50 protein-coding genes, 1 other RNA gene and 3 pseudogenes (2 of these 54 cut by a window edge) are annotated in these 57,671 nt (G+C 39.2%); 9 read left to right on the top strand and 45 right to left on the bottom strand.

Annotation, left to right across the window (positions count from 1 at the left end; translation table 11 throughout):
- From NXS10_RS00580 to NXS10_RS00555, 6 genes are all read right to left on the bottom strand, one after another.
- A protein-coding gene (locus tag NXS10_RS00580) for a peptidylprolyl isomerase PrsA (RefSeq protein WP_259136545.1) crosses the window boundary here: on the bottom strand, positions 1-373 show its 5' end (the start). 638 nt of this gene lie to the left of the window's left edge; 373 of the gene's 1,011 nt are visible here — the first part of the coding sequence; its start codon is at positions 371-373; the stop codon falls past the left edge of the window.
- 85 nt (positions 374-458) lie between these two features.
- Entirely contained in the window at positions 459-1,169 is a 711-nt protein-coding gene (locus tag NXS10_RS00575) for an O-methyltransferase (protein WP_259136541.1), read from the bottom strand.
- A 49-nt stretch (positions 1,170-1,218) separates the two neighbouring features.
- Entirely contained in the window at positions 1,219-1,881 is a 663-nt protein-coding gene (locus NXS10_RS00570) for an HAD-IA family hydrolase (protein WP_259137308.1), read from the bottom strand.
- A 155-nt stretch (positions 1,882-2,036) separates the two neighbouring features.
- Positions 2,037-3,839: an oligoendopeptidase F gene (pepF, locus tag NXS10_RS00565; protein ID WP_259136539.1), complete on the bottom strand. Its 1,803-nt coding sequence runs from the start codon at positions 3,837-3,839 to the stop codon at positions 2,037-2,039.
- Positions 3,840-3,850: 11 nt separating this feature from the next.
- Positions 3,851-4,798 carry a competence protein CoiA gene (locus NXS10_RS00560; RefSeq protein ID WP_259136537.1) on the bottom strand — a complete coding sequence of 316 codons (948 nt, stop codon included), beginning with the start codon at positions 4,796-4,798 and terminating at the stop codon, positions 3,851-3,853.
- Positions 4,799-4,846: 48 nt separating this feature from the next.
- On the bottom strand, positions 4,847-7,642 hold the full coding sequence (locus tag NXS10_RS00555; protein WP_259136535.1) for a DNA methyltransferase: 2,796 nt from the start codon (positions 7,640-7,642) through the stop codon (positions 4,847-4,849).
- Positions 7,643-7,823: 181 nt separating this feature from the next.
- On the opposite strand from NXS10_RS00555, the gene ssrA reads away from it, so the two are divergent.
- Positions 7,824-8,174: a transfer-messenger RNA gene (gene ssrA / locus NXS10_RS00550) on the top strand.
- Between the two features lie 158 nt (positions 8,175-8,332).
- Positions 8,333-8,944 carry a DUF3862 domain-containing protein gene (locus tag NXS10_RS00545; protein WP_259136533.1) on the top strand — a complete coding sequence of 204 codons (612 nt, stop codon included), beginning with the start codon at positions 8,333-8,335 and terminating at the stop codon, positions 8,942-8,944.
- A 578-nt stretch (positions 8,945-9,522) separates the two neighbouring features.
- On the opposite strand, the gene lepA is transcribed toward NXS10_RS00545, so the two are convergent.
- The 9 genes from lepA to cdaA form a co-directional block, all read right to left on the bottom strand.
- Positions 9,523-11,346, bottom strand: coding sequence for a translation elongation factor 4 (gene lepA / locus NXS10_RS00540; RefSeq protein ID WP_259136531.1), 1,824 nt, complete (start codon positions 11,344-11,346; stop codon positions 9,523-9,525).
- 122 nt (positions 11,347-11,468) lie between these two features.
- Entirely contained in the window at positions 11,469-11,885 is a 417-nt protein-coding gene (ndk, locus tag NXS10_RS00535; protein WP_259136529.1) for a nucleoside-diphosphate kinase, read from the bottom strand.
- 107 nt (positions 11,886-11,992) lie between these two features.
- On the bottom strand, positions 11,993-12,649 hold the full coding sequence (locus NXS10_RS00530; RefSeq protein ID WP_259136527.1) for a TIGR01906 family membrane protein: 657 nt from the start codon (positions 12,647-12,649) through the stop codon (positions 11,993-11,995).
- Complete coding sequence (locus NXS10_RS00525) at positions 12,624-13,397, bottom strand: TIGR01457 family HAD-type hydrolase (protein ID WP_259136525.1); 774 nt, start codon at positions 13,395-13,397, stop codon at positions 12,624-12,626. Before NXS10_RS00525 ends, NXS10_RS00530 begins: the two co-directional genes overlap by 26 nt.
- A 9-nt stretch (positions 13,398-13,406) precedes the next feature.
- The gene (locus tag NXS10_RS00520) at positions 13,407-14,138 is read right to left on the bottom strand and encodes an acyl-ACP thioesterase domain-containing protein (RefSeq protein WP_259136523.1); all 732 of its coding nucleotides are present in this window, start codon (positions 14,136-14,138) and stop codon (positions 13,407-13,409) included.
- Between the two features lie 3 nt (positions 14,139-14,141).
- Positions 14,142-15,272 (bottom strand): radical SAM family heme chaperone HemW, encoded by a 1,131-nt coding sequence (gene hemW, locus NXS10_RS00515; RefSeq protein ID WP_259136521.1) that lies wholly within the window; start codon positions 15,270-15,272, stop codon positions 14,142-14,144.
- Between the two features lie 627 nt (positions 15,273-15,899).
- Positions 15,900-17,252, bottom strand: a complete 1,353-nt coding sequence (gene glmM, locus NXS10_RS00510; RefSeq protein ID WP_259136519.1) for a phosphoglucosamine mutase — start codon at positions 17,250-17,252, stop codon at positions 15,900-15,902.
- Positions 17,253-17,303: 51 nt separating this feature from the next.
- Positions 17,304-18,269, bottom strand: coding sequence for a CdaR family protein (locus tag NXS10_RS00505; protein ID WP_259136517.1), 966 nt, complete (start codon positions 18,267-18,269; stop codon positions 17,304-17,306).
- A complete protein-coding gene (gene cdaA, locus NXS10_RS00500) occupies positions 18,266-19,114 on the bottom strand; it encodes a diadenylate cyclase CdaA (protein ID WP_259136515.1) in 849 nt (282 codons plus the stop codon). Before cdaA ends, NXS10_RS00505 begins: the two co-directional genes overlap by 4 nt.
- Before the next feature lie 147 nt (positions 19,115-19,261).
- Between cdaA and murT the strand changes: the two genes are divergently transcribed.
- A complete protein-coding gene (gene murT, locus NXS10_RS00495; RefSeq protein WP_259136513.1) occupies positions 19,262-20,605 on the top strand; it encodes a lipid II isoglutaminyl synthase subunit MurT in 1,344 nt (447 codons plus the stop codon).
- Entirely contained in the window at positions 20,605-21,390 is a 786-nt protein-coding gene (gene gatD, locus NXS10_RS00490) for a lipid II isoglutaminyl synthase subunit GatD (RefSeq protein WP_259136511.1), read from the top strand. The genes murT and gatD overlap by 1 nt, the downstream gene beginning before the upstream one ends.
- Positions 21,391-21,491: 101 nt before the next feature.
- On the opposite strand, the gene lplA is transcribed toward gatD, so the two are convergent.
- The 7 genes and pseudogenes from lplA to NXS10_RS00460 form a co-directional block, all read right to left on the bottom strand.
- On the bottom strand, positions 21,492-22,484 hold the full coding sequence (gene lplA / locus NXS10_RS00485; protein ID WP_259136509.1) for a lipoate--protein ligase: 993 nt from the start codon (positions 22,482-22,484) through the stop codon (positions 21,492-21,494).
- A 102-nt stretch (positions 22,485-22,586) separates the two neighbouring features.
- On the bottom strand, positions 22,587-24,341 hold the full coding sequence (lpdA, locus tag NXS10_RS00480) for a dihydrolipoyl dehydrogenase (protein WP_259136506.1): 1,755 nt from the start codon (positions 24,339-24,341) through the stop codon (positions 22,587-22,589).
- A gap of 92 nt (positions 24,342-24,433) precedes the next feature.
- A pseudogene (locus tag NXS10_RS00475) lies at positions 24,434-25,450 on the bottom strand (dihydrolipoamide acetyltransferase); the annotation flags it as partial.
- A 195-nt stretch (positions 25,451-25,645) separates the two neighbouring features.
- Positions 25,646-25,768 (bottom strand): annotated as a pseudogene (locus NXS10_RS08605) (biotin/lipoyl-containing protein); the annotation flags it as partial.
- Positions 25,769-25,831: 63 nt separating this feature from the next.
- On the bottom strand, positions 25,832-26,836 hold the full coding sequence (locus NXS10_RS00470) for an alpha-ketoacid dehydrogenase subunit beta (protein WP_259136502.1): 1,005 nt from the start codon (positions 26,834-26,836) through the stop codon (positions 25,832-25,834).
- A 42-nt stretch (positions 26,837-26,878) separates the two neighbouring features.
- Positions 26,879-27,847 (bottom strand): thiamine pyrophosphate-dependent dehydrogenase E1 component subunit alpha, encoded by a 969-nt coding sequence (locus tag NXS10_RS00465; protein ID WP_259137306.1) that lies wholly within the window; start codon positions 27,845-27,847, stop codon positions 26,879-26,881.
- A 208-nt stretch (positions 27,848-28,055) separates the two neighbouring features.
- The gene (locus NXS10_RS00460) at positions 28,056-29,972 is read right to left on the bottom strand and encodes an ABC-F family ATP-binding cassette domain-containing protein (RefSeq protein ID WP_259136499.1); all 1,917 of its coding nucleotides are present in this window, start codon (positions 29,970-29,972) and stop codon (positions 28,056-28,058) included.
- A gap of 163 nt (positions 29,973-30,135) precedes the next feature.
- Here NXS10_RS00460 and NXS10_RS00455 point away from each other — a divergent pair, with 163 nt between their 5' ends.
- Positions 30,136-30,351, top strand: a complete 216-nt coding sequence (locus tag NXS10_RS00455; RefSeq protein ID WP_259136496.1) for a DUF6900 domain-containing protein — start codon at positions 30,136-30,138, stop codon at positions 30,349-30,351.
- Positions 30,352-30,750: 399 nt separating this feature from the next.
- Positions 30,751-32,127, top strand: coding sequence for a tRNA uridine-5-carboxymethylaminomethyl(34) synthesis GTPase MnmE (mnmE, locus tag NXS10_RS00450; protein ID WP_259136494.1), 1,377 nt, complete (start codon positions 30,751-30,753; stop codon positions 32,125-32,127).
- A 367-nt stretch (positions 32,128-32,494) separates the two neighbouring features.
- Here the strand turns inward: mnmE and pepV are convergent, their stop codons facing one another.
- The 3 genes from pepV to licT form a co-directional block, all read right to left on the bottom strand.
- Entirely contained in the window at positions 32,495-33,901 is a 1,407-nt protein-coding gene (gene pepV / locus NXS10_RS00445; protein ID WP_259136492.1) for a dipeptidase PepV, read from the bottom strand.
- Positions 33,902-33,934: 33 nt separating this feature from the next.
- Positions 33,935-34,537 (bottom strand): nitroreductase family protein, encoded by a 603-nt coding sequence (locus NXS10_RS00440; protein WP_259137303.1) that lies wholly within the window; start codon positions 34,535-34,537, stop codon positions 33,935-33,937.
- A gap of 97 nt (positions 34,538-34,634) precedes the next feature.
- On the bottom strand, positions 34,635-35,468 hold the full coding sequence (gene licT / locus NXS10_RS00435; RefSeq protein WP_259136490.1) for a BglG family transcription antiterminator LicT: 834 nt from the start codon (positions 35,466-35,468) through the stop codon (positions 34,635-34,637).
- A 192-nt stretch (positions 35,469-35,660) separates the two neighbouring features.
- On the opposite strand from licT, the gene NXS10_RS00430 reads away from it, so the two are divergent.
- Both NXS10_RS00430 and trhA read left to right on the top strand, forming a co-directional pair.
- Positions 35,661-36,125, top strand: coding sequence for a DUF1836 domain-containing protein (locus NXS10_RS00430; protein ID WP_259136488.1), 465 nt, complete (start codon positions 35,661-35,663; stop codon positions 36,123-36,125).
- Positions 36,094-36,750: a PAQR family membrane homeostasis protein TrhA gene (gene trhA / locus NXS10_RS00425; protein WP_259136486.1), complete on the top strand. Its 657-nt coding sequence runs from the start codon at positions 36,094-36,096 to the stop codon at positions 36,748-36,750. Before NXS10_RS00430 ends, trhA begins: the two co-directional genes overlap by 32 nt.
- Before the next feature lie 53 nt (positions 36,751-36,803).
- On the opposite strand, the gene NXS10_RS00420 is transcribed toward trhA, so the two are convergent.
- From NXS10_RS00420 to metK, 12 genes are all read right to left on the bottom strand, one after another.
- On the bottom strand, positions 36,804-37,022 hold the full coding sequence (locus NXS10_RS00420; protein WP_259136482.1) for a DUF4649 family protein: 219 nt from the start codon (positions 37,020-37,022) through the stop codon (positions 36,804-36,806).
- Positions 37,022-38,056, bottom strand: a complete 1,035-nt coding sequence (fni, locus tag NXS10_RS00415; RefSeq protein WP_259136480.1) for a type 2 isopentenyl-diphosphate Delta-isomerase — start codon at positions 38,054-38,056, stop codon at positions 37,022-37,024. Before fni ends, NXS10_RS00420 begins: the two co-directional genes overlap by 1 nt.
- The gene (locus tag NXS10_RS00410; RefSeq protein WP_259136478.1) at positions 38,053-39,054 is read right to left on the bottom strand and encodes a phosphomevalonate kinase; all 1,002 of its coding nucleotides are present in this window, start codon (positions 39,052-39,054) and stop codon (positions 38,053-38,055) included. The genes fni and NXS10_RS00410 overlap by 4 nt, the downstream gene beginning before the upstream one ends.
- Positions 39,051-39,989 carry a diphosphomevalonate decarboxylase gene (gene mvaD / locus NXS10_RS00405; protein WP_259136476.1) on the bottom strand — a complete coding sequence of 313 codons (939 nt, stop codon included), beginning with the start codon at positions 39,987-39,989 and terminating at the stop codon, positions 39,051-39,053. The genes NXS10_RS00410 and mvaD overlap by 4 nt, the downstream gene beginning before the upstream one ends.
- Positions 39,971-40,849, bottom strand: coding sequence for a mevalonate kinase (mvk, locus tag NXS10_RS00400; protein ID WP_259136474.1), 879 nt, complete (start codon positions 40,847-40,849; stop codon positions 39,971-39,973). Before mvk ends, mvaD begins: the two co-directional genes overlap by 19 nt.
- Before the next feature lie 188 nt (positions 40,850-41,037).
- Complete coding sequence (locus tag NXS10_RS00395; RefSeq protein ID WP_259136472.1) at positions 41,038-41,928, bottom strand: lactate/malate family dehydrogenase; 891 nt, start codon at positions 41,926-41,928, stop codon at positions 41,038-41,040.
- Between the two features lie 10 nt (positions 41,929-41,938).
- The gene (locus NXS10_RS00390; RefSeq protein WP_259136470.1) at positions 41,939-42,892 is read right to left on the bottom strand and encodes a zinc-binding dehydrogenase; all 954 of its coding nucleotides are present in this window, start codon (positions 42,890-42,892) and stop codon (positions 41,939-41,941) included.
- Positions 42,893-42,961: 69 nt separating this feature from the next.
- On the bottom strand, positions 42,962-44,191 hold the full coding sequence (locus tag NXS10_RS00385; RefSeq protein ID WP_259137302.1) for a sensor histidine kinase: 1,230 nt from the start codon (positions 44,189-44,191) through the stop codon (positions 42,962-42,964).
- Positions 44,192-44,216: 25 nt separating this feature from the next.
- Complete coding sequence (locus NXS10_RS00380) at positions 44,217-44,897, bottom strand: response regulator transcription factor (RefSeq protein ID WP_259136468.1); 681 nt, start codon at positions 44,895-44,897, stop codon at positions 44,217-44,219.
- Entirely contained in the window at positions 44,897-45,526 is a 630-nt protein-coding gene (locus NXS10_RS00375) for a GTP pyrophosphokinase (RefSeq protein WP_259136466.1), read from the bottom strand. Before NXS10_RS00375 ends, NXS10_RS00380 begins: the two co-directional genes overlap by 1 nt.
- A 111-nt stretch (positions 45,527-45,637) precedes the next feature.
- On the bottom strand, positions 45,638-46,900 hold the full coding sequence (gene murA, locus NXS10_RS00370) for a UDP-N-acetylglucosamine 1-carboxyvinyltransferase (RefSeq protein WP_259136464.1): 1,263 nt from the start codon (positions 46,898-46,900) through the stop codon (positions 45,638-45,640).
- A gap of 170 nt (positions 46,901-47,070) precedes the next feature.
- Positions 47,071-48,261 (bottom strand): methionine adenosyltransferase, encoded by a 1,191-nt coding sequence (gene metK / locus NXS10_RS00365; RefSeq protein ID WP_259136463.1) that lies wholly within the window; start codon positions 48,259-48,261, stop codon positions 47,071-47,073.
- Between the two features lie 668 nt (positions 48,262-48,929).
- On the opposite strand from metK, the gene NXS10_RS00360 reads away from it, so the two are divergent.
- Positions 48,930-49,718, top strand: coding sequence for a biotin--[acetyl-CoA-carboxylase] ligase (locus tag NXS10_RS00360; RefSeq protein WP_259136462.1), 789 nt, complete (start codon positions 48,930-48,932; stop codon positions 49,716-49,718).
- Between the two features lie 54 nt (positions 49,719-49,772).
- On the opposite strand, the gene dnaX is transcribed toward NXS10_RS00360, so the two are convergent.
- From dnaX to leuC, 8 genes and pseudogenes are all read right to left on the bottom strand, one after another.
- Positions 49,773-51,443 (bottom strand): DNA polymerase III subunit gamma/tau, encoded by a 1,671-nt coding sequence (dnaX, locus tag NXS10_RS00355; RefSeq protein ID WP_259136461.1) that lies wholly within the window; start codon positions 51,441-51,443, stop codon positions 49,773-49,775.
- Entirely contained in the window at positions 51,443-51,940 is a 498-nt protein-coding gene (gene msrC, locus NXS10_RS00350; protein WP_259136460.1) for a free L-methionine (R)-S-oxide reductase MsrC, read from the bottom strand. The genes dnaX and msrC overlap by 1 nt, the downstream gene beginning before the upstream one ends.
- Positions 51,941-52,030: 90 nt before the next feature.
- The gene (locus NXS10_RS00345; protein WP_259136459.1) at positions 52,031-53,077 is read right to left on the bottom strand and encodes a zinc-dependent alcohol dehydrogenase family protein; all 1,047 of its coding nucleotides are present in this window, start codon (positions 53,075-53,077) and stop codon (positions 52,031-52,033) included.
- 71 nt (positions 53,078-53,148) lie between these two features.
- Positions 53,149-53,964 (bottom strand): annotated as a pseudogene (locus NXS10_RS00340) (Eco47II family restriction endonuclease).
- Positions 53,965-54,966 (bottom strand): DNA cytosine methyltransferase, encoded by a 1,002-nt coding sequence (locus NXS10_RS00335; RefSeq protein ID WP_259136457.1) that lies wholly within the window; start codon positions 54,964-54,966, stop codon positions 53,965-53,967.
- Positions 54,967-55,162: 196 nt separating this feature from the next.
- Positions 55,163-55,948: an L-threonylcarbamoyladenylate synthase gene (locus tag NXS10_RS00330; protein ID WP_259136456.1), complete on the bottom strand. Its 786-nt coding sequence runs from the start codon at positions 55,946-55,948 to the stop codon at positions 55,163-55,165.
- A 132-nt stretch (positions 55,949-56,080) separates the two neighbouring features.
- Positions 56,081-56,683: a 3-isopropylmalate dehydratase small subunit gene (leuD, locus tag NXS10_RS00325; protein ID WP_259136455.1), complete on the bottom strand. Its 603-nt coding sequence runs from the start codon at positions 56,681-56,683 to the stop codon at positions 56,081-56,083.
- Between the two features lie 11 nt (positions 56,684-56,694).
- Positions 56,695-57,671 carry the 3' portion of a 3-isopropylmalate dehydratase large subunit gene (gene leuC / locus NXS10_RS00320; RefSeq protein WP_259136454.1) on the bottom strand. It continues 406 nt past the right edge of the window, so the window shows 977 of its 1,383 coding nt (coding positions 407-1,383); the start codon falls outside the window, past its right edge — the gene reads right to left on this strand; its stop codon occupies positions 56,695-56,697.

The following is a 57,671-nucleotide window of genomic DNA, read 5'->3' as shown; positions in this document are numbered from 1 at the left end:
CACTGACTGCAGCTTCAACAAGTAATTGCACACGCAACTGTTGCTTATAAGTTTCTGCTGTCAAACCTTGTTGAGCAAGGATTGCAGAGAAGTATGTTCCGTACTGTTCAGCGACTTTGTTATAAGCTTGACTCACTTTTTTATCACTGACCTTATCGCCATACTGTTGCTGAAGAACTCTCTGAAGGGTCAACGTCAACACAGCTTGTTGTGTTGCTGAATTACTTTTAACTTGATTATACACGTCTGAAACAGTAATAGTATCACCTTTCATCGTAATGACAGAAGAATCTTTTGATGATGAGCAAGCAGTCAGTGTTGCTATAGACAATAAGGTAACGAGTCCTGCTGCGATTTTACGGCTTTTTTTCATTGTTATATTTATCTCCTTCACTGATATGTACTAATGGTAGCATACACCAATCCTAATTAGTATATCATATTTTCTTAAAACATGCTTAATTTTCTGGTAGCATAACTTCCTCTTTATTTTTACGCAGAATGAGCAGCCCATCTCCTAGTGGTACAAGTGAAGCAGTTAAAGCTGGATTATCTAAAGTAGCGTCAAATAAACGTTGTAATCCTCGATAAATCGTCCGCTGTCCTCTCCTAACCTCTAAAATAGGTCTTGCGACATCACCACCTTGAAAAATATCATCAAGAACCACCACACCACCTACAGGCATGTGCTTGAGAATCTCTGGTAAAAAGACGATATACTTCGATTTTGCAGAGTCCATGAAAACAAAATCATAGTAGCTTTCTAAATGCATTAAAAGCTCCGCTGCTTCTCCCTCAAGCAAGGTGATTTGCCCTCTCTTGTCATATTTTGCAAAATTTTCTTTCGCTAAAGCAATCATCTCAGGATTACGATCAATTGTTGTGATATTGGCTTCTTTAGCATTATTAGCCATCAAAAGGGCTGAAAATCCTATAGCTGTGCCAATTTCTAAGATATTTTTAGGTTGTAGCATTTGCATTAACAAACGAAAGTAAGCTACCGTTTCATGTGGAATGATAGGGATATTCTCTTGTCTTGCAAAAACTTCTAGCTCAGCCAAAAATCCTGCAGGTTGCTGCTGGCGTTCTCGCATGAAACGAACAATCTCTTCTTTAACCACAGGTCGACGCATATTGTGATTAGCATTTTTTGAATATGAATGAACCATAAGTACCATTATATCAAAAAATAACAAACTTCGCTGAAAGTTTTTTGGATTAGATGGTGTTTTTAGCTGAACCGTCTATCTGGATTTCATTTTCTTTTGAAAACAAAGTCTTAATTTCTAACAAATCTTGAATGTTTTGATTGATGAGATTTGTGGGTTGAGTCAAATTGATAGAGAAAATACCAGCATTTCTAGCCACTTCAACATCTAGTTTTCGATCTCCTATATAATAGGTTTCGCTTGGTTTAAGATTGTATTTTTTCATAAGATAATGAATACCTTCTGGATGAGGTTTACGCTCAAAACCTGAATCACCTGTCAAAATTTCTGTGAAATAATGCTTAATGCCTAAATTCTCTAAAACAGCTTGCGTGCTTATGCCTTTGTGTGTATACATAAACTGTTGGATACCATGATAATCTGCCCAAGCAAGCGTCATTTTAGCTGATGGTACAAGTTTGATACTATCATCACGTTTAGTTTGTTCATCACTAAAGAAATCTCTTAACTGCGATAAGGCAATACCTGTTTCTTTAGATTTTTTCTCCAAAAGTTGCCCCACAGACTCTTGTAAAATATAAGCGTAGATAGTCTTTTTGTCCCAATCATGAAAATCATACGCCTTATAAGTCACCTCGAGCGCTTTCATAATGGCTTGGTACGAATCAATTAATGTCCCATCTAAATCCCAAATAAATGCTGTCATAATCAACCTTTCCAAATACACTTCGTTTCTTTTTAGCAGTTGTTAAAAGAATAAAACAGAACTTATTGTAACATTTTCAGAATTTCAAAACAACGCTTGGAATAACAAGTTCTCTAATCTATCCTAAAAAATTCCCTTAGTTAGCTCTAAGGGAATTTAGATTATAAGTGAACACCATCTGCCACTAATTGTTCAAGTTCAATAAGGCGTTCTTCAAAAACTTTGAAAGCTGCTGTGAGATAGTCCTTACTTTCCATATCCACACCGGCTTTTTTAATGACATTGAGCGGATAGTCAGAGTTTCCAGCTTTGAGGTAATTGAGATAAGCCTCCTTATCAGCTTCTTCACCGTGGACAATGCGTTCAGCTAAGTAGCTAGCTGCTGCGAAGCCTGTCGCATACTGAAAAACATAATAGTTGTAGTAAAAATGTGGAATTCTTGCCCATTCATACTGGATAAAATGATTATCCTCTTTTTTAAGCCCATAATATTTTTCATTGAGGTCAGCATAGAGAGTATTAAGATATTCACTTGTTAGAACCACACCATCTTGATCCGCTTGATGAATAGCTTGCTCGAACTCAGCAAACTGTGTTTGACGAAAGACTGTACCTTTGAAACCGTCTAAGTAATGATTTAAAATCGCAAAGCGTTTTTTAGGATCTGACTCTTCTTTCAACAACGTTTCAGTCAAAATATTTTCATTAGTAGTTGAAGCTATTTCAGCCAAGAAAATGCTGTAATCTCCATAAACGTAAGGCTGATTAGTTCGAGTAAAGGTTGAGTGAATACTGTGTCCTGTCTCATGAACAAGCGTAAAAAGATTGTCCAAAGTATCCTGCCAGTTGAGCAAAATAAACGCATTAGTATCATAAGAACCACCAGAATAAGCACCTGAGCGTTTACCTTTATTTATCTTGACATCAACCCAACGTTCGCTAAAAGCACGTTTCACTTGTGTGAGATAATCCTCACCAAAAACAGACAACACTTCCTGCGCTTTCTTGAGAGCTTGCTCATAGCTATAAGCCATATCCATCTCTGATAATGGTGTGTAGAGGTCATACATCCTCAAGTTTTCAAGACCTAACACTTGTTGGCGTAAAGCAACATAGCGATGTAATAAAGGCAAGTACTCATTGACCGTCTCAACTAACGTGTCATAGACACTTTCTGGAATGAAGTTGCCAGCTAGAGCAGCTTGTCTAGCTGAGTTATATTTACGCACACGCGCATCGAAATTGTGTACTTTAACATTTGTCTGTAGGGTCTTAGCATAAGTATGTTGATAGTGTTCGTAAACACTGTAAAGTCCTTCATAGGCATCTCGTCTAACTTGTCGATCTTTGGACTCCATCAGACTGATGAAATTTCCATGACTTAACTGAACAGCATTACCTGCTTCATCCTTGACAAATGGAAAGACAATATCGGCATTATCGAGGATTTCAAAAGTCTCACTACTTGCGTTGAAAATCTCACTCGCACCTGCTAGTAGCTCTTCTTCTGCTTGTGTGAGGACATGTTTTTGACGTTTGAACAGTTTTTCAAAGAAATGACTATAGCGCTTCAAATCTGGTGTTTCTTTTAAAAACTGCGCATAGGTATCCTCATCAAGTTTCATAAATTCTGGCTCATAAAAAGAGAAAACCTCACTGAACTTAGCATAAAGTGCCGTTGCTTTTGCTTGAAACTCCTGATACTTTGCGACTGTCGTATCTTGGTCATTTTTCATAGAGGCATAGACATAAACTTTTTCTAAACGACGGGATAAGGCTAGATTTGATTCAGTAATATCTAGCAAACGCTGCCCTGAATCTAGCAAATGCCCAGCATAAGATTTTGCCTCATCGATAGCTTCTGAAAGAGCTTCTATTTCCTGAATCCACACCTCATCACTCTCAAAAACAGTGCTCAAATCCCACTGATACTTCTTATCAATCATTGATCGGTTATCTGACATCATTTCTCTCCTTAACCTTTAGTTTCCTTTATTTTACCATAAAATGCTGGCGAATAAAGCATTTGTATAGAATTATAGCCTAGCTTTTGATAGTAGCTGTAAAAAGACTGATAAAACCAAGTCAAATCCTCAGTGACAAGACAAAGCTGACGGTTATCAAATGGTCGTACTTGCGGAAAAAATGCTGACAGAGGTTGTCCAAGTAGATTACTACCAGAAAGATAGGCTTGCTCTTGTTTTCTTAACCAATAGCGATTTCCATTATAAATCTGTCGCTGAATATAGGTCAGAAGCTTCTCATCCTGCTTGACACTATAGTGGCTCACTGCCTGAGCCTGATAAGGGAGACGTAAAAAAGCAAGCACATCCTCATCAAACGAACAAGTCTTCGTTAAATGGTAAACTTGTCCTTTTAGGTCTTGATAAATGAGATATTTGAGTCTGATAAGGCGTTTTCTGTCATCAAGTTCAAAATAATAAAATCCCATATTTCTTGAAAATTGTAAAAACTGTTGTTGCAAAGAAGAGATACGTTTACCTAACCACAATTTTTTGCCCAACAACCATACGACATGAATACCTGATTGATGATAAGCTTGGCTACGCTCTATGAGGCGTTTTTCAGATAAACGGCTACACTGCACCTCAAGCGCTAGACGATTGCCCACCCAGACATCTGCAATTTGACCGATTTCATCCAAAACGTGTTCTACTGCCACTTCTACCTTTTTAGATAATGATTTATAGAGTTCGGCTTTTAAGTTTAGATGTTCGGCAGATTCATTTTCACTATAAAAGTGACACGCTTTAAGGCTGATATGTGCAAAATGTGGACGCATAACCTTACCAACCTTGAGTCTGACAGGTTGCTTACAGGCAGGACAGGAAAAAGCCTGCTTTTTAGGGATTTTCTCCAATACTGTTACCAGTTGATTTTCGCTATCGTATGCTACTAACATCAACACACCTCCTACTAGACTATTCGGAGAATAGCAATGAAAGCGTTCTTATTTCGTCATTTCTTCGTACATTTCAAAAAGCCGTGCCACCGTCTCACCCTCAGATAGCCATGTTTTCTTGCCATCTACAACTTTGATTAGTCCGTAAGCAGTCATAACCGCTTTATCGTTGGCCTGATGAGCTTTTCTAAGTTCAACAGGCATTGTCAAATCGTTATACAAGTCGGCAAGACTAGCGTTTGGGTAGAGGGCGCGTGCATCAAGAATAGCCTGAGCAGTCTGTGTGATTTTTTTCTGAGTGCTCTTATCTGCATTTACCCATGGAAAATTATTGTAGACAACCTTATTAGAATAAATATAATCTGATTTCAGTCTACCTGCCACTGCTCGCATCCAAGCCATGTGAACATTAGAAGTCAGAATGCCAAAATGGCATAGACTAGTATTTGGAATTATCTGTACTGCATTACTTGGAACTGTCTTTGGTGTAAGATACCCTATTGGGATATAACGACGATTCTCTGAACTAATAGTAGGGACAATTAAATAATCACTTGTTGGCTGTCTGTTTTCTTGAAATAGATGTGGAGTATCTGCACATTTCTGTGTTGCTTTCTTAGAGCTAGCTAATCGTGTCTCCCTAACAGCTACTAACCTTTGTTTCACAAGAGGCATTTGATTTAATTCACTAGGACTAGCATCAATAAGCCATAAACAATACCTAGGAATATTATTGATAAATTCTTTCGATCCTAAATATGGTTTTATAAATTTCTTCGCTTGAGGCTCCTTCTTTATAAACGCATTGTATTCTTCTTCTGAAAATAAAAGATTTCCTCCATCTGTGGACTGGCTTCCTTTATGCATTTGTAACTGAGTGGAAATCGGCTTGCTCCTACTTTCAAGGAAAATGGTCGGACTCTCTATCAGATAAGGTGAGATTTCTTGTACTTCTTTTACACTATTTCCTAAAAAGAGATATTTCGGAAATGTTTCTTGATTACCAAAACCTATAATAACACAGTGAACTGCTGCTTTTTCGCTTGCTTCACTTTCCCACTTAAAAGTTTGATAGGCAAAGTTTATTTTTATGTTAAAAAGCTCAACAAGAGGACGCCAAACAAATTCCACTTGTTCCCCTTGAGTGATTGAATTTGTAGAAACAAAGGCTGTTTGTACGCTTGTTCCTTGCATTAGCTGACTAGCTTTATAAAACCAGCCTGCGACAAAATCTAATTTTCCTGCCCACTTATAAGGCTTTCCTTTTTCATCAAGATAAACTGATTTAATAGCTTCTTTTTGAACTTTAGTTTGCAAAGTATAGCCCACAAACGGCGGATTGCCGATAATGTAGTTGAGCTTTTCTTTTGGTACAATTGTCTCCCAGTCAAGAGTCAGAGCGTTGCCCTCGACAATATTGGTATAAGATTTGAGCGGTAAAAAATCTAGCTCCGCATAGACAATTTCTTTCGTTGCTTCTAGCATCTGACTTTCTGCTATCCAGAGCGCTGTTTTAGCGACTGATACCGCAAAGTCATTGATTTCTATGCCATAGAACTGATTGATTTTGACTTGAACCAAGTTCAGTTCCTGAACGTCCAAGTGTACGCTATCCCCCATATAAAGCTTGATAGCTTCGTTTTCTAACCGACGTAAACTGATGTAAATCTCTGTTAGAAAATTCCCCGACCCACAAGCAGGATCAAAGAAGATCAAACTAGACAATTTCGATTGGAATTGCTTTGCTCTTTGCTCAACAATCTTTGGTGTTTTGAATTGGCGAATAGTGTTGAGTTCATCTCTTAACTCATCTAAAAAGAGAGGATCTATCACTTTATGGATATTCTCAATAGAGGTATAGTGCATGCCACCACTTCGTCTGGTTTCAGGGTTTAAGGTGCTTTCAAACACCGCACCAAAAATGGTTGGGCTGATGTTTGACCAATCAAAGCTAGAGGAGGCACGTTTTAAAAGCAAATCACGCAAGTCATCTGTAAAGCTAGGAATTTCAATATTTTTCTCCGCAAACATTCCCCCATTGACATAAGGAAAAGCTGCTAAATCCTCCTCCAAATAAGGATTCCTATCTTTAATCGGTGTATCTAGCACCTCAAAAAGTTCTATGAGCGCTTTTCGCATCTGCTTACTTGAAAACTGCACCAAGTAATCATGAAACATAGACTTACGTCCAAAGATACCAGCATCTTCTGCATAGAGGCAGAAAACTAAGCGGACAATAAGCTGATTAATAGCGTGCAAACTCTCTGGGCTTTCAGGGTTGATATATTGTTTGAGTAGTGTTTTATAGATATCACCTACAATCTCACCAGCTTGCATGGAAATCTGCTTCTCACGCTCTAAGTGTTCATTGGTCTTGTCCACCAAAAACTCAAGGCGGTAAAATTCCTTGTCAAGGTCATCCAGCGTAATTACTATGGCTTCACTGTTGGGCTTCTCCATATCATAGACGTAAAATTCTCTAAAGTTACAGGTCACAATCCAACGTGGACGCTTAGAGTAAGCTAAGTTAGCAGAATAACGCTTTGCTTGTTGAAAAGGAGTCAAAAAAGAACCATCTGACTGTTTAATGCCTTTGTTTAAGTCTTTATTAGCCCCTTTTTGTTCAATCAAAACCTTAGTTTTATCGATGTAGCCATCAATAAAACTGGTGTGATCAAGCATAACCTTGTCTTCAAAAGTGATATAGGTCTCAGGGTTTTCGATTCCATAGACTGAACGTAAAAGGTCAAGCCAAAAAGACTGACTATCTTGACGTTCATTCCCACGATTTTCCCAACGTTTGATAAAAGCTTTTGCTTGCTGTTTTTGCTGACTATTTTTCACTTTACTTAATGCTTTCTTTTTTCTCTATTATATCATCAAAACCGCTAAATTATACTATCAAAATCATTTAAAAAATCCTGACCTAGAAAGTGTCAATTATTTTCAAAATATGTCTGCCTTTTACACGGTTTTGACTTGCTTTCTTTCATCTGCTTTGCTATACTATATGTTATGATGTTTTGGGGTCGTTTTGGATTCGACAGGCATTATGAGACATATTTGGCAACTCATCGGCGGATGTAAAATTGCCAGTTAAATATAACTGCAAAAAATAACACTTCTTACGCAGTAGCTGCCTAAACACCAGCCTGCGTGACTTTCTACAGATTGTTTGCGTTTGTTAGAGAGTCTTATTGATAAGCAAACTACGTTTAGCCATTGTCTAGTTGGCTAAAAAGAGATTAATAGGCTCGCTCCAGAGAGGCTTGAGCTATGTGTCGCTTTTGAGTTAAATGAAAAACATAGCCTATGGTTGTAGATGAATATGTTGGCAGATGTTTGGACGTGGGTTCGATCCCCACCGGCTCCATTCGTTTGATATAAAAAAGCGATCGCCCTCATCAAGGGGCTTTTTTGATGAAAGTCTCCTATTTATATTATTATCAGAATATAACAAGTCACCTTCTATGCTTGTTAAAAACTTATGATATAATACTAGTATCAAAGAAATCGTATAAAAAAGGAAATCGCATGAAAAAATTAGGTCGGTTAATACTAGTGTGTGTGTTTAGCGCTGGGCTTGTTGCCTGCACACCTCAAAAACAGTCACAAACAAACTCATCTACCGTAACCAAGGTCTCTAATGTCCCTGTCAAACACCAAGATGTACGGCTTGCTTTTAATAATATTACATTAGGAACTGTAGATTCTAACTTTACTGGTGGTACTAATTTAGAGCAGTTAAAAGCGATGTTTGGCGATCCTGCTCAAACTTTTCAAACACCTGCTGGTGACGTGACACTCGATGGTTATACTTGGCAATTTGATAGTGTAACTGTTACAGTTTATCTCCTACATGATAGTGCGATTTCACGCTCTATCTCAAACTTTAATTTTATCCGTTACAATACCATAACACCAGACAAAATTGCTAAGATCACAGACAATATGACCTTTCAACAAGCTATTGACCTACTAGGACAACCCGACACCTACTCTGAGTCTTCTTCGTCTGAACATGTCAAACTGCAAGCTATATGGATTAGCGGTATCAAAGGAACTGATAATAAAACTACTCCTCAAATTACCCTCGATTTTATCAATAATCAACTCACTCATAAATCAATCGTTGGAATTAAATAATAGCAACGTCAAGACAAAAGCCAGCAACTTTAGATAGTGCTGGCTTTTTTAATTTAGGATATACCCTAGTTTATATTCTTGAGGTCTTAGTACTAATCGTTCATAAAATCACTTGAAGCCTTCGTTACCTTCCCAAACATCTGATATGCTATTATAGCACCCCAAACCCTTGGAAAAGGCAAGCTCAAACTAGTACAACTGCTCAACAATGTTTTGCCCACGCGCCTTTTCATCAACACACAAGTCATCAATAAACAAAGTTTTATACGTTTTTTTCTTCAATCACTGTAAAGAGTGTCCTAATAGCTCACCATGATTCTCCTCATACACAAATATAGAACGCTTCTCACCGTTTATTAGTGTTAGCAGCTCTTCGATGGTAAATTTGCTACCTTTAGCTTCAAAAATATCCAATCGAAGCTTGTGATGGTGTTCTAAAATCTGTACTAATAAAGCTTCAATGCTGGAATATCTTCTCTTACTGCGTAACGAATTGGCATGGTCTATTTCCTTTCTAAGAATGTTACGTCCACTCTATAATCAGTACTTTAGACTGACCCTCTTTTAAGAAACCATCTTTACTCATCATCCATGCTCAAGACGCTAAGAAAGGCCTCTTGGGGAACTTCGACGCTTCCGATAGCTTTCATGCGTTTCTTACCAGCCTTTTGCTTTTCAAGGAGTTTGCGCTTCCTTGAGACGTCCCCTCCGTAACACTTAGCAAGGACATTTTTACGGAGAGCTTTGATGTCGGTTCGAGCCACAATCTTGTGCCCAATCGCCGCTTGAATCGGCACTTCAAATTGCTGGCGAGGGATAATTTTCTTAAGCTTATCAACAATCAATTTTCCACGCTCATAGGCAAATTCCTTATGCACGATAAAACTGAGAGCATCGACCTTATCGCCATTTAGGAGAATATCCATTTTGACCAGTTTTGACACCCGATACTCAGAAATTTCATAGTCAAAGCTGGCATAACCACGAGTGGAGGACTTAAGTTTGTCAAAGAAATCAAAGACAATCTCCGCCAGTGGGATTTGATAAATGACATTGACTCGATTATCGTCAATATAATCCATGGTTACAAAATCGCCACGCTTTCTTTGAGCCAATTCCATGACAGCCCCAACAAATTCCTGCGGTACCATGATTTGAGCTTTAACATACGGTTCTTCAATCGAGATAATCTTGGTCGAATCTGGAAATTCACTCGGATTGGATACATCTAGGCTTTCTCCATCGGTCATATTGACCTTATAAATAACGCTTGGCGCTGTCATAATCAAGTCAATATTAAACTCTCGCTCCAAGCGCTCTTGAATAACATCCATGTGGAGCAAGCCCAAAAATCCACAGCGAAATCCAAATCCTAGAGCCTGCGAAGTTTCTGGTTCAAATTGTAAACTAGCGTCATTAAGCTGAAGTTTTTCCAAAGCCTCCCGCAAGTCGTTGTATTTATTGGATTCGATAGGATAAAGGCCCGCAAAAACCATGGGATTCATCTGCTTGTAGCCAGAAAGTGACTCGTCTGCTGGATTGTTGGCCAAAGTGACTGTATCACCAACACGGGTATCTTGAACGGTCTTAATAGAGGCTGCGATATAGCCAACGTCACCTGTCGCCAAATAGTTCCGACCCACAGCTTTAGGGGTAAAAATACCGACTTCGGTTACATCAAAGGTCTTGCCATTGCTCATTAGCTGAATGGTATCTCCAGGCTTAACCATTCCGTCCATGACCCTCACTTGTAGGATAACTCCACGGTAGCTGTCATAGACGGAGTCAAAAATCAAGGCTTTGAGGGGAGCAGCGACGTCGCCTGTCGGAGCGGGAACCTTCTCCACAATTTGTTCAAGGATTTCTTCAATTCCGATACCAGACTTAGCAGAAGCCAAGACTGCATCGCTAGCATCCAGACCAATCACGTCCTCAATCTCCGTCCGAACCCGCTCAGGATCTGCTGCAGGCAGATCAATCTTATTGATGACCGATATGATTTCTAAATCGTTATCTAAAGCTAAGTAGACATTAGCAAGGGTCTGAGCCTCAATTCCTTGAGCCGCATCAACCACCAAAATCGCCCCCTCACAGGCTGCTAAGGAACGAGACACCTCATAAGTAAAGTCCACATGCCCCGGCGTATCAATCAAGTGGAAAATATAAGTTTCACCATCTTTTGCTGTATAATTGAGTTCAATAGCATTGAGCTTGATCGTAATTCCCCGCTCTCTCTCCAAGTCCATACTGTCCAGCAATTGATTCTGCATTTCACGACTAGAAACGGTTTCTGTCGCCTCCAAAATCCTATCTGCCAACGTTGACTTTCCATGGTCAATATGGGCAATAATAGAGAAATTACGGATTTTTTTCTGACGTTGTTTCAGTTCTTCAATATTCATATTATCTTCCTATACTAATATAGTCTTACCCACTATTATACCAAAAAGCATCAAAGACAGAAAGAGACAAATGACTTCTTTGTCCGCAAGCAAAAAAGTCTAGAGCAACCTAGACTTTTACTTTATTTTCCTAGCCAAAGAGCAATCTCGCGCTCAGCAGATGCTAGTGAGTCTGATCCATGAACAACGTTGAACGTTGCAGCTCCTTTTGCCGGACCCTGAGCAAAATCACCACGGATACTACCCAAAACTGCATCTTTAGGATTGGTTGCACCCATCATCGTACGCCATGTTTGGATAACGTCATTACCAGATATAACACCAATCACAATAGGCCCACTTGTCATATAATCAACAATCTGTGGGAAAAAGGGGCGATCAACCAAATCTTCATAATGCTTACGCAAAATGTCCTCAGTTGCCATACGTACTTCTAAATGTTCAATAGTAAAGGTACGACGCTCAATACGTGTCAAAATCTCTCCAACTAATCCTCTTTTGACACCATCAGGCTTGATGATAAAAAATGTTTGTTCCAAAATCATTACTCCTGTTCTTAATTATCACTTTCATTTTATCACATCCTTTGACAAATGTAAAAATAGCAAACAATCCAAAGCTGTGGGTATAACACGAATTACAAGTCTCACGCTTTTTCTAGTCTCTTTTTGAGCTGATAACGCGCAAGGCAGACCAAGCTCCAAAAAGTGAATTCATAGAGAAAGAAAAAGACAACAAAATAGTGTAAAAACAATTCTTCTGGTAAAATATAGATAACAGGATCAACCAGAGGGTCAAAAATCCAAGTTGTATCTTTCGGAAAAAGCACTTTATGAAAGAGAGTGAAAAAGTTATCAAATCCCACTAATACTGCCATTCCTAAAAAGAAAAGAGGTAGCATTGCCATCACAGTCAATATATACCAATAGCAAAAAAGACTTCTATGTTTTATCTGGCGATAGAAAAAGACGATAGCAAAAGGGCTAACCCCCATCGCTATTACATGTGCTAGTTGAAAGAGATGCTTGACATCCCTAAAGTGCTTTAATCCCATTGCAGATGAAGGAAAGTCAGCCATTGATAGCTTACTGATAAGAGGATTAGTCAGATAGGTCATAAGCTGATTAAAATTGTGCCAAATAGTATCTTTAGTCAAATCTACAACATCGGTCAAATGGAGAAAACCTATCTCAAAAGGATAAGTCAGCCAAGCAATACCAATAGTTGCAACAACACAAAGTGCCAAAAGCCAGAGTACACTAAAAGGAAACAGCCATCTACCTTTCATCAAATGTCCAATCATCTAAACTATCTAAGACAAAGTTAGGTCGGATTGGAAGTGTTGGTACTTCCTTTCTTTTCGTAAAACCAGTCAGGACAAGTAAGGTTGCAATATCATTTTTAATACCTGCTGTGATGTCCGTCATGTAGTTATCTCCCACCATAATCGCTTCGGAACGATCAACCCCCAGACGTTCAAGTGCTTTGTTCATGATAACAGCCTCTGGCTTTCCGATGATAATAGGCTTGATACGGGTCGCAGCTTCAAGAAAAGCCAAAAGACTACCTGCTCCTGGCATAAGCCCACGTTCTGTTGGAATGTTAAGATCGGGATTGGTACCGATAAAAACAGCTCCCCTTTGAATAGCAAGAGTCGCAGTAGCTAATTTATCATAAGTAACTTCCCAGTCCAACCCCACAACTACGTAAGCTGGGTGAGTCACATCCTCTTTGTAGCCAGCCTCTGCAATAGCTTCTTTAAGTCCTTGTGCACCGATAACATAGGCAGTCTTACCACGATTTGTATCATTCATATAGTCTACTGTTGCCATGGTAGCCGTATAAATACTCTCAAGCGGTGTGTCAACATGAAACTGGTTAGATAGCATATCTTGTATCATCTCTGGTGTTCGTGTCGTGTTATTGGTCACAAGCATATAAGGAATATGACGTTTTTGTAGGTTTTCAATAAATCGCTCACCCGCAGGGATACGCTCATTCCCCTTATAAATCGTCCCATCCAAATCAATCAAATACCCTTGATAAGTCATAATCGCTCCTCACTCTTTTTCTTGCCATTCAATAATGGATCGTGCATGTACCACACCATCTACTGAAATCTCGTGCTTTGTTATGTTTTTATTTGTCTCAATGCTAGAGACAATATCGCTACCATAATGAATTTCTTTGATATACTTAAGATCAATGGTCTTAGGTATATGTCCTTTTAAAAAAGAAAAATCAATCGCCTCAAACATCCATTCTAAATACTTGCTATTATTGACATGTCCATTCATATCAAGATCAAAATAGCGCACATGATAAAGTCTATCTTCAGGGGTTTCAAGCGGTTTGTATCGAGGCCCATGAATAACTTTTTTGACTTTATCACTTTTATAAACACTGACAATATTCTCAATAACAGGATGAACCTTTCTTGTCTCAAAGTCCATCAATACAAAAGTTGACAAAATAGTTATGATTTTTGTACCATCCTCGCCATAAATATAAAAATTGCGATAGCAAAACAGACGATTATAAGCAGTAGCTTCTGTCTCAATACGAATCTTCTCAGCATAGCGTGGCAAGCGTATAATATCTAAGTGATAGTCTGTAATCACCCAGACTAAGCCATACTGCTCAAAAATCACATCATCGCCAACTCCAAGAGTCATTGAGTGTTTACCAGATACTTGCAAAGCTAGTGACAAAAGATGCGGTAATTTCATATAATGATTAACATCTGTCTCATAAAAAGGTACTTGATAACTTTCACTATATAATAGACCCATAATTTACTCCAACATAAATTTTTCTGCAACAGTATCTCCTAAAAACAACCCTTTCTTTGTCATACGAACAGTATCTTTCTCCACAATGAGCAGTCCATCTTTTCTCAACTCTTCAACGACTCGACCGTAATGACTCCAAAAAGGAACCCCAAATTTCTTAGAAAATCGTGTCATGGAGATACCTGATTTCTTGCGTAACCCTAAAAAGACCTCTTCTTCCATCTTTTCATCTAGAGTCAAGACTTCCTCAGATAACCTAGCATTACCACTAGCAACACCCTTTAGGTAATGCTGGATAGGTCCTCTATTTCGATAGCGAACACCATTTAGATAACCAGAAGCACCCGCACCCACACCATAATATTCCGAATTATCCCAATACATCAGGTTATGACGACTCTCAAAACCTGGTTTCGTAAAATTTGAAATCTCATAGTGTTCAAATCCATTTTGCTCTAGCTGACTGATAATATACTCAAACATCTCAGCTTCCAAATCCTCAGTCGGTAAGTGAAGTTGTCCCCTTCGCATACGGTTCATAAAAACAGTATGATGCTCAAGAATGAGACTATAAAGACTTAGATGGGGAATATCAAGTGCCAATGCTTTTCGGACATTTTCACGTACATCAGCCATGGTCTGCTCAGGTAAGGCATAAATCAGGTCAATAGAGATATTATCAACCCCCTCTTTTTTCAGGGCGTCAATACTTTCATATATCTGAGCTTCATTATGATTACGCCCGATTTTTTTGAGATGGCGATTATTAAAAGTCTGTACGCCAAGAGAGATTCGATTGACTGCTGATTGCTTGATCACAGCTATTTTTTCTGCTGTTAAATCACCAGGATTTGCCTCAATTGTGAACTCCTCTAGCTCCGAAAGATTTAAGTTTTTAGTCAAATTATCCAACAAATAATCTAGTTGTTTAGCGCTAATAGCTGTTGGTGTCCCTCCTCCAATATAGAGCGTCTTTAACGTTTTAATATCATAACTATCCCACTCGGCAATAAGAGCCTGAAGATAGTCATCAACAGGTTGATTTTTGATGAACACTTTTGAAAAATCACAATAATAACAAATTTGCGTGCAAAAGGGAATATGTATATAAGCGGATGTTGGTTGTTTAAACATAAGACTATTGTAACATTTTGAAGCTCAAAAAGGGAAACTTTTTACTCTGATGCGACTCTTTATGGTATCCTATTTGCTATAAAAGCATGCAATGAGGTGGAATGACTCATATAGACGCTCAGTATCTTAGCCAAATAGTGATTTCTAGCATAGTTTTCAACAAATTCTTCCTAAATCCTGCCCCAGACTCTCAGGAGGCAAAGCTAAGAGAAGCATAATTCATCATTAAGACGCCGATAAAAGTCCCGCTATAAATAACCTCAAAACGATTAGAATCTCTTTTTCCAATAGCAATATAGCTGATTCCTTGTCATCATAAATCAGATAGCTTTGTGGATACTGCCAGTTTGCCACCTCGTATTCTTACTTGAGTGTTAAAAATTGGATATAAAGTGAGGACAATTCAGCAAGCACAAAAACACATAGTTAAGTAATTTACACGGCGTTGCTGTGTCGCTTTACTACCTGTTTGATAAACATAGTTGATATAGACTTTTCAATATTCTGGTATCATCTAATCAAAAATCACTCTTGCCTCACTACTAAAATGATCTACAAATATCGCTATTGCTTCCATCGCTTTAGACCTACTTTTGTCTAAAAAAGAGGTTTTTAACCTCTTATCATTTATTCTATTCCAATTTCTTGGCGGACAACCTCTGCGATAGTATCCACGTAGTAGTCTACCTCTTCATGTGTTGGAGCTTCTGCCATGATACGAAGGAGTGGCTCTGTACCGCTTGGGCGTACCAAAATACGACCATTACCATCCATCTCAGTCTCCATCTTATGGATAATATCAGCAATGGCAGGCACTTCCATTGCCTTATGTTTCATTGCATTTTCAACACGGATATTAACTAGCTTTTGTGGGTAAATCGTTACCTCAGCAGCAAGTTCTGACAGCGTTTTACCACTTTCTTTAACTACTTTAGCCAACTGAATGGCAGTCAGTTGTCCATCACCCGTGGTGTTATAGTCCATGATAATGACATGTCCTGACTGCTCACCACCTAAGTTATAACCAGACTTGCGCATCTCCTCAACAACATAGCGGTCTCCCACAGCAGTAATCGCCTTTTCAATACCATTTTGCTCTAATGCTTTGTGAAATCCCAAGTTAGACATCACTGTCGTGACGATTGTATTCTTAGCTAATTGCCCTTTTTTTGCTAAATATTTGCCGATGATATACATGATTTTATCTCCATCAACAAGATTACCATTTTCATCCACAGCAATCAAACGGTCGCTATCGCCATCAAAGGCAAGTCCCATTTGACAATCTGATTTTTTGACCAAATCTTGGAGATTTTCAGGATGAGTCGAACCCACACCAGCATTGATATTAAGACCATTTGGCTGGTCTCCCATGACTGTAATATCAGCACCTAAGTCTAAAAAGACATCTCTAGCTGAAGCTGAGGCGGCGCCATTTGCCATATCAAGAGCAATAGACATTCCCTCTAAATCAACTCCAGTAGATACTAAGAACTTGACATACTTGCGTAAGCCCTCTGGATAATCCACCACTGTTCCAAGACCTTCAGCAGATGGTCTTGGTAACTTGTCCTCATCAGCGTCCAGAAGCTCTTCAATTTCAAGTTCACAGTCATCATTAAGCTTAAAACCATCTGCACCAAAGAACTTGATGCCATTGTCAAATGCAGGATTGTGACTGGCTGAAATCATGACACCAGCACTTGCTTTTTCTGTACGGACTAAGTAGGCAACACCAGGAGTTGCTACAACACCAAGTAGATACACCTCAATGCCAACAGACAAAAGCCCAGCCACCAAAGCTGACTCCAAAAGTTGACCTGATATGCGTGTATCACGCCCAACAAAGACACGCGGACGTTCACTCTCATGTTGACTCAGAACATAGCCTCCAAAACGCCCTAGTTTAAAAGCTAATTCTGGGGTTAATTCAACATTTGCTTCACCACGGACACCATCTGTTCCAAAATATTTTCCCATAATAATTTGCGACTTCTCGCTTCCTCCATGTCTGATTTTGTTTATTATCTATTATTTTTTACTTGTTGTCAACTGAACAGTTACTAGAGCAGGTGTGATTGTCACCTTATCTGCTGATAGAGTAATCGTTCTTGTCGTATCTTTAACGATATGTGAGATGTCAATACTAGCTGTAATCTCCGATGTTGCATCTAGATCCTCTTTACTTCCAGAAATAGTAACTGTATCCTGACTGAGTTTATAATCTATCTTACTAACGCTATCGTTCATAGTTCCTGTGAGATTAAGTTTAATAGGAACTTGTTTTGTTAATTTTGTAACAGACACATTTAATTTTGCTTTTGATGGACTGATAATACCTGCTAAAACCGTACCATCTTTGGCAACTGCCTGAAGATTCACCTTGCCACTGTAGTTGCCAGTCAGAACCTCATCTTCTGGAAGACTTGCCTCTACATGATCGATACGACTAATGATAGACTCATCACTTGTCACTTTAGCTGTTTTAAGACTCGTTTCAACATGTGTCACCTCATACCCTTCTGCCACTTGATTAGTAGGAACATTGCTCACCACATCAAAAGTTTTCGTCTTTTTCTTTCCAATCGTAACCGATATCGTTTTAGGTTCAACCGTCGCTGTAACATCACTCGGTAGATTGGTTATTTTAAGCCTTACCGTTTGTGTACCTGTCTTGATATTAGATAAATCGGCAACAACCTTGAATTGACGGGTATCGTTGTTAATCTCCGAATCTAATTTAATCCGATTGACCGAACTGAGATAGACCTTTGCTTCATAAGAGTAACCACTCACAAAATATTGATTGCTATCATATTTCAAGTCAATAGGAACATTGGTAAGAGTGTGCGTATAAGTCTCCGTAGAACCTGAAATCTGTGTTCCTACTTTATTGGTAGTATTAGCTGTTGCTGTTAGAAAAAGCAAAATTGCCAAAAAGAAGGAAATGAGGATGAGCCACCCTTTATTGCTTAGAAAATCTATTTTTTTTTTCATTTCTTTCTCCCTAATATCTTTTGAATCCAAGTCACATCGGTCCTATCTGTCTGAATAAGCTCTGCTCTCAAGACAGATTCAAAATTCTCCTTGGTCAAATCATGCATAAACTCACCACGAACTGCAATCGAAACTCCTCCCGTTTCTTCAGAAACGACTACTGTCAATGCATCTGAATTCTCAGACAAGCCAATGGCTGCACGGTGACGTGTTCCAAACTCCTTTGAAATTCCCATAGAATCGGTCAAAGGTAAATAAGAACAAGCCGTTATAATCTTATCATCACGAATAATGACCGCCCCATCATGAAGCGGTGTATTGGGAATAAAGATATTAATCAAAAGCTCACTTGAAATATCAGCATCTAGGGAAATCCCTGTTGCGATATACTCTTGCAGAGTCTGCGTTTGCTCGATGGAAATCAAAGCACCGATTTTACGTGGTCCCATATAAGCTACTGCCTTTAGTAACGATTCAACCAATTTTTCATCCTTGCTTTGCTGTGGACGTTGGCGAAAAACCTGTGTGGTGCGTCCAAACTTTTCAAGTGCTGCCCTAATCTCAGGTACAAAAATGACAACTGCTGCGATGACACCGTAGGTGATTACTTGATTCATCAGATAGGTGATCGTTGTCAAACCAATCCACTCCGCCACTAAGCGTAGTAAAACAAAAAGAATAACCCCCTGAATAAGTGACATAATCTTTGTACCAGCCAATGCCTTGATAAGGCGGTAAATAAGATAGGTCACAATTCCAATATCTAAAGCATGAATAACAAGCAACCATGGGTTTTCAATCAGATTTTGCCAAAACGTATTATTAAATATTTCTAAAAAATTCATTGATTTACTTCACACTCTTTACTGTACTTTGTTCCAACTTTTCATATCCTCAAAAAATAGTCAAAAATCGGAATACTTTCATTATACCACAAATCAAAAGCAATGTTCCAACTATCTATTTAATTTATTTTTTGGTAGAATGAGAATATGAAATTTAGGACTTTAATGGGAATTACATTAGGAAAATTAGCACATTTTGTACTCAATAAGTTAGGACGTGGATCGACTTTTCCTGGTCGTCTAGCACTCAAGTGCGATCCTGCTATTTTAGACACAATTGCTAAAGATTATGAAATCGTAGTTGTAACAGGTACAAATGGCAAGACTTTGACAACAGCACTTACAGTGGGTATTTTAAAAGAAGCTTTTGGAGAGGTTACGACCAACCAAAGCGGTGCTAATATGATAACAGGTATCGTGTCAACCTTTTTAACGGCTAAAAAAGCCAAATCTGGGAAAAAAATTGCGGTTCTTGAGGTAGACGAGGCAAGTCTCCCCAAAATTACCAAATACATCACACCAACTCTCTTTGTCTTTACCAATATTTTTCGTGACCAGATGGATCGATACGGAGAGATTTACACAACTTATCAGATGATTTTAGAGGGCGCTTCTAACGCTCCAAGGGCAACTATTTTAGCTAACGGTGATAGCCCTTTATTTAACTCTCAGAAGATTCTCAATCCTGTACGATTTTATGGTTTTGACACAAAAAAAACAAAACCGCAATTAGCACATTACAACACAGAGGGCATACTTTGTCCACAATGTCACAGTATCCTCACCTATCGTATCAATACTTATGCCAATCTAGGAGACTATACTTGTCCTAACTGCGACTTTGAACGTCCAAAACTAGACTATGCATTAACAGAGCTAAGGGAAATTACCAATACATTTTCACGCTTTGTCATTGATGCTCAAGACTACAAAATCAATGTCGGTGGGCTTTATAATATTTATAACGCTTTAGCTGCCGTAGCTGTTGCCGAGTATTTTGAGATTGAGCCTAGCCAGATAAAGACTGGTTTTGATAAAAGTCGAGCTGTATTTGGACGTCAGGAAACTTTTACCATTGGTGATAAGAACTGTACGCTTGTCCTTATCAAAAATCCTGTTGGTGCTTCTCAAGCACTGGATATGATTGCCCTAGCTCCGTATCCATTTACTCTATCTGTTCTGCTCAATGCCAATTACGCTGATGGAATCGATACAAGTTGGATTTGGGATGCTAACTTTGAAGCAATTTTAGATATGAATATTCCACAGATTTTTGCTGGAGGTGTTAGACACTCTGAAATCGCAAGGCGATTGCGAGTCACTGGCTACTCTAATGAACACATCACACAAGCAAATAAACTTGAGGATATTATGACCATGATTGAACACCAAGAGAGCAAACATGCCTATATCCTTGCGACCTATACGGCTATGCTAGAATTTCGAGACTTGCTCGCTGAACGTCATGCTGTGAAAAAGGAGATGAACTAATGACCTATACCTCTCTACAATCTACTATTCAAAAGAAATACCCCTATAGTTTACGTATAGCTCACCTTTATGGAAATCTCATGAATACCTATGGTGACAATGGAAATGTCCTCATGATGAAATACGTTGCTGAAAAGTTGGGTGTCTATGTCACAGTTGACATCGTATCTATAGATGATAACTTTGACGATAACGCTTACCATCTCGTCTTTTTTGGTGGCGGACAAGATTATGAGCAGTCTATCGTTGCAAAGGATCTTCCTAAAAAACGTACGACGCTTAAACGCTATATCCAAAATAATGGTGTTATACTTGCTATTTGTGGGGGCTTTCAACTTCTAGGGCAATACTATATCCAAGCTAATGGTGAAAAAATCAATGGTACTGGTATCATGAAACACTACACTCTCAACCAAGAAAATAACCGTTATATTGGAGACATTAAAATCCACAATGAAGAGTTTGATGAGACTTACTATGGTTTTGAAAATCACCAAGGACGCACCTTTCTGTCAGATGAGGAAAAACCGCTTGGCAAAGTCATCTACGGCAATGGTAATAATGGGAAAGACAGTGAAGAAGGTGTTCATTATAAAAATGTCTTTGGTTCTTATTTTCATGGACCTATCCTCTCACGTAATGCCAACCTCGCTTATCGCTTGGTAACAACAGCTCTTAAAAATAAATACGGTAACAACATTCAGCTAGCTAGTTACGAAACTGTTCTCTCTTCTGAAACTCCAGAAGAATACGAAGACGTTAAAAGCAAGGCTGAATTTCAGTAGACAAAAAGCTTCCACTGGGGAAGCTTTTTGTGTCCTATTTTCTCTATAAATATGTCATACGCACTATTAGCAAAAATTAAACGACGGACACCTGAGTGATACTAAGCTTCAACAATCGCTTTTGCTACTTCTTCAGTAGTCATGCGTGAGAAATATTGAACAATATCCACAGTCTTAAGTTTAGTAAGGATGTCCTTATATTCATAGCGCACACCGACAAGGAGTTTCTCAATATCTTCAACTCCACGCACACCAAAAAAATCTCCATAAATCTTGATTGATTTGATAACAGAATTTTCCACATCAGCGTAAGTTGTAATTTTACCAGCTGGGTAACGAACATTGCGCTCAATAGTGTAATCAGGTGCTTGGCCATAAGTCCAATCCCAAGTCGCAAATTGCTCATCACGCAGTCTTTGAATGGCAGAAAGATCTTCGTCTGTCAGAATATACTCATCCATATCTGGGTATTCTACTTTCATCTGTTCAAGGAGTGCCTCACTAAAGTCCTGAACTGTGATTTTTTCTGGTAACTCATCAATGATGTTGGTCACACGAGCACGCACAGATTTGACCCCTTTGGATTCAATTTTGTCTTTTGATACCTTCAATGCTTGACTAAGAATGGACATATCTACATCAAAGAGGAGACAGCCATGGTGCATCATGCGCCCTTTATAATAAGCTTGCGCATTGCCACAAAATTTTTTGCCATCAATCTCAAGGTCATTGCGTCCCGTAAACTCTGCCTCAACTCCTAGATTAGCAAGGGTGTCAATGACTGGTTTTGAAAAGGTCTTAAAGTCAAATGCTCCCTCTTTAGATTTATTAGAGATAATAGTGTAGTTCAAGTTATTTAAATCATGGTAAACTGCACCGCCACCAGATAGACGACGAACCACATGGATACCATGCTTATCGATGAAAGACTTGTTAATCTCCTCAATAGTATTTTGGTGCCTGCCAATGATGATGGCAGGTTCATTTATCCATAGGATAAAAATCTCATCAAGTTCTCTCAGCTCACGAAAAGCATAAGCTTCAAGGGCGATGTTGTAAGCCGGATCGTGACTGGTGTTGACAATATATTTCATACAGACGAACTCTTTCTAATTTTTGTAATATTTTTAAAATAACTAATCTTCCTCATTATATCGCAAAATGATAAACAGACCAAATAATATTACCTAGATTTTTTATGTTCTCTTTGGTGGGTTATGAACGGCTTCGCCAAGAACGTCCATAATAGCCTCATAGAGCACTTCTGAAAAAGTTGGATGCCCATGGATAGACTGGGTGACTTCGTCGACTGTGAGTTCCATTTCCATAATGGTAGCAGCTTCGTTGATAATTTCAGCAGCAGCTGGTCCTATGATATGTATACCTAGGATTTCATGATATTTAGGTTCAGAAATAACTTTGACAAAACCTTCTGCTTCATTTGAAGCAATAGCACGACCGTTGCCTGTAAAACTGTTTTTGCCGATTAGAACATCACCATATTGCTGACGTGCTTGCTCTTCTGTCAAACCGACCATTGCCACTTCTGGATGAGTATAGACAGCAGCTGGTGTAAAATCAAGGTGTGCTTTGCGAGTATTACCTTGCAGTGCGTTTTCTGCTGCAATTTCCCCCATACGATAAGCAGCATGAGCAAGCATCTTCGTACCATTGACATCGCCTGGGGCATAGATACCTGGGATTGATGTTTCTTGGTAGGCATTGACCTTGATACGTCCGCGGTTCATTTCAAGGTTAAGATTTTCAAGACCTGCTAATTGTGGAACACGTCCAATAGAAAGAAGAGCTTTGTCAGCGATAACCTCTGCTCCATCGGCTAATTTCAAAATCAACTGATTGCTATTTTCTACAATTTCTTGCAACGAGGTTGAAGTCAAAAACTTCATGCCATACTTTTTAGCAAGGACTCGTTGGAGTTCGAGTGAAATCTCCTTGTCCATAGCTGGAATAATACGATCTGCCATCTCAATTACAGTCACATCCGTACCATAAGCAGCATAAACAAGTCCCAATTCAACACCAACAACTCCACCACCGATAACAGCTAATGAACTTGGAATTTCTTTCAAATCAAGAATATCGTCAGAGGTAAGCACAAGCGGTGAGTCAATACCAGGAATATTGATACGTGATACCTTAGATCCTGTCGCCAAGATAATGTTACGTCCTTTGATGATCTTATCGCCGATAACTACAGTCTTATCGGGGTTGACCTGACCAAAACCGTTAAAAATGTCAACTTTATTCGCTTTTAACAGTCTTCGCACTCCGCCTGTCAAGGTTTTAACAACACTGTCTTTAAATGCCACAGTCTTGTCCATATCAATAGTATAGTTGGTTGAGGCAAGGTTGATTCCACGACCTGCTGCAATTTTCAAACCGTCAAGAATTTCTGCATTTTTTAGATACGTTTTTGTTGGAATACAGCCTTTGTTCAAGCATGTTCCGCCAAATTCTGATTTTTCAACAATCGCAATCTTACTGCCCAATTGAGCACCACGAATAGCTGCATAATAGCCAGCAGGACCACCACCGACAACTACAATATCGTATTCATCTGCACTGAGCACTTCTTTAGGCTGTGATGGCACTTCTGCAACCGCATCTTTTGACGGTTGATCTAGCACTGTTACAGATTGAGCGTCCGTTGCGATGATAGAAGCGTTAGCACTTGGTAGATTAACATTTTCACCTTCAGCACCAATATAAGCGATGACCTCTGTGACAGGCACAATTTCACCTGCTTGATGTACGATTTTCAAAAGAATGCCAGAATTCTCAGCTTCTAACTCCATATTGGTCTTATCAGACATGATTTCAAGGAGAATATCGCCTTCATTGACCTCATCTCCTTCTTGTTTTTTCCACTCAAGAATCTCGCCTTCTTGCATATCCACACCGAGTTTTGGCATAATCACTTCAGCTGCCATGATGTCCTTCTTTCTGTTTTTTGTTTTCTTTAAATCTTAGTTTCGTTTGAAAAGTCTTTTCTTATATGTATTGGCATGCTATGTTTTAACCTTTATATGAGAAGTTCTATTGGATTTTCCATCACATTTTTGAGATCAAGCATAAACTTAGCACCACTCATGCCATCAACGATACGGTGGTCAATAGTCAAACACATAGCCATAATCGGTCGAATAACAACTTCACCATCATATACAACTGGAGTTGGGACAGTCGCTGCCACGCCCAAAATAGCAGAATTGGGTTGATTGATAATAGGGTTAAAGCTCTTAGCTCCAAACATACCAAGGTTCGTGATAGAAAAAGTCGATCCAGACATTTCCGCAGCTTTTAATTTACCGATTTGTGCTTTTTTGATGACCGTTTTTGATGCTTCAACAAATTCAGATAAAGTCATCTTATCTGCACCATGCACAACAGGTACAACAAGACCATCATCTAGCCCCACAGCAATACCAAGATTAACAAATTCATGCAACTCGATTTCCTGTGCATCATTGATGAGAGAAGCGTTCATATAGCGGTGTTCTGGTTTCATAAGAGTCTTAACCACTGCAAGTCCAATCAAATCAGTCAAAGTGACTTTATTGCCTGTTTTATTCATGATTGGCTCTATCATCTGCTTACGTAGTGCAATGAGATTTGTCATATCAATATCATAGTTGATCGTAAAGGTTGGTGCAGTGAAATAAGAATCAGTCATACCTTTTGAAATTGCTTTACGCATAGCACTCATTTTGATGATTTCAACACCATCAGGTAAGTTTTGTGGTGCTTCAATGACATTGGATTTGGAAATGTCTTTAGCTACAATTGGTGAAATGGCAGAGAGTACATCAGATTTCATAATTTTGCCATTGATACCTGTTCCTGTGACTGCTGTAAGATCCAATCCATGGTCAAGTGCTATCTTGCGAGCTAGAGGAGTCACCTTAACTTGTGTTCCTTTGAAGTTTTCAACATCATCTTTGTGAATACGACCATATGCGCCACTACCTGAAATGGTCTCCAAATCAAGACCTAGTTTGTGGGCTGTTGCACGCGCTGCAGGTGTCGCACGCACTTTCTTAGACGGTGTCTGCTCAATAATAGTAACTCCTCGTGCTTGAGTTTTTGCCACAGATTTTTGCGGTGGAATAGATACCTCACCATTTTCTGTGTCCGCTACGCTATCTGAAATCACTTCCCCCTCAGAACCTAAATATCCAATGACCTCTGTGACAGGCACGTTATCACCATTACCATGCACAATTTTAATCAAGACACCAGAATCCTCAGCTTCTAACTCCATATTGGTCTTATCAGACATGATTTCAAGGAGAATGTCACCTTCATTGACCACATCCCCCTCTTGTTTTTTCCACTCGATGATTTCACCCTCTTGCATATCCACACCGAGTTTTGGCATTATAATTTCGATAGCCATAATTCTATCTTTTATTCCTTTCTGTCAGAATCGCTTCCCTTTTGCTATCATTGTGTAAATGGCTTCCTTAATTTTAGATACATCAGGTAAAATAGCTTCCTCTAGTACTCGTGAATAAGGCACAGGTACATCTTCGCTTGCTAAACGTACAATTGGGTAGTCCAGATAGTCAAAAGCTTCACTTTCAGCAACTTGCGCTGCGATTTCACCGATAAAGCCACCTGTTTTGTAAGCATCATTGACTAGAAGAAGTTTACCTGTTTTTTTGACAGATTGGATGATAAGTGCCTTATCCAGTGGAATAAGTGTTCGTGGGTCAACAACTTCAACACTGATACCATCTGTTGCCACTTCTTCTGCCGCCTGAAGCACACGCTCAAGCATGCGACCGTATGAAACAACTGTCACATCATGTCCCTCACGTTTGATATCTCCTTGTCCAAGTGGAAGATAAAAATCCGAATCAAGAGTGACCTCTTCTTTCTTTCCATAGAGTGCTTTTGGCTCAAGAAAAATAACAGGATTATTGTCCAAAATAGATGATTTTAAAAGACCTTTAGCATCGTTGACTGTCCCTGGTGCAACGACTTTTAACCCTGGAATATGGGTCAACCAAGCTTCTAGAGACTGTGAGTGTTGAGCAGCAGAACCAATTCCACCACCAGATGCCATACGGAAAGTGACTGGTGTCTTTAAGCCACCACCAAACATATAATTGATCTTAGCTCCTTGATTGACAATAGCATCCATAGCAATTGTCACAAAATCCATAAAAGTCAAATCAACAATGGGACGTAGTCCAGTCTGAGCAGCACCAATAGCAGCACCAGCAATCGCTGCTTCTGAAATAGGGGTATCACGCACACGTTTATCTCCAAACTCTGCTAACATACCAACAGAAGTTCCAAAGTCTCCACCGTAGATACCAACATCCTCACCCATCAAAAACACTTTCTCATCTTTTCGCATTTCCTCACTCATGGCTAGGTTAATAGCTTCACGCAAAGCCATTCTTTTTGTTTCCGTCATGATTTCCTCCATATGTTTCGCTTTCTATATTCATTTGTTTGACTAGTCCACATAGACATCCTCAAAAGCAACGGACAAATCTGGATAAGGACTGTCTTGGGCAAAAGCGACAGCTTGCTTGATTTCTTCTTTGACCTGATTGACAATAGAATCTAGCTCTTTAGATGTTGCGATTTCATTTTCAAGCAAATAGTGACGGTATTTTTTGATGGGATCTTTAGCTTTCCACTCTTCAACCTCTTCTCTTGAGCGATAGACTCCAGCGTCAGCCGTTGAATGGCCAAACCATCGGTAGGATTCAACTTCAATGATAGCAGGTCCAGCACCCAAACGCACTGCATCTACAACTTCTTTCATCTTGTCATAGACTGCAATAACATCATTTCCATCCTCAACATAATGTCCAGAAATACCATAGGCATCTGCACGTAGATAAAGATGAGGAATTTTAGTCGAGTAACTGATGTCTGTTGAGATACCGTATCGATTATTGATAATAAAGAAAATCACAGGTAAATGCCACACAGCAGCTAGGTTGACCGACTCATGAAAAGAACCTTCGTTCGTAGCAGAATCACCTGAAAAGGCAACTACGATATTTTTCGTCTCCTCGTATTGTTGAGTAAGAGCAGCACCAACGGCTAAAGCGTAACCACCTCCTACAATACCGTTAGTACCGTAATTGCCTTTTTTGATATTAGCAAGGTGCATAGATCCACCACGCCCTTTAGATGTTCCTGTTGCCTTACCAGCAAGTTCAGAAAACATACCACCTATATCAATCCCTTTAGCAATCGTCTGCCCATGTCCACGGTGGTTAGAAAAAATGATATCCTCATCTGTCAGTGCATGAATAGCTCCAACAGAAGCGGCTTCCTCACCAACTGAAAAATGAGTCATTCCTTGAACAAAACCACGACGAACCAATTTATTAAAAGTCATATCTATATCACGAATACGTTGCATTTTCAAAAACATATCCAAGTAATCTTTTTTTGATAGACGCATTATAAGCCTCCTAACTGTTTCTTTGCTCAACTGATAAGTATCTACCAACCTCTTAACGATTTCATTCTATCGTTTTTTTTCACAAACTGCAAGAAATTGGACTTGCCTTCAACTCATGATAGAAGTGACTTTTTGGCACTTCCATCGTTCGCTATTTCACAAACTTTAAAACAAAAAATACCTCATTGAGGTATTTTTTCTCTATTTTTTTCTAAGATTCAAGTCGTTCACTAAGAGATTCCCACTCTAGCATAAGAACCTCACTTTTCTGCGCCAATTTATCAAGTCCTCCCTGCAAATCCATAAGCTCTATTGCGTCATTAGTGGTATGCATCTGCGCAGTAATTTTTGCTTGTTGCTTTTCTATTTCCTCTAGTTGTATCTCAATTTCTTCTATGCGTCGTTTGAGCTTGCGTTGTTCTTTTTGGTTCATCTTTTGAGCTTGATAATCCATAGCGCCTACAGATGACTTTGAGGTGTCTTTTAGAGTGTTCTCATGTGCTTTTAAGTGCTGCAGCTCTTCAAGTTCTGCTTTTTTTGTCACATAATAATCATAATCTCCCAGATAAAGAGTTGAGCCCTGCTCTGAAATGTCAAGCACTTTCGTTGCGACACGATTGATAAAATAACGATCGTGGCTAACAAAAAGCAGTGTCCCATCAAAATCTATCAAAGCATTTTCAAGCACTTCTTTGCTATCAATATCTAGGTGATTAGTAGGTTCATCCAGTATTAAAAAATTATTATCCTCCATGGAAAGTTTCGCCAACAAGACACGAGCTCTCTCACCACCAGACAACATTGCAATTGATTTTTTGACATCATCACCTGAGAAAAGAAAGGCGCCAAGACGATTACGAATCTCAACTTCCGCTATCCTTGGGAAAGCTTCCCACAACTCCTCCAGCACAGTATTGGTCTGTGTGAGATTAGTTTGATTTTGATCGTAGTACCCTGTCTCCACATTAGTGCCATAAGTGACCTTCCCAGCAATCAAAGGAATCTGACCAAGTACTGACTTAATAAGGGTTGATTTTCCGACACCGTTTGGACCTACGATAGCGATAGCATCACATTTTCTCACCGCCAAATCAATAGGTTGCGCTAAAACCTTACCATCATAACCTATAGCAGCTTCCTCAACTGTAAGGACAACATTGCCCGAAACTTTGCCAGATCGAAAAGTCATGTGAGCTGATTTTTGACTATTTTGCGGTTTATCAAGTCGCTCCATTTTTTCAAGTTGTTTACGTCTTGCTTGCGCTCTCTTGGTCGTTGATGCTCTGACGATATTACGGTTAACAAAATCCTCTAGCTTAGCGATTTCCTTAGCTTGCTTTTCATAGTTCTTTGTTTCAATCGCCAGTTTTTCTGCCTTTAAATCCATAAACTGCGAGTAATTCCCCACATAACGATCCAGCGAATGCGGTGTCAAGTCATACGTTACCGTTGCAACTTTATCGAGAAAATAGCGATCATGGCTAACAATGATCAGTGCGCCTTGGTAATTTGTCAAATAATTTTCCAACCAAGCGATGGTTTCAATATCTAGATGGTTAGTCGGTTCATCCAATACTAGAAGTTCAGGTTTTTCCAGTAACATCTTAGCAAGCGCTAAGCGCGTATTTTGCCCACCAGATAGCTCTGCAATAGGCATTTTCCACATGTTCTCATCAAACTTAAAACCGTTTAAAATAGCCTTAATATCAGACTCATAGCTAAAACCGCCTTTCTTACGAAAATCCTCAGATAATTGGTCATAGGCACTCATCAGCTGATCAAGAGTCTCCCCAGAAAGCTCTGCCATTTGCAGCTCCATACTGCGTAAACGCTTTTCCATCTGACATAAATCGTCAAAAACCAACAACATCTCCTCAAAAATAGTGTGACTGGACTCAAAACGGCTATCTTGTGCTAAATAAGATAAACTCAAATCTTTTTTTCTATTAATCTCTCCAGATGTTGGTGTCTCCGCACCAACTAACATCTTGAGCAGCGTGGACTTTCCTACGCCATTACGTCCCACAAGCGCTATACGATCACGCTCGTCAACTTGAATCGAAATATTATCAAAAAGCACATCACCTGAAAATGAGCACTCTAGCTTGCTTCCTTGTAGTATAATCATAGTACTATTATAACACACCTCGTCCAGCAGTCCAAATCACCATCAACTAACACTACCCATAACCCACTCAAAAGCCCGATTCTGAGCTTTTAATTTTCCTTTGACTCTTCTCCTCAAACGAGTTATCATCAGAGCACAAAAACGTAAAGCAAAGGAGAAATCAATGGAAAAATGCCATATCAATCTAGACGAAGACAAGCAAGAGTTGGATAAAGTTACTCTTGAAGAGCAAATTAGACTAATCTTCAATGCGGAAGATGAAGCACTAGGAGTAGATGAGATAATAACACAAATCGCACAACAAGTCGATAGAATACCTACCTTAGAACGGCAAAATCTGGATAGTCAAGATTTCCACGATAGTTTGGCGGTTGCGTGAACTATGAGTTAGGAAAAGCCCACGGCGCACCTAAGGCAGTTATTCCTGCCTTCGAAAAAACGCAAGAGATTTACCGCAAAGTTTACTTGGAGGTCGAAATAGGTGACATGGTGGAATTTAGCAGGTTTTCCAACTTCGACTGCTAGATAGATTGGACTGCTGGGAGAGGTGTGGATATTATAGCATATTTGGTGAGAAATAAGCTAGTAGAGAAACACACTTGTCCTGCTATTATCTCCTATCACCTGTAACCTATGTTAGATATTTATCAGGATTTTCCTTTTTACTTACTGGTATCTCGATAACACCTTGTCAAGTAGTCGCAGTTTTTAGAGCATTACATTCCGTATCAAAAGTGATATAATGGGAAAGCTAAAACATATAACAAAGGAAGAACTTATGCCAATTACAAAAGATTTTGATACTATTGCCGCTATCTCGACACCGCTAGGTGAAGGAGCGATTGGTATTGTTCGTATCTCCGGTAGTAGTGCTATTGCCATTGCTAACCATATCTTTAAAGGGAAGAATTTAGCAAATGTTGCAAGTCACACGCTGACCTACGGGCACATCATCAATCCAGAAAAAAATGAAATATTAGATGAAGTGATGGTGGGAGTCATGCATGCTCCGAAGACCTTTACTCGTGAACCCATCGTTGAGATTAATACCCACGGTGGAATCGCTGTGACTAATGAAATCCTACAGCTAGTGTTGCGATCTGGTGCTCGTATGGCAGAGCCTGGTGAATTTACCAAGCGTGCTTTTTTAAATGGACGTATGGATTTGACGCAAGCCGAGGCAGTCATGGATATTATCCGAGCAAAGACAGACAAAGCCATCAATATCGCTGTCAAACAACTAGATGGATCACTAAAGGAGCTAATCAACACCATTCGTCAAGAGATTCTAAACACTCTCGCCCAAGTCGAAGTCAATATTGACTACCCTGAGTATGACGATATAGAAGAAATGACGACTGCCCTCATGCGCGAAAAAACTCAAGATTTTCAAAGTCTCCTCGAAAATCTCCTCAAAACTGCTAGACGGGGGAAAATTTTACGTGAAGGGCTCTCTACTGCCATTATTGGACGTCCAAACGTTGGAAAATCAAGTCTTCTGAACAGTCTTTTACGTGAGGATAAAGCTATTGTCACCGATATTGCAGGGACTACACGTGATGTTATTGAAGAGTATGTTAATATCAAGGGTGTTCCCCTAAAACTCATTGATACAGCTGGCATTCGTGAAACCGATGACATCGTTGAAAAGATTGGTGTTGAGCGCTCTAAAAAAGCACTTGATGAAGCTGACTTGATTCTCCTTGTACTAAATAGTTCCGAACCACTCACTCAGCAAGATAGAGATTTACTAGCACTTAGTGAGATGACCAATCGAATTATTCTGCTCAATAAAACAGATCTACCGCAAGCCATTGAAACAGAACAACTGCCGGACGATGTCATTCCCATTTCCGTTTTACAAAATCAAAATATTGATAAAATTGAAGAACGTATCAATCAACTCTTTTTTGATAATGCCAAAATCGTCGAAAAAGATGCGACTTACCTCTCCAATGCTCGCCATATCTCACTGATTGAGAACGCTCTTGATAGTCTCAAATCAGTCAACGAAGGATTGGAATTAGGTATGCCTGTTGATCTCCTCCAAGTTGATATGACTCGTTGTTGGGAGATTTTAGGAGAAATTACAGGTGAAGCAGCACCAGATGAACTCATTACCCAACTCTTTAGTCAGTTTTGCCTTGGTAAATAACAAAAAAGACACTGTACCCAGTGTCTTTTTTGTTAGACATGACTTCCTTTTGAAAGATAGATGATTGAGAAAAAGCCCAAAAAGAAGTCTTTGAGATGACTCACCTTGTAGAAAAGACTGCAATTTATCTAACTGATAAAATGTCATCTTATCCACATCCAGCCACTCACACAGGCTAATAAAAAGCTTATCATTCCAGTAGAAGTCTGTTTCTTGTGTCCTAAATCCAGATGTTTGAACGATGATATTTGATTCTAGCATTTATAGAAACCACAAGGAGAGAGGTTATGCCTGATTTAGTGTAAATATGAACTAAATCCTCTGCTGTGATGTTGCTTTTATCTCCTCAATCATCACCACATCTCCATTATTTAATCAACTCATAGATTGCTTCAGCATAGATGGCTGCTGCACGGTAGAGATCTTCAACCTCTACAAATTCATTAGCTTGGTGCATCGTATTGACATAATCTGGGAACATAGCACCGTATGCGACACCACGCTCTAAAAGACGACCAAATGTACCACCACCAATGACCTGCTCATACCCTTTCAGCCCAGTTTGCTTTTCATAAACAGAAAGCAAAGTCGCCACCAACGGATCATCCATCGGAACATAGTGTGGTACATGCTCATGCTCAGATAGGGTGACTTTAGTTACTCCTGCTAATGACTCAAGACCTGCTTGAATAGTCTTAGCATCTGTCCCTTGTGGATAGCGGAAGTTGAGAGCAATGGTATTGTCATCAGAAGCTTCATCAAATGTAAAGACTCCTGCATTCATGGAAAGAGCACCCATTTTAGGATCAGTATAGGCAACGCCTAGATTTTCACCTGCAAAATCATTGTGTAAGACTTCTGCTATCAAGGCAATAAAGTCTTTCGCTACACCTTCAAATGCATATTGATTGAGGAATCGAGCTAGATATGTTGCCCCATTGAGTCCTTCTTCTGGCGTTGAACCATGAGCAGATTTCCCAAAAACTGTTAAACTGAACTGATTGTTTTCTTCACTCAAGTCAGCTGTAATGGGATGTTGACTGATAAAATCTTTTAACTCTTTTTGCAATTCAGCTAAACTTTTGTCTGCTGTAAAGACAGCTGTAGCAGACTCTGGTACCATATTTTCTCGCAAGCCACCCGTAAAGCTCTTGAGAGTGAACGAACCTTTATTTTGTCCTGTGAAGTGGAGATACTCCGTAATGTTTCCTTTTTCACCATTGATAATAGGAAACTCAGCATCAGGAGAAAAGCCGAAATCAGGCTTTTTTAAACCACTATTAGCAAAATAGTATTCCATATCTCCCCAACCAGACTCCTCATCGGTTCCGACGACAAAACGAACTTTCTTAGACACAGGAAGCCCTAAGTCTTTAATGATTTTCAAACCGTAGTAGCAAGCCATAGTAGGTCCTTTGTCATCAGACGAACCACGAGCATAGAGACGACCGTCTTTGATAACAGGCTCATAAGGGTCTGTATCCCAACCACTACCTGCGGGTACAACATCTAAATGTGCGAAAATACCGAGTTCTTCATCTCCTTCACCAAAAATAAAGTGCCCAGCATAGTTATCAATATTAGCTGTCTCGTAGCCATCACGCTCTGCTAGTTTCAAAAAATGCTCCAAAGCTTTAACTGGACCAGGACCAAAAGGAGGTTCCTTATCAGATTTGCTGTCATCACGCTCTGAGTTGATACGTAAAAGACTAAATAAATCCTCCATCATAGCACTTTTGCGCTTTTCTACTTCTGCTTTAAAATCCACTACCATCGTCTCTCCTCCTCAAAGGTATTTTTCTATGCTTTAGCGCTCTTCCACAGTCTCATCAACTGGCAAGCGATAAGTCGGATCTGGCTTGTCATCACTATAGCCAACCGTTATTAAAAGTTCAGGACGAAAGCGATCATCAATATCCAAAATATCATTGATTACGCTTTTATCAAATCCTAAAATCATATTAGAGCTAAACCCTTGGTCGGTCAAAGCAAGTACAACATTCATGGCAACAAGTCCGGCATTAAGTGCCAAATACTCTCCTTTTGTCACCTCATCAAAACCCTTAAAACGAGCTGGCATGGTCTCCATGAAATAGCTAATCCACTTATCTGACAAATTCTTACGTCCAATACGTGCAATTTTTCTAGAACGTTTTTCCAAGTCAGTATCTGTAAACAAAGCAATCACATAAGCCGCCTGCTGAACTTGTTCTCTATTAGATGCAGGTAGACTGCTAGCTAATGCTTCTTTTTTAGCATCGACAAGCACAAACTTCCACGGTTGTATGTTGTGTGCTGAAGGTGCTAAACTAGCAATTTCAATAGCTGTTCGTACATCTTTTTTATCAACAGATTTGCCATTAAAATGCTTCACAGCACGTCGTTTTTTATTTAATTCAAGAAAATTCACGGTAAGATTGTCCCTCCTAACAGCAAGTACCGTTATTTTACCACTTTTTGAAATAGTTTTCATCTCTTTATCGTATTTTTTATAAAAATACTGTTTATTAACTGGTTTCTAAACGGGAAATATGAATCGTGAGATACACCTGCTCATCATAACTCATATCAAAGTCATAAGATGACCTCACATAAGCCTTTATCCTCTGCGTACAAGCAAAAGCAGCTGGATAGTTAAGTTTGACTTGCTCATAAAGAAAGCTGTCATTTTTTCCTTGGATAAGACCGCTACTGACACGCTGAGCAAAGTATTGAACATGTGTCACAAATCGATTGTAACTAATAGAATCTTCATCAGCAATCTTTCCATAGTAAAGGCGAACAATCCCTAAAATATCATGTACCATTTTAGTGATATGATAACTCTCTTCATTAGCTATCTTATCTTTTTGTACGTTGATAAAATGCAAGGCAATAGAGGAAATTTCATCCTCTGGCAATAATAGTTGCATGCGCTCTAAAATCATCTGAACAGCTTTTCTTCCCAATTGATACTCTTTAGGATAAAATTTTTTGATTTCCCAACTCAGAGGATTTTGGATAGGAAGATTCTGACGATGACGCTCTATAGCGTAGTGAATATGATCGGCTAGACCAATATAAAAACCTGTCTCAAAGGTGACATCAAGCTTTTCTTTAGCATAAGCAATCAACTCCAAAACAAGCTCAACCTCCACTTCTGGAAGTGTTCGGTAGAATTGTGAAAAGTCCTCTAACTTGTCACTATCATATAACACAAAGGTCTTTTCAACCTTGCTTTCATCTAGAACATCGCCCGCGCGCTTTTGAAAACCAAGCCCAGTACCCATAAGAATAATCTCATCACCAGATAAATTTTTAGACTGTACGACATTATTGTTATACACTTTTTCAATCTTCATAAGACTCTAAACTACACTCCTTGTATCTACACAACTTGTCAGTCACTTGTTATTCACATTATTATAGCATAGATTGTAGCATTATTTGATAGAACAGATTTTTTAAAAAAGTCACTCTACAATGATTTCATTTGACATTTGTTTTTGATAATTTTATAATCTAGTTATAAATACTAGATAAGAAGGTGTAGCATGACTTATCATTACCCAAGTTGGGATGAGTTACCTACGATTGAGCTTTATCTCGATCAGGTATTACTCTATGTCAACCAAGTCACTCAAAACAATATCTCAAGTGGTAAAGGTTTAACTGCTTCAATGGTGAACAATTATGTCAAACACGCACAGCTCACCAAACCCATGAAGAAAAAATATAACCGCAAGCATCTGGCACGTTTAATTGCTATTACAGCACTAAAAAATGTTTTTTCAATCCAAGAAATCAGCCAAACTCTTGCCATATTAACAGCTAATGGCCAGTCTCAACAAAGTTATGACAGCTTTGTCGCTTGTATGAACAATCAAGAAAAAGAAGAATTACCTAAGATTATTATTTCAGCGTGTCAAACACTAAAACTGTATGACCAAACGCAACAACTCGTTCAAAATTTAGAAGGAGAACAGGATGAATCCAACGCAAACCATGAAACTGAGTAAACAATTAACATTTGGCGAAGAAGTCGCCAACAGTGTTACCCACGCTGTAGGTAGTCTTATTATGCTTATCTTGCTACCTATCACAGCTTCATATAGCTACCAACAGTATGGATTAGCTCCTTCTATTGGAATGTCTATCTTTGTGATAAGCCTGTTTCTCATGTTTTTATCATCAACTATCTACCACTCCATGGCTTATCATTCACCGCAGAAATACGTCTTACGCATTATTGATCATTCAATGATTTATATCGCTATCGCGGGGAGTTATACACCTGTAGCACTCTCTTTAGTAGGTGGTTGGCTTGGTTATACTATTATTCTTTTACAATGGGGAACGACTATCTTTGGTATTTTATATAAGATTTTCGCTAAACAGATTAATGAAAAATTTAGTCTTTTACTCTATCTCATAATGGGGTGGTTGGCTATCTTTATCTTACCTGTTATTGTAACAAAGACTGGCGTAATCTTTTGGATATTGATGATAGCAGGAGGGCTTTGCTATACTATTGGTGCTATCTTTTACGCTCGCAAGCATCCTTATGATCATATGATTTGGCATCTTTTCATCTTGTTTGCATCAGCCCTTCAATACATCGCTATTGTCTACTGTATGCTCTAAAAGCTTGGAAGTTATCTTCCAAGCTTTTTATTCTTTGTAATGATAAAATCTATTTAATCAAAAACTGACCAGTCAAATGAACTAAATGTTTTATATAAATCACCGAAGATTCCTTTATAACCAAGGTCTTCTTCTTTATAAGTGACACTTAGAATCGGAGTCGAGTCAGGTAAAGTAACGCAACCTGATAACGCTAACATAAATGCATCAGGGGTGTCATAAACCTGCTTGCGCTCTATCTGATAAGCATCACTATAACATAGTGTAATCATCAATTTCCCTCTTTTCTAGTCGTTCTAAATTCTCTTTGCGTTTGACAGTTTGCTTGAGCTAATTTTCCGTATAAAAGATATTCTACTTGCTGTAAATCTGCTATATTCTTACAATTTAAGGCACACATGATAAGGCGCAATTCCTCTTTCCAACTATTGAGAATCGTAATGACTTTCTCTGTTGGATAACGCTCAACGAGCTCTAAAACTGTCCGAGAAAGTCCAACTGCTTTAGCACCAAGCACAAAACATTTAATCATATCAAGTGGATGGCGAACCCCCCCTGATGCTAAAATATCCATTTTATCAAGCATTGATTGCGCATTCAACAATACTTGAACTGTCGTCTGCCCCCAATCATTGAGATAATCTAACTTTTTTCCCCGTTGATTTTCAATATAAGAAAAGCTTGTCCCACCACGACCAGACACATCAACAGCACGAATCCCCAGTTCATAAGCGCGCTTGATACTTGAAACATCCATACCAAAGCCCACCTCCTTTAACATAAGAGGAACGGAAATATGTTCCACGTAATCTTTCAAATGACTCTGCCACTGTCTAAAATCACGTTCACCCTCTGGCATTAATAACTCCTGCATCATATTAACATGTACTTGTAAAAACAGTGGTTGCGTTTGCTTAACTGTCGCAAGTGCTACTGATAACGGTTTATCTAAACCGATATTGGTTGCTAATTTGAGTCTTGGATAATCTCTATGAGTGGGATAGGATCGATCATCAGGATTTTGAAGAGCGGCGCTGTACGATCCTGTCACCATAACAATCCCTGTTGCCTCTGCTACTGTAGCTAGTTTATGATTAACTATCGCAGCTTTTTGACTACCTCCTGTCATAGCATTGATGTAAAAAGGAAACTCAAAATTCATGCCTAAAAAATGGGTACTGAGGTCAATTTGCCAAAGAGCATACTCTGGCAAAGATCTCTGAATCAACTCCATATCATCAAAGCTATTATAAGGAGATTGGTAATTAAGAGCATACTTGATATGGTCATCTTTGCGGTTTCTCATAAAAACGATAACCTTTCCTTTAACAAAAGAACAATCCCATCTTCTCTCCAGCGTTCCATTAGTTTTTTACTAGATAGGGCATCAAAAGAGAGAGCAATACCACAATCACCACCTCCTGCACCCGAAGACTTAGCGACACAATCTAAATCAACACTTGCCATTTTTAAGCGCTTTAGTTGTTCATTATAAATAACTGGGCTAAGTTGCTCTAATAGTGTACTGATAGTCTCCAAGCTAGTTTTAACAGCCAATTTGTCCCCTGTTTCAAGAGAAGTTATTAGGCGCAAAACTTGGCTATCTGTCTCAGATAAAAAGGTAGTATCAATAGCTTTCTTGACGCATTTAATCATCTCTTTTGATATGGACGATTGCTTTGTCCAGCCAACTAGAAAATCAATATCTAATGAGGTGGTCACCCGACGAATGCTGTATCCCCAATCAGACGCTAATACTTTTGGCAAAGGATGCAAAGCTATCTGATGACGTACAGCCTCTCTATCAAAAGAAGTGTAAGCCAGTAAAGATTCATAAGCGATACAAGCAACATCACCCATTGAGCCATTGTCTCCTCTCTTTAGGAGCACATAAGCTGCCAACTTAAAAAGAAGATCTTCAGACACATCAATCTGATAAAGTGCAACCATCGCTTTTAAGATCAAAACCACAACGCTCCCACTTGAGCCAATACCCAACTTCACTCCATCACGCTCTAACTTACCTGTGATAATTAGAGAAAAGGGTCTAATAGCATAACCACAAGCAAGCAAATACTCCTCCATCACTGCAACTGTCTCCTGAATAAGAGCATAGTTAGCATCAGGTGTAATCACATCACAGCTGTAGCTAAACATATCCGAAGAAATCTGATAACGATGATTGGGTGTAATGTGCGCTGTCATGTAAATGGGAATAAAAGCTAGTAACGCTGTCTGTTGGGGAGCTAAAATCGCATATTCACCTGCAATATAAAGCTTACCCCCTGTCTTTACTTCTATCATCTCATCTCCTTTGTCCTAGAAGCGATAATCGTATAATCTTTCCCAAAAATCGTTGCTAAACGATCTAAATCCTCTTCTAAGCAAAGCACCTTTACGTTAGGCCCTGCGTCCATGGTGAAATAACAGCGCTCTCCTTGTTTGCGAAGAAAACGAACTCTCTCCATTGCCTCATAAGACTGCTCTGTTAGATAAGAAAATGCTGGCTTTGCTGTCATAGTTGTCGCATGCATAGCAAGAGCATTTTGCTCTGTCAGCTCTCCAACTTTTTCAAAGTCACCTGTAGCCAAATAGCTTAGCATTTGGGAATAGTCCTTTTCAGACTGTTCAATCCACGTTTGAAATCGAGGGGAGGTATCATGAGAACGTTTCATCCCCTCACGACTGGAGATAAGTTTTTTTTGGTCACTAAGCACAAGCATAATCATAGCTAATTTCAACTTGGTCTCCACAGGATAAACCTCTCCGCTGTCTTTATCCCAAGCAACAAGAGGACCAAAAAAAGATCGCGATGAGGAGCCAGATGCAAATTTCGCCACTTGAGAAAGCTCTTTTTGAGTTAAGTGCGTCTCAAACAACTGATTAGCCGCTAAAATCAAGGCAGACAAACCGCTAGAGCTTGATGAAAGTCCTGCTGATGTTGGCATATTATTGATTGTATCAATACGAACAAATTGTTGCTTGCCTGCTCGGAAATCATCTAAAACAGCAGCCATCTTAGCATGTTCAGCTTCACTTTGAAGTTTACCATCAATATAAAATAAGTCACTCGTTGCATCCTCTGGCAAACAGGTGAGAGTCGTCTGCGTAAACATATCTTTTAGTGTCAAGGAGATGCTACTCGTTGAAGGAATCATCTTTTGACTGTCCTCTTTCCCCCAATATTTGATAATCGCAATATTGGCATAAGACTTGGCACTCACAGTTTTTCCATCCATATATTGACTGCTCCTTCTTTCTTTAATAGACTACTTAGTTTATCCGCTTTTTCTTGACTTTTAACAAGTGCGATGATACAGCCACCTAATCCGCCACCTGTCATCTTAGCACCAATGGCTCCTTGAGATTTTGCAATAGAGACAAGATGATCACACTCTGAACTACTAACACCAAGCCGCTTTAGTACCTCATGCGCTACAAACATACTTTCTCCAAGCTCTTTTAATTGACCTGTTGAGATACTCTTTTCCGCTACTTCAGCTAAATCACCAAGTTGTTGTAATAAGGGCAGAGCTTGTGCTCCCAATTGCTTAACTTTCTCAACTGCCTCACTGGTATGCCCATAAACACCCGTATCTGCAATCAGTAAGTGAGCGTCAAGGTTGAGTGCGACCTCTGAAAAGCCCATATTTCGTATAAATTTAATCGCTACTTCACTGAGGCAAGCTTTAGCATCAAGTCCACTGGGATTCGTGTGAGCAATCATCTCTGCTTGATTAACCAGATACTCTAGTGTCTCAAGCGACAATTCTTCCTCAAAATAATCAAAAACACCACGAATGGCAGCAATCGCTACCGCTGCTGAAGAACCCATGCCACGCTTTTTGGGCACTTGAGATTGGATATGAAATTCCAACCTCTCCTCTTGCTTTTTTAAATGTTCAAGTGCTGCAAAAATAGCCATGGCAAGCGGATCTGTTACATCAAGTTTTAAAGGATGACTCCCCTTGGTCACTTGACAAACTACTTCAATATTTTTCAGAGGAAGAGCAATTGCTGGGTAGCCATACACTACCGAATGTTCTCCCATCAAAATAATCTTACTATGAGCTTTTCCAAGTCCAATCTTTTTTGTCATGTTACTACTCTTTTATACATTTTAATCATTTTCATTGTAATATAAAACCATTAAAAAAGCGACTGTTGACATGATAGCGCACTCTAAAATATCCAGTAACAAAAAGCATTTTTCAATGGTTCATAAGCACAAATCCAAAAATTTATTATATCATAAAATACATAAAAAAGCAGTCTAGGACTGCTTTTTTATTTTGAAGAGGTTTTGGATAAGATGGCTTGTGCTGACAGTTGCATTTTTTTCTCTTCTTCCGTATTCAAAGAAAGAGGATAAGTTGAAAGAATGCCTTTTCTACCAATAATAGCAGGATAGCTGATATATACTCCAAACTCTTGATGATAAGTAGAAACAGGATAGATAGAATGACTATCTTGAAAAACAGCTTCTATTAATTGCTGACAGCATTTGGCGATGGCAAAATTGGTATAACGCTTGCCATTGAAAACAGCCTGCCCTCCCTTACGAACACTTTCTTCAAAATGCGTACGCTCAATACCTGATAGCAAAACATCATCAATTGTTGACCAAGCGATAAACTGCGAATCACCATGTTCACCCAACACATAACCTGATAAAGAGCTAGGAGCAATACCTGTTTCCTGCCACAACTGTCTTTTGAGGCGACTAGTATCAAGCAAAGTCCCTGTGCCAAAGATTTTATCAGTTGGATAATTCAATTCCTTTTGGAGCAATGTTGTGATAGCGTCACAAGGGTTTGAGATAACGATGATAATACCAGAAAAAGTTATCTTTTTAAGTTGTTGACTAATCTCTATAACATTTTTGCGGTTAATCGCTAGCTCAACCCAACGATCAGGATTATCCCCAAAATAAGCTTTAATGTCTCCAACTGAGATAACGACAAGCTCTGCATCCGAAAGTTCTGTGTAGTCATTTGTCTTTATCGTAACAAAATGCCCACTTGCAGCAAAACTATCCTCCAAATCCAGCTTATCTGCTAAAAGTTTGTCCTTCCTTTTGTCAATCAATACAAGCTCATCTACTGCACCTGACTGTACGAGATTATTTGACAGAGTACTGCCGACATTTCCTAAACCAATAATACCTACCTTATGCATATTTTTCTCCTTAATTTAAAACAATGACCTTACCAAATGCCACATCACTTTCTAAATAATCATGTGCCTTTTGAATAGTTTCTAAATCAAATACACGCTCAGGACGAACATCTACTTGTTCTTGCTCAATATAAGTCAACATTTTTTGAATTTTCTTCTGTGAAACATTACCTGAATAAAATGTTGTCAAATAGACATTATTTTTAAGTTCCATAATCGGATCAAATTCTTCCAGATACCATTTTCGTCCCAATTGACCGCAGGAACAAATCATTCCATCTTCTTGCAAATGCCCTAGACTGTCTTTGATGGTGGCAGGCCCAACTAATTCTAAGATTTTCGTGAATGTCACATCTGTCTTTAGCACACCATTATCATCACTAACCAAATCATCATATCCAGCATCCAAAAGTTGCGCTTTTTTAGCCGTATTGCGCACACTTGCATAGACTTTCACGTCAGAAAATTTAGCTTTTACCAATTTTACAAAAGCAGTTCCAACACCACTTGCACCACCTCGCACCAAAATCCTATCATGGGAAGTTATTTTTAGATTTTGATAAGCTCCAAAAGCAGTATAATAAGTTTCTGGAATTGTAGCCAATGTTTTCCAATCTAACGTCGTTGAAACAGGATAAATCTGTTCATTTGGCAAAAGCACGTACTCTGCATACGAGCCATCAAAATCTCTGCCCATCTCTCCCATAATCGAAATGATTTTTTGACCAACTGACAAACGTTGCTCGTCCGTGGTCTCTTCAATGACGCCAACACATTCTATCCCAAGAATCCTTGGAAAGGTGACACTCGGCGACAAGCCTTGTCTGGTAAAAATTTCAGAACGATTAATCCCAAATCCCATAATTTTCACCAAAGACCAACCTGATTTCACTTGCGGTTTAGCAATCTGAGTCACCTTTAAAACACTACTGTCTCCTGCCTGATGTACAACTACAGCTTTCATTGCCTTAACTCCCTATATTATTTTGTATTTCGTTCAGTTAGCGACTTACCAGAGTCTAGCATATCTGAACTACAAAAAGACGATAAAGTGAATCGTGTCGTCCTTATATGTGACCTTAATACTTCCTTTAAAGAGATGTACCATACTCTCTGCGATAGACAAACCAATGCCATAACCTGATGTCTCACTATGATGTGACTCGTCCGCTCTATAAAAACGCTCAAAGAAGCGATTATAATCAATATCACGTCCTGCAACGTAAGTGTTTGAGACCACCAATCGAGATCGTCTGTTGCGCCTTGGCTTTGTGAGTAGCACACTGACTTTACCGCCCGCATCACAGTATTTATTAGCATTATCAACCAGTATCGTAACAAGTTCAAAGAGAGATTTTTCTTCTGCTTTGATGTGAATATTTGGCTGAATGGACATCTCAAACGATTTGCCGTCACGAAGAATAGGTCCTTTAAAATCCTCCGCAGCATCTTCTGCAATAGCAGAAAAATTCAAATCTTTTAACATCAACTCTGGCTGTTCTTCTAATCTCGCTTGCGTGACCAAGGCATTGATAAGACCGGTCAAACGCTCAATCTGATCTTTAGTGGATTTTGTCCACTCAGATTCTCCGTTCATCAGCTCTTCCAGTTCATTATTAGCAGAGATAATCGCTAGAGGTGTTTTGAGTTCATGCCCTGCATTGGTGATAAAACGACGCTGTTTTTTGTAATTATTGACAAAGGGACGAATGACACGCCCTGAAAAAATGACAATTACTAAAATAAAGAAAGCAAGACAAGCACTACTAAGCCAAATAGCAGTATTAAGCAGCCTATGAGATGTGGAAGCAAAGACAGAAACATCTAGCACAACAAGAAGATAGGTCTTATTTTTTTGCTTAGTGACCTTGTAAGCATAAGGCACACCTGAAATACGTAGACGCCCTACTTCATTTCCAACTCTGAAAATACCATGACTGTACCTTTTTGCGTCTTTCTCTCCTAACGCTTTGATATGACCAATATTTAGTGACTTTATCTCATTATTTCGAGATAAGATAGCACTGAAATAGGAATAATGGCTAAGTGTATCCTCAGTCACAGGCTCGCCCAGTACTTGACTTGTTTCGGATAATTTTGGAAAAGCACCACCATTATCTGACAGCACAGTGAGAATATTGTTAATTTGAGCATTACTTTGATTGTCAACAACCAGTGCACTAATAACAAAAACCGTACCTAAAATAACAGAGATAGCTACTGTTGCAATAGCAATAAATTGCAGACGCAGACGCTGAAACATGTTGAGACGAAAAAATGCTAGTCGTCTATTCATACGAAACCTCAATCAAAGTATAGTCGCCTCCCTCATCACCAATAATATCAAGATTAGCTCCGACAGACTTCAACTTTTGACGTAGATAAGATACATACATAAAAACATATCCGCTATCAACATCATCTGTGTCATTTGACCAGACGTGATTAAATAAACGTTCTGTGGACAAGGATTTGCCGACATTGAGCATAAAAAATTCAAGCATTTTCGATTCTTTGCCAGCTAGACGAATAGTATTTGTACTACTCAACTCCTGCTCACCAACATTAAGTGTGACACTCCCCACCTCAAGAATGTTGGGAGTAAAACTGTCAACACGTCTTGCCATTGAACGCAAGCGTGCTAATAATTCTTTGAGTGAAAATGGTTTGGTGAGATAATCATCCGCTCCAGCATCCAACCCTGTCACGCGATTATCAATCTCAGACATAGCTGTTAGCATAATGATATGCGCTTGGCTACCTGATTGTCTGATTTCTTCAACCGCTTCAACACCTGTTTTTTTCGGCATCATAACATCCATCACCATAACATCATAAGCATTTTGATTTGCCATATCCACTGCCATCTGTCCATCATTTGCCACATCAACGCTGTAGCCTTCATGCTTCAAAGCTGTGCTTAATACACGTGCCATTTGAATCTCATCTTCTGCTATCAACACACGCATTACTTTTTCTCCTTGCTACTATCCACGATGAGTTGTCTAATCGTTTGCATAGTCAAATCAACTGATGCTATTTCGTCTGCACAACGCTTCAATTCACGGACAATGCGTTCTGGATTTTTGATCTCATGCTTATACTTCATCTGATGTTCCAAACTGGCCCATGAATCTTGCGCAATGGTTCTCAATTGAATCTCAATAAAATAGCGTCCTAGCTGATTGCCAACACAGTCTGGCTTATCAGTCTCAATCTCTAAAATCAAGTGATACGATCGATAACCATTTGGCTTAGCATGTAAGATATAATCCTTTTCTGTGACAATCTCACAATCCTCATAATGACGGATAAAATCAACTAAACTATAAATATCATCTACAAAACCACAGATAATCCTCAAACCAATACTATCACGGATAGACTTTAAAGCAGAGTACGTCGTCTCAGGTAAACCTTTACGTCTACACTTTTCGCGCATGCTATCTTCTGATTTGATGCGAGCATTAAAATGTTCGTATAGTTTATAGCCCATTTTGGCTTTATAATTTTCATTTTCTGCCATGATACGCTGGCTAAACGTCTCCAAAATCTCCTGAAGATAGGGTTCGTATCGCCCATAGATACTTGTCGCCATATTTTCCCTTTCTTGTCCTACTTTTTATCCATTATAGCATATTGAAAAAGGATTGTAGCTTAAAAATTATCAATAAAAGCGACGAAAATTTTTCTCATCGCTTTTATCCCTTTAGTCATCATTGATGGTAATAGAGGCACCAAGTGCACGCAACTTGTCAACAATATTGGCATAACCCCGCAAAATGTACTCAATATGGGTAATCTCCGTTTTACCCTTTGCCATCAAACCTGCAATAACCAAAGCTGCACCTGCTCGTAAATCCGAAGCCGCTACTTGTGTACCTGTCAAATCACTTGGACCATGCGTTACAATATGACCACCAATAAGGCTGATATCAGCTCCCATACGAGAAAGCTCTGGAACATGGTTAACCCTTTTTTCATAAATAGTATCAATCACCTGTGAACGTCCGCTAGCTTTTAGCAATAATGGGGTCAGTGGTTGTTGAAGATCGGTTGCAAAACCAGGATACGGAGCTGTTGTGACAGAGACACTCCGCAAATGGTCTTGCTTTTCAACAAATATCGCTTCCTCCTCGATTGTCATCCGAACTCCCATCTCTTCTAATTTTGCAATAAAAGACTCCAGATGTTCGTAGAGGACATTACTCACACGAACACCCTCACCAACAGCTGCAGCAAGAGCAATGTAAGTGCCAGCCTCAATACGATCAGGAATGACTTGATGTCTCGTTCCGTGAAGCTCTTCTACACCTACAATAGTAATCGTATCTGTCCCTACACCACGAATATGCGCACCCATATTGTTGAGCAGAGTCGCTACGTCGATGATTTCAGGCTCACGAGCTGCATTTTCAATCACCGTACGTCCTTTGGCTCTACTCGCTGCAATCATGGTATTAATGGTTGCACCAACAGAAACTGTATCCATATAAATGTGTGCCCCATGCAATTCCTTCCCTTCTGGAACAGCGATTCGCATGAGCTCGCCTTCGTAGGATATTTCTGCTCCCATCGCTTCAAATGCTTTTAAATGAAGATCGATAGGACGCGGGCCAAGATTACACCCGCCTGGGAGTCCTACAATCGCCTGACCAAATTTTGCTAAAAGACTGCTATAAAAGTAATAAGAAGCCCTGAGGTTAGTCATTTTTGAAAAGGGAAGAGGCATATCTTTAAGACCTCTCGAATCAATCGTCAGACTGCTACCACAGCGCTCGACACGAACACCCATCTCTTTCAAGATACTGATGAGATTTTCCACATCTGAAATCTCAGGTACACCATCTAATGTCACAATATCATCTGTTAGGATAGCAGCAGGCATAAGGGCAACGATACTATTTTTTGCACCAGAAACCACCACTTCGCCTTTTAGAGGCTTGCCACCTTCAATTACAATTTTTCGCATACCATTTTATCTTTCTTATACTTGAATTCAACCTTTTTATTTTACCACAAGCCTAGACCTTTAGCAATCACTTATCCTTAATTCCTATGTTCATTTAAAGCAAAAAAGCTGAATACACAGCTTTTTCAATCTTACTTTTTCTTCATACTAAACAGCTAGAAAAAAGCTTGCTAACTCACTGCTGCTTTAAGTGCATTGACCTTATCCAAACGTTCCCAAGGCAGGTCAATATCAGTCCTTCCCATGTGTCCATAAGCTGCTGTTTGACGGTAAATCGGCCGTTTCAAGTCCAGCATTTGAATAATCCCAGCTGGGCGGAGATCAAAAATCTGACGCACAGCTTTTTCTAGCTGACTTTCTGCCACTGTACTAGTACCGAAAGTATCAATTCGGACAGACACAGGCTGAGCCACCCCAATAGCATAGGCCAGCTGAACCTCTGCTTTCTTAGCCAATCCTGCTGCCACAATATTTTTAGCAATATAGCGAGCTGCATAAGATGCTGAACGATCCACCTTGGTAGCATCCTTACCAGAGAAAGCACCTCCTCCATGACGGGCATAACCGCCGTAAGTGTCAACGATAATCTTGCGTCCGGTCAATCCAGAATCCCCTTGTGGACCACCGATGACAAACCGCCCTGTCGGATTGATAAAATACTTAGTTTGGTCATCCAAGTAATTGGCTGGAATAACCTCTTTAATCACCCGATTAATCATATCTTTACGAATGATGTCCTGTCCCACTTCGGGATCATGTTGAGTTGAAATCACCACCGTTTCAACCCGTAAAGGCTGGTCGTTTTCATCGTATTCCACCGTCACCTGACTCTTAGCATCTGGACGGAGATAGGAAAGTCTGCCTGTTTTGCGCAAATCTGCTAATTTTTTAACTAGTTTATGGCTGAGTGAGATAGGTAGTGGCATGAGTTCTGGTGTTTCGTCTACCGCAAAACCAAACATTAGCCCTTGGTCGCCTGCCCCAATCAAATCAAGAGGATCCTGTTCCTGATTGCCTCTCACTTCTAAGGCTTCGTTGACCCCTTGAGCAATATCTGGTGACTGCTCTACCAAAGACGGATGTACTCCAACAGATTCAGCCGCAAAGCCGTATTCAGCATTGGTGTAGCCGATATCGGCAATAGTATCTCGCACCACACGGTTAATATCGACATAGGCACTAGTCGAAATTTCTCCAAAAACATGAACCGAACCAGTATAGACCACCGTTTCAGCCGCCACATGAGCCTCAGGATCTTGGGCTAAAATCGCATCCAAAATAGCATCGGAAATCTGATCGGCAATCTTGTCTGGATGTCCTTCAGATACAGACTCCGAAGTAAATAATTTACGTTCTGACATGAACTGTCCCCCTTTTAATAAATGTTTCTGAGCCTTTAAAAATCGCTCACCTGTGTTAAAAAGTTACAAAGTACTGACCAGTTGATCATCTTATCGGGACTTAATAACCGTTTAAGTATATCACTTTTTGACTCTTATAGAAAGAGATTTTTGATAAAAAATTTATATCAATATTTTTGAAATGGCTAAGACAGCTATAATGATATTGATATCAAGAAACTACAGTTTACGCAAGAACCTCAATCATGTAACCAAGACTGCAAACATCAGTTATTTTTCATTGTCAATGCAAAGCATACTTCAATTCAACTTGTAAATAATTTTCATTATCAAATACTCATGGCAAGAAACCAGCAGTCAGCACATTTGTGACATCATTGTAAAGAAAAACAAACCTGATTTTGCTATGACTTCTTGAACATTAAGTACCTCAATAACTAAGTCTCAAGCGCCAACAAGATAGAAGGATAATTCTGACAATCTCCTGATGATTTCCTTAGTTGCATGACTCGAAATTTTTATAATACGCGCTCCTTAAATCTGTGTTCAGGATATAGCATACTTGTTCTTAAATTAAACATGATATAAAAAGAAATAAATTTTACCTAAATAGATAAACAACAATAATTAAACTCCCTATCTCCTGAAAACTATTGTATAATAGTCTCATGACAAAAAGAAATACCCTATGTACAGACAAGCTAGATCCACTTTGGTTACAAGAACAGCTTGGTTTTGCTGTCACCTTAATAGAAAAGAGCCAGTCCACCCAACAAGATACCAAACGAGCCAAAGAAAAGGGAGAGCTCAATTCTCCCCATCTTTTTCTAGCCAACAACCAAACAGCGGCTGTCGGACGATTTTCACGTCCTTTTTTTGCGAGCAATAACCAAGGCATCTACATGTCTTTGTATCTACCTGTCAAAACTCAAAAAAAGCTTCCTACTTACACGCTTATGGTAGCCTCTAGTATTGTCAAAGCAATCTGGCGTCTCACTCAGATTGACACACAAATTAAATGGGTCAATGACATTTATCGTGACGGCAAAAAAATAGCAGGCATTTTAACAGAAACAACAACCCACCCTAAAACAGGACAAAGAGATGGTGTAATTATCGGAGTTGGAATAAATTTTGCTATTACAACCTTTCCAAAAGAACTAGAACATAAAGCAGGCAACCTTTTTGAGGGGACACCTACTATCAGCCGAAATGCCCTTATCAAAGAAATTTGGCATCTTTTTTTAAGCGTTCCAGAACATGATCTCATCAAGGTTTATAAGGAAAAATCGCTAGTGCTTGGGAGAAGGATTTGTTTTAACGAAAATGGGACTGTATTTACAGGAGAAGCTTTAGATATTTTAAACTCAGGGACACTTGTTGTGAAACTGAATAATGACAAAGTGAAATACCTCTCCAGTGGAGAGATTAGTCTCAGTTCTTGGTCGAACTTATAATACCATTATTTTTAAATCATAAAAAAGAGACTACTTCAGTCTCTTTTTTATCTACTAATCATCCACAAGTTCAATCTTTTCCTCTAAAAAATGAAAAGTATCTGGAACATGTAAAGCAAACTTGTTGTCCTTAGTTGATATATCCGACTGTTGATTTCTCCTTTGTTGTGCAAACTCACCACGAATGCTGTTAAAGTCTGAACGCCCCACAGCAAGGATGTTAGGAGAAAAACCCGCAACCTTACTCATAATATTGCCAAAGATGGCATTGAGATCTGAACGTTTCATCGCCTGCTCAGCATTGAAAGCAGCATCAAATGCTAAAATGGCATTTTCACTATTAGCCAGTACCGGTTCAGAACCACGAAGAAGCGCCCTATCCTGAACGGACAAACTCTCTAAAATTTCATTCCAAGCACCTTTTAGAGCATCCAGATACTCACGTGATTTTTGACTATCAACCATTGTTTCCTCCATAATAGTCAAAATCTTTACTCTATCCACCTTATAAGTGAACGGATTCTTAGTCCTAGCAGGAACTGTTTTACTTTTAGATGCTTGTATGTGAAAGTTCTCCAACTCTTTTTTCAAATCAGCAAGCTCAGTGCGTAAATCAGCAAGCTCAGCTTCTACATTTTCTGGTAAAAAAGAGGAGGTAGTCTCTACTAGCTCAACTAATTGAATGGTCATCATTTCAGCATAAATCTTTGGTTGACTAGTTGACTTGATGACATTCAGTTGATACGTGACCTTATCAATCATATCAAACAGAATACCATTCTCCAAGGACATGTTATCCTTAAATGTTTCAGTCTGATGAGAGAAAGTTCCGCCTGCTTTAGCTACCAGTAAATCTCGCAGATAAACCAACAAATCTATTGCAAAACGGCTGATACTTTTGCCACTTTCAAAAATTATCGTCAAGTTTTTTAGAGCTGCCTGAGCATCCTTTTGAGCGATATGATAGACATAATCATCCAAAGCCTGTAGAGAGATACTGCCTGTTATCTCTTCAGCAATAGCTAGTGTCACATGGTGGTCTTTGCTAAGACTCAATGCTTGATCAAGAATAGATAGAGCATCCCGCATTCCGCCTTCTGCTCGTCTAGCAATAAGCGTTATCGCCTCAGACTCATAGGAAGCGTCTTCTCGAGCCAAAATAGATATTAGATGATTTTCTATCGCCTGCTGCCTAATCGCCTTAAACTCAAAACGTTGCACACGAGAGAGGATAGTCGCTGGAATCTTATGCAATTCTGTCGTCGCCAGAATAAAGACAACGTTTTCTGTCGGCTCTTCGAGCGTTTTTAAAAGTGCATTAAAAGCACCCGTCGATAACATATGTACTTCGTCAATGATATAAACTTTATAAGTAGCACGACTCGGTGCATAAGTTGATTTATCTCTAATATCACGGATTTCATCAACACCGTTGTTTGATGCTGCATCAATTTCAATTACATCCTCAAGGACACCATTTGTAGTATCTAAGCAAATATCACAATGGTTACAAGGCTCACCATTTACTTGGTTAGGGCAATTCATTGCTTTTGCAAAAATCTTGGCTGCACTTGTTTTTCCTGTTCCTCGTGGACCTGAAAAGAGATAAGCATGGCTAAACGTACCAGAAGCCACCGCCTGCTTGAGTGTTGTCGAAATGACAGACTGTCCCACCATCTCATCAAACGTCTGGCTACGGTATTTACGGTACAATGCCTGATACATTACGTTCTCACCTCAAACATCGAGAAGTTCCAATCTGTTTTGGCTAGTAAAATAGAGAGAAAATTTTGTAAAAATTCTAAGTCAACAGTATCATAATCCGCTGTTTTCCCAGAATCCAAATCTAAAACACCAATCAAACGATTTTCCTTTATCATAGGGATAACTATCTCGCTTCTTGCCGCCGAGTCACAAGCGATATAATTGGCATGTTTCATCACATCATCAACAATCATAGCTTGGTGTGATTGAGCCACTTCCCCACAGACACCCTTACCCAGCGCAATTCTAACACAAGAGACCTGTCCTTGGAAAGGTCCTAAAACAAGTTCATAGCCATCGTAGAGATAAAAACCTGCAAAAACGCTGTCTGGCAACGATTGTTTTAAAAGAGCTGAAGCATTGGAGAGATTTGCAAGGGCATTTCTTTCATCATCAAATAGTGCTTTTGCCTGTGCTATCATGAGTTGATAATTTTCTTTTTTCTGTGCTTTTTCCATATTTTTTATTATAGCATATTTCACTCATCACTGCCTAGAGAAAGTGTTCATAAAGGCAGGATTCTAATCTCACCCTGCCTTCTCCTAATATTAATCAATAGTCATTATTGCTTTTATCGTTTTTCTCTCCTGCATATCTTTGTAAGCTTGGTTAATTTCAGAGAGTCTGTAAGTCTGTGTGAAAACTTTTCCTGGATTGATAACACCATCAAGCACAGCTTTTAAAAGCACAGCTTTATCGTAAGTCGTCACAGAAGCTGGACCACCTGCAAAGATAGTATTTTTCATGAAGTAATCTCCAATATTGATGTCCTCTGTATGAGGAACGCCTACCCGACCAACTACAGCTCCAGGTCTAGTAATAGCAATGGCAGTCTCGGTAGACAAGTGTGTTCCTACGCACTCAAGTGCTGCATCTACACCATCACCGTTTGTCAATTCTAAGACTTTGGCAATTCCCTCTTCACCACGCTCAGCAACTATATCTGTCGCTCCAAACTCAAGTGCTAATTGTTGACGATCTTTGTGACGACTCATAATGATAATACGCTTTGCACCGTGCAGTTTAGCTGCAATAACTGCACATAGACCGACTGCACCATCTCCTACAATAGCAACCGTATCACCTACTTTAACATTTGCCACACGTGCAGCGTGGTAGCCCGTTGGCATCACATCTGCTAGTGCTAGGAAAGATTTTAACATACCCTCTCTGTAGTCTTCTGGTTGCCCTGGAATTTTAACAAGTGACCAATCTGCATGCGTATAGCGCACATACTCTGCTTGGTACCCATGTGAAAAGTTGGTTGTAGCTGAGTGACTTTGGCAACCTCCTTCAAATCCAGCACGACAAGCAGCACAGTGCCCACAGCCATGCGTGAAAGGTGCGATAACAAAATCACCCACCTTAACTGTATTGATAGCTGATCCTACTTTCTCGATAATGCCAATGATTTCATGCCCTGAATTATCAGAACCCTCTTCCTTGGTATCATCTCCTCTGTAAGCCCACAAATCAGAACCACAAACACAGGTCCGAACCACTCGGATAATTACATCATCCTGCTCTATGATTTCTGGCACGGCAACATCTTGAATAGCCATTTGACCTTCTCTGACAAATATTGCTTTTTTCATTACACTTTCCTTTCTTTTCTGACATGTTTTTCATTATAACATTTTTCCTCAAAAATAACGATTCCTTTTTATCATGACTGTTCAAACCCTAAATAACTAGTAAATCCTAGAAAATAGATAGCCATTACAATAGATAAATCTTCAGAATTATAGTTTTGTTGAGCAGCAATTTCTCTAATTTCATCACATACTGTATCATTTGGAATAGTTGAAGAATCTAATTCTGATACAACCTTATTGATAACTTCTGGTAAAACCATGCACATCTTATAAAAGGCATCTTTTTGACCTGTCACAAGTGCATAAAATCGATCTAAGCTAACACGTCTAATATATTTATGTCCCATTTTTTGCCCATCAACTTTTGGCTCCCATTTAATATTCTGAGAATTTTTTGCGATTGCTTCAACTAAAAAACAAGCACAATCATCATCTTGTAGCAATTGGTTTTGCATCTTGATGAACGTTTTTCCAGAAGAAGCAGAATTCATTGTGTTATGTTTATTTTTCATTTCCACATAGACACGACTAACTCGAGAACCGTCTGGCATGGTTATCCCCACTGGATTTTCAAAAATGACATCCCAGCCACCTTCTTCTCCATTATTTGGAACTCTACAATGTTTAATCTATTTGAAAATAGTTTGATGAAAATAACCAATATCATTATTATTTGATTTATCACGTTGTCTAAAAATTTCATTACTTATAATTTGTTCCCACGAACTTCTATAGACAGACTTATCAAAAATCAATTTTATCGGATCAACAATATTTTTATTAAATCGTTTCAAATCAAAGGATTATAATTTCTCTCCGTATTTATCTATCGTCAATTGAACATGATTATAAAAATCGTCCTCACTAATAAATGATAAATTCCACATTTATAACGCTTCCAAACTCTCTTTTATTTTCAATCCTACTTCATAAGCTAGATTTACAGGAACAGCATTTCCCACCTGTTTGTATTGGTTTCCTACACTTCCTTGAAATTCCCAATCATCTGGAAAACTTTGAATACGTGCATTCTCACGAACGGTAAATGGGCGTGCTTCCAAAGGATGGCAACGTTCAGTCTGCTTTTGAGTTGGAGATGTTAAGACAGTCAACGATGGTTCGTCAAGGCTCATGCGTCGTAAAATGCCTGTACGACCTCCTCCCATATCCCAAGTCGACTTCATATACTCTTTTGCAATGTCCTCGGGAATATCTCTCCAATAGCCACTAGGAGGTACTAATTCAAATATTTTTCGCTTATACTCCGAATACTGCATTCCTTGACTTGGTGGACAATCCATCAAAATATCTCGTAATACAGGTTTATAATTATGTGCCTCTGGATATTCAAAAGAAGTTTTATTTGCTAAATCATTACGTATCCCAACCATAATCATTCGTTCTCGTTTTTGCGCAACACCATAATCCCAAGCATTCAGAACTTTTGTTTGTACCGTATAGCCTTCCGATTCAAAAACATTCAAAATTGTTTCGTAAGTTTTTCCCTTGTCATGACTAGTCAAGCCTTTGACGTTTTCAAAAAGAAACATTTTCGGTTGCAGCTTTTCCAAGAAAACAGCGTAGTGATAGAACAATGTTCCTCGTGTATCTTCCAATCCTAATCGTTTTCCTGCATAAGAAAAAGATTGACAGGGTGCACCTCCGCTTAACAAATCTAATTCCCCTTTTCTGATTGAAAAATAATCTTCCAAATCTAGTTTTGAAATATTCGCCACATCATCATGAATCACATTCCAATTCGGTCGATTATATTTCAATGTTTCAGCAGCCGCACTATCAAACTCTACCAGTCCAATTGTCTCAAAACCTGCTTTTTCGATACCTAGTGCTAAACCTCCAGCACCTGCAAATAATTCTATTGACTTCAATCTTTACTCCCTAATTGTTTTTCTTTACTTCTATTTGATAACTATCATTGATTCTCATAACAAAACTTCTATCTTCCCATTATATCATTACTCATACTAAAATGTGATAACAAAAATACTGCATTTCTATTTTTATCATTAATAAAATAAAACAATTGGTAAGTAATACCAATTGTTTTATATATATTTATTGTTTTTAATAATATTCACCTTGGCGATAGTCCCAAGAGTTAAATGTATCTGACAGATGCATCATGATTTTATCAATGTCAAGCCCTTTACGGATAACGACTGGGCAAGGTGTAACCGAACGACTGCTTGCACCTTGCTCAGGAATAAGCTTACCATCCTTATCCACCATAGATACCATAACGCCTTGCTCATAGCGTGTCTCGACAGTTTTGTCTGGCTGGATAGATGCTACATAATCGTCTGCCTCAATCACAAGGTCAACCATAGACTCAATTCGCTCACCAATTCCCTCAACCTTACCACGATTTCCTTTACCAGATGGGTTAGCCGATGACGCATAAACCATACGACCTTCTTTTTCCCACATTTCCTTAGCCAGTTGCTCACCCGCTTTACCAAACTTAATGACAAAGCATGAAGTACCACGACTGTCTGTCATCAATTCTTCACGACCATCACCGATAGCAACGAGTTTCTCATAAGCATCTTTGCGCCAAGGAAGAATACAACCAAGCAAAATATCCTCATCCCAATGTTTTTGGTAAAAACTATCAATTTCTGGCGTTAGCTGTGCTAAACTACGAAGCTCCTCAAGCGAACCACAAAGCACAACACCTGGTTTATTTCGTTTGCGTTCTTTGGCTGCAAACTTACGCTCCAACCCTTTTTTATCAGCTGTCATGATAATGTAGCCAACCTTCGTTGGGCAAACAATAACACCACCTTCGCCTCGCATAATCTCAAATCCTTCCTGCGAAAGATTACCATCCCATTGAATATGTTTTGTCATCTCAGTTTCCTCTCCTATATTACTTTCTACTTTTTAATGTTATCATCATTAATTTGACAAATAAATGGCTCACAAGATATAGTCTATCATGTAAAATCTAACTTTTCAAGTTTTTTTCAAAATGTTCAAAAATTATTTTTCTTCATCTCGCCAATAAACTGGTCGTTGCTTTTCATAAGCTGTGATTAAATCCTCATACTGCAGTGTGATGCCAATATCATCTAAACCATTCAGGAGTTTATGTTTCCATTCTCCATCAATATCAAAATGAAAATCACCTATAGGCGTGATGAGCAACTGCTTTTCAAGATTAACCGTTAGAGTCTCTTGAGGAGAGAGTTTTGCAAGACGATTGCGCACCTCCCTTGGCTGAACAATAGGTAAAATTCCATTGTTGAGTTCATTATTGTAATGAATATCACCGAAAGATCCCGCAATCACTACTCTAAAGCCATAGTCCGCTAGCGCCCACGCAGCATGTTCACGTGAAGATCCTGCCCCAAAGTTGTCACCTGTGATGAGAATACCTGCTTTTTTATAAGGTGCTTGATTAAAGATAAAGTCTGGATTTTCCGTATAGTGATGATCTAAGTATCGCCATTCATACATGAGATACTTGCCAAATCCTTTTTTATCAATCAACTTTAAAAATTGCTTGGGCAAAATCTGGTCAGTGTCGATATTGTCATTCATCAAAGGAACAGTCGTTCCTGTATAGACGGTAAATTTTTCCATACTTCTCCTTGCTAAGTCACATCCTCTAGTTCTCTTACATCGACAAAACGTCCAAAAATAGCTGCTGCCGCTGCCATAGCAGGACTGCAAAGGTGTGTTCTAGCACCGACACCTTGTCTATCCTCAAAATTGCGATTGCTCGTGGAAGCAACGTGGACACCTGTTGGTACCTTGTCGGGATTCATCCCCAAACACATGGAACAACCTGGATCACGCCATTCAAATCCTGCCTCTTTAAAGATTTTATCAAGTCCCAGTTTTTCAGCTGCTCTTTTGACAGGACGACTCCCTGGAACAACAATAGCTGTCACACAAGGAGCAACATGTTTACCTTTGACAAAGCGAGCAGCTACCTGCAAATCACTCAAACGAGCATTTGTGCAAGAGCCTAAAAAGACATAACCCAGCTCAATATCGCTAACTGTTTGCCCAGGTTTTAAATCCATATAAGCATAAGCCCTATCATCATTAAGATCACGACTCTCTGGGAAAGCTTCACCATAAGCAACTCCCATGGAAGGATTGGTTCCCCAAGTTACCATCGGTGCTAGCTCTGATACATCAAGTGTGATAATCTTATCATAAGTCGCATCCTCATCGGACACCAGCGTCTTCCAGTCAGAGACTGCTTCGTCAAAGCGCTTGGGACGATGAGGCTTGTCTTTTAGATAATCATAGGTAATCTGATCAGGATTCATAATACCCATCTTAGCACCAAACTCAATGGACATATTGCAAATGGTCATCCGCTCCTCCATGCTAAGATGATCAATTGCTTCACCTTGGTACTCCACAACATAACCAACACCAACTGCTACACCATAGTTAGCAATCAAAGCAAGGATATAATCTTTGGCATAGACACCCTTTTGAGGATGTCCAATGAAGCGTACCAAGAGTTTCTTGGGTTTAACCTGCCAAAGCGTTTGAGTTGCAAAAACATGCTCTACTTCTGTTGTTCCAATACCAAAGGCAATCGCACCAAAGG

It is taken from the genome of Streptococcus sciuri (genome assembly GCF_024814375.1).
GTDB classification, from domain to species: Bacteria; Bacillota; Bacilli; order Lactobacillales; family Streptococcaceae; genus Streptococcus; species Streptococcus sciuri.
This window is presented reverse-complemented; position numbering and strand designations above follow the sequence as displayed.

Coding starts and splice junctions, on each gene's coding strand:
- pepV (WP_259136492.1), bottom strand. CDS start 33,901: ATGGTAGTGGATTTTAAAGCAGAAGTAGAAAAGCGCAAAAGTGCTATG.
- NXS10_RS00375 (WP_259136466.1), bottom strand. CDS start 45,526: ATGGCGACAAGTATCTATGGGCGATACGAACCCTATCTTCAGGAGATT.
- NXS10_RS00430 (WP_259136488.1), top strand. CDS start 35,661: ATGACTTATCATTACCCAAGTTGGGATGAGTTACCTACGATTGAGCTT.
- NXS10_RS00505 (WP_259136517.1), bottom strand. CDS start 18,269: ATGAAAAAAAAAATAGATTTTCTAAGCAATAAAGGGTGGCTCATCCTC.
- NXS10_RS00380 (WP_259136468.1), bottom strand. CDS start 44,897: ATGCGTGTGTTGATAGCAGAAGATGAGATTCAAATGGCACGTGTATTA.
- NXS10_RS00410 (WP_259136478.1), bottom strand. CDS start 39,054: ATGATAGAAGTAAAGACAGGGGGTAAGCTTTATATTGCAGGTGAATAT.
- NXS10_RS00455 (WP_259136496.1), top strand. CDS start 30,136: ATGGAAAAATGCCATATCAATCTAGACGAAGACAAGCAAGAGTTGGAT.
- dnaX (WP_259136461.1), bottom strand. CDS start 51,443: ATGTATCAGGCATTGTACCGTAAATACCGTAGCCAGACGTTTGATGAG.
- mvaD (WP_259136476.1), bottom strand. CDS start 39,989: ATGGATGGAAAAACTGTGAGTGCCAAGTCTTATGCCAATATTGCGATT.
- NXS10_RS00385 (WP_259137302.1), bottom strand. CDS start 44,191: ATGTTTCAGCGTCTGCGTCTGCAATTTATTGCTATTGCAACAGTAGCT.
- NXS10_RS00520 (WP_259136523.1), bottom strand. CDS start 14,138: ATGGGTCTATTATATAGTGAAAGTTATCAAGTACCTTTTTATGAGACA.
- msrC (WP_259136460.1), bottom strand. CDS start 51,940: ATGGAAAAAGCACAGAAAAAAGAAAATTATCAACTCATGATAGCACAG.
- NXS10_RS00560 (WP_259136537.1), bottom strand. CDS start 4,798: ATGTTAGTAGCATACGATAGCGAAAATCAACTGGTAACAGTATTGGAG.
- glmM (WP_259136519.1), bottom strand. CDS start 17,252: ATGGGAAAATATTTTGGAACAGATGGTGTCCGTGGTGAAGCAAATGTT.
- NXS10_RS00390 (WP_259136470.1), bottom strand. CDS start 42,892: ATGAAAGCTGTAGTTGTACATCAGGCAGGAGACAGTAGTGTTTTAAAG.
- NXS10_RS00530 (WP_259136527.1), bottom strand. CDS start 12,649: ATGATTGGACATTTGATGAAAGGTAGATGGCTGTTTCCTTTTAGTGTA.
- murA (WP_259136464.1), bottom strand. CDS start 46,900: ATGCGAAAAATTGTAATTGAAGGTGGCAAGCCTCTAAAAGGCGAAGTG.
- NXS10_RS00420 (WP_259136482.1), bottom strand. CDS start 37,022: ATGATTACACTATGTTATAGTGATGCTTATCAGATAGAGCGCAAGCAG.
- murT (WP_259136513.1), top strand. CDS start 19,262: ATGAAATTTAGGACTTTAATGGGAATTACATTAGGAAAATTAGCACAT.
- mvk (WP_259136474.1), bottom strand. CDS start 40,849: ATGACAAAAAAGATTGGACTTGGAAAAGCTCATAGTAAGATTATTTTG.
- NXS10_RS00330 (WP_259136456.1), bottom strand. CDS start 55,948: ATGACAAAACATATTCAATGGGATGGTAATCTTTCGCAGGAAGGATTT.
- mnmE (WP_259136494.1), top strand. CDS start 30,751: ATGCCAATTACAAAAGATTTTGATACTATTGCCGCTATCTCGACACCG.
- leuD (WP_259136455.1), bottom strand. CDS start 56,683: ATGGAAAAATTTACCGTCTATACAGGAACGACTGTTCCTTTGATGAAT.
- NXS10_RS00470 (WP_259136502.1), bottom strand. CDS start 26,836: ATGACGGAAACAAAAAGAATGGCTTTGCGTGAAGCTATTAACCTAGCC.
- gatD (WP_259136511.1), top strand. CDS start 20,605: ATGACCTATACCTCTCTACAATCTACTATTCAAAAGAAATACCCCTAT.
- lplA (WP_259136509.1), bottom strand. CDS start 22,484: ATGAAATATATTGTCAACACCAGTCACGATCCGGCTTACAACATCGCC.
- metK (WP_259136463.1), bottom strand. CDS start 48,261: ATGTCAGAACGTAAATTATTTACTTCGGAGTCTGTATCTGAAGGACAT.
- trhA (WP_259136486.1), top strand. CDS start 36,094: ATGAATCCAACGCAAACCATGAAACTGAGTAAACAATTAACATTTGGC.
- NXS10_RS00360 (WP_259136462.1), top strand. CDS start 48,930: ATGACAAAAAGAAATACCCTATGTACAGACAAGCTAGATCCACTTTGG.
- NXS10_RS00545 (WP_259136533.1), top strand. CDS start 8,333: ATGAAAAAATTAGGTCGGTTAATACTAGTGTGTGTGTTTAGCGCTGGG.
- NXS10_RS00460 (WP_259136499.1), bottom strand. CDS start 29,972: ATGATTATACTACAAGGAAGCAAGCTAGAGTGCTCATTTTCAGGTGAT.
- lpdA (WP_259136506.1), bottom strand. CDS start 24,341: ATGGCAGCTGAAGTGATTATGCCAAAACTCGGTGTGGATATGCAAGAA.
- fni (WP_259136480.1), bottom strand. CDS start 38,056: ATGAGAAACCGCAAAGATGACCATATCAAGTATGCTCTTAATTACCAA.
- lepA (WP_259136531.1), bottom strand. CDS start 11,346: ATGAATATTGAAGAACTGAAACAACGTCAGAAAAAAATCCGTAATTTC.
- NXS10_RS00575 (WP_259136541.1), bottom strand. CDS start 1,169: ATGGTTCATTCATATTCAAAAAATGCTAATCACAATATGCGTCGACCT.
- cdaA (WP_259136515.1), bottom strand. CDS start 19,114: ATGAATTTTTTAGAAATATTTAATAATACGTTTTGGCAAAATCTGATT.
- pepF (WP_259136539.1), bottom strand. CDS start 3,839: ATGTCAGATAACCGATCAATGATTGATAAGAAGTATCAGTGGGATTTG.
- hemW (WP_259136521.1), bottom strand. CDS start 15,272: ATGTTTAAACAACCAACATCCGCTTATATACATATTCCCTTTTGCACG.
- NXS10_RS00525 (WP_259136525.1), bottom strand. CDS start 13,397: ATGACTTATCAAGGGTATTTGATTGATTTGGATGGGACGATTTATAAG.
- licT (WP_259136490.1), bottom strand. CDS start 35,468: ATGAAGATTGAAAAAGTGTATAACAATAATGTCGTACAGTCTAAAAAT.
- NXS10_RS00345 (WP_259136459.1), bottom strand. CDS start 53,077: ATGAAAAAAGCAATATTTGTCAGAGAAGGTCAAATGGCTATTCAAGAT.
- NXS10_RS00395 (WP_259136472.1), bottom strand. CDS start 41,928: ATGCATAAGGTAGGTATTATTGGTTTAGGAAATGTCGGCAGTACTCTG.